This is a genomic window from Stenotrophomonas acidaminiphila (assembly GCF_001431595.1).
In the GTDB taxonomy this organism is placed as follows: Bacteria; Pseudomonadota; Gammaproteobacteria; order Xanthomonadales; family Xanthomonadaceae; genus Stenotrophomonas; species Stenotrophomonas acidaminiphila.
Genome location: NZ_LDJO01000040.1, coordinates 1 through 45,544, shown reverse-complemented (window position 1 = coordinate 45,544; position 45,544 = coordinate 1). Strand labels below are relative to the sequence as shown.

General features: G+C 69.7%; 44 protein-coding genes. 31 read left to right on the top strand and 13 right to left on the bottom strand.

The window, feature by feature from the left end; translation table 11 throughout:
• A partial coding sequence (gene acs / locus ABB33_RS12990; protein ID WP_056932389.1) for an acetate--CoA ligase occupies positions 1-1,892 on the bottom strand: 1,892 nt, incomplete at its 3' end.
• 241 nt (positions 1,893-2,133) lie between these two features.
• Here acs and ABB33_RS12985 point away from each other — a divergent pair.
• The 3 genes from ABB33_RS12985 (at position 2,134) to ABB33_RS12975 (ending at position 5,747) form a co-directional block, all read left to right on the top strand.
• The gene (locus tag ABB33_RS12985; protein ID WP_225546659.1) at positions 2,134-3,567 is read left to right on the top strand and encodes a DcaP family trimeric outer membrane transporter; all 1,434 of its coding nucleotides are present in this window, start codon (positions 2,134-2,136) and stop codon (positions 3,565-3,567) included.
• Between the two features lie 144 nt (positions 3,568-3,711).
• Positions 3,712-4,029 carry a DUF485 domain-containing protein gene (locus ABB33_RS12980; RefSeq protein ID WP_054668419.1) on the top strand — a complete coding sequence of 106 codons (318 nt, stop codon included), beginning with the start codon at positions 3,712-3,714 and terminating at the stop codon, positions 4,027-4,029.
• Positions 4,026-5,747 (top strand): cation acetate symporter, encoded by a 1,722-nt coding sequence (locus ABB33_RS12975; RefSeq protein WP_056932388.1) that lies wholly within the window; start codon positions 4,026-4,028, stop codon positions 5,745-5,747. Before ABB33_RS12980 ends, ABB33_RS12975 begins: the two co-directional genes overlap by 4 nt.
• Before the next feature lie 104 nt (positions 5,748-5,851).
• Here ABB33_RS12975 and ABB33_RS12970 read toward each other — a convergent pair whose 3' ends face one another.
• From ABB33_RS12970 to ABB33_RS12945, 6 genes are read right to left on the bottom strand one after another with little or no spacing between them, the layout of a single operon-like run.
• Positions 5,852-6,649, bottom strand: a complete 798-nt coding sequence (locus tag ABB33_RS12970; protein ID WP_056932387.1) for a class I SAM-dependent methyltransferase — start codon at positions 6,647-6,649, stop codon at positions 5,852-5,854.
• Positions 6,646-7,425, bottom strand: coding sequence for an ABC transporter ATP-binding protein (locus ABB33_RS12965; protein WP_056932386.1), 780 nt, complete (start codon positions 7,423-7,425; stop codon positions 6,646-6,648). Before ABB33_RS12965 ends, ABB33_RS12970 begins: the two co-directional genes overlap by 4 nt.
• Positions 7,422-8,441 carry a FecCD family ABC transporter permease gene (locus ABB33_RS12960; protein ID WP_225546658.1) on the bottom strand — a complete coding sequence of 340 codons (1,020 nt, stop codon included), beginning with the start codon at positions 8,439-8,441 and terminating at the stop codon, positions 7,422-7,424. Before ABB33_RS12960 ends, ABB33_RS12965 begins: the two co-directional genes overlap by 4 nt.
• Positions 8,438-9,505: an ABC transporter substrate-binding protein gene (locus tag ABB33_RS12955; protein WP_225546657.1), complete on the bottom strand. Its 1,068-nt coding sequence runs from the start codon at positions 9,503-9,505 to the stop codon at positions 8,438-8,440. Before ABB33_RS12955 ends, ABB33_RS12960 begins: the two co-directional genes overlap by 4 nt.
• Positions 9,475-10,020: a DUF2478 domain-containing protein gene (locus tag ABB33_RS12950; protein ID WP_056932385.1), complete on the bottom strand. Its 546-nt coding sequence runs from the start codon at positions 10,018-10,020 to the stop codon at positions 9,475-9,477. Before ABB33_RS12950 ends, ABB33_RS12955 begins: the two co-directional genes overlap by 31 nt.
• A gap of 2 nt (positions 10,021-10,022) precedes the next feature.
• Positions 10,023-12,008: a TonB-dependent receptor plug domain-containing protein gene (locus tag ABB33_RS12945; protein ID WP_056932384.1), complete on the bottom strand. Its 1,986-nt coding sequence runs from the start codon at positions 12,006-12,008 to the stop codon at positions 10,023-10,025.
• A gap of 190 nt (positions 12,009-12,198) precedes the next feature.
• Here ABB33_RS12945 and ABB33_RS12940 point away from each other — a divergent pair, with 190 nt between their 5' ends.
• Together ABB33_RS12940 and ABB33_RS12935 are read left to right on the top strand one after the other, a co-directional pair.
• The gene (locus ABB33_RS12940) at positions 12,199-13,014 is read left to right on the top strand and encodes a TOBE domain-containing protein (protein WP_056932383.1); all 816 of its coding nucleotides are present in this window, start codon (positions 12,199-12,201) and stop codon (positions 13,012-13,014) included.
• A 73-nt stretch (positions 13,015-13,087) separates the two neighbouring features.
• Complete coding sequence (locus ABB33_RS12935) at positions 13,088-13,417, top strand: hypothetical protein (protein WP_054668411.1); 330 nt, start codon at positions 13,088-13,090, stop codon at positions 13,415-13,417.
• Here the strand turns inward: ABB33_RS12935 and ABB33_RS12930 are convergent.
• Positions 13,411-13,815 carry a hypothetical protein gene (locus ABB33_RS12930; RefSeq protein WP_054668409.1) on the bottom strand — a complete coding sequence of 135 codons (405 nt, stop codon included), beginning with the start codon at positions 13,813-13,815 and terminating at the stop codon, positions 13,411-13,413. The genes ABB33_RS12935 and ABB33_RS12930 overlap by 7 nt on opposite strands.
• Before the next feature lie 169 nt (positions 13,816-13,984).
• Here ABB33_RS12930 and moaA point away from each other — a divergent pair, with 169 nt between their 5' ends.
• The 18 genes from moaA (at position 13,985) to xth (ending at position 32,484) form a co-directional block, all read left to right on the top strand.
• Entirely contained in the window at positions 13,985-14,965 is a 981-nt protein-coding gene (gene moaA, locus ABB33_RS12925; RefSeq protein ID WP_056932382.1) for a GTP 3',8-cyclase MoaA, read from the top strand.
• Between the two features lie 8 nt (positions 14,966-14,973).
• On the top strand, positions 14,974-15,981 hold the full coding sequence (moaCB, locus tag ABB33_RS12920) for a bifunctional molybdenum cofactor biosynthesis protein MoaC/MoaB (protein WP_054668829.1): 1,008 nt from the start codon (positions 14,974-14,976) through the stop codon (positions 15,979-15,981).
• Positions 15,978-17,243, top strand: coding sequence for a molybdopterin molybdotransferase MoeA (locus tag ABB33_RS12915; RefSeq protein WP_056932381.1), 1,266 nt, complete (start codon positions 15,978-15,980; stop codon positions 17,241-17,243). Before moaCB ends, ABB33_RS12915 begins: the two co-directional genes overlap by 4 nt.
• Complete coding sequence (locus ABB33_RS12910; RefSeq protein ID WP_056932380.1) at positions 17,240-17,500, top strand: MoaD/ThiS family protein; 261 nt, start codon at positions 17,240-17,242, stop codon at positions 17,498-17,500. The genes ABB33_RS12915 and ABB33_RS12910 overlap by 4 nt, the downstream gene beginning before the upstream one ends.
• Position 17,501: 1 nt before the next feature.
• Positions 17,502-17,993 carry a molybdenum cofactor biosynthesis protein MoaE gene (locus ABB33_RS12905; protein WP_054668401.1) on the top strand — a complete coding sequence of 164 codons (492 nt, stop codon included), beginning with the start codon at positions 17,502-17,504 and terminating at the stop codon, positions 17,991-17,993.
• On the top strand, positions 17,971-18,540 hold the full coding sequence (mobA, locus tag ABB33_RS12900; RefSeq protein WP_056932379.1) for a molybdenum cofactor guanylyltransferase: 570 nt from the start codon (positions 17,971-17,973) through the stop codon (positions 18,538-18,540). The genes ABB33_RS12905 and mobA overlap by 23 nt, the downstream gene beginning before the upstream one ends.
• Positions 18,537-18,893, top strand: coding sequence for a DUF7009 family protein (locus tag ABB33_RS12895; protein WP_152985080.1), 357 nt, complete (start codon positions 18,537-18,539; stop codon positions 18,891-18,893). Before mobA ends, ABB33_RS12895 begins: the two co-directional genes overlap by 4 nt.
• A gap of 147 nt (positions 18,894-19,040) precedes the next feature.
• The gene (locus ABB33_RS12890; RefSeq protein ID WP_054668396.1) at positions 19,041-20,459 is read left to right on the top strand and encodes a NarK family nitrate/nitrite MFS transporter; all 1,419 of its coding nucleotides are present in this window, start codon (positions 19,041-19,043) and stop codon (positions 20,457-20,459) included.
• 70 nt (positions 20,460-20,529) lie between these two features.
• Positions 20,530-24,273, top strand: coding sequence for a nitrate reductase subunit alpha (locus ABB33_RS12885; protein WP_056932377.1), 3,744 nt, complete (start codon positions 20,530-20,532; stop codon positions 24,271-24,273).
• On the top strand, positions 24,273-25,817 hold the full coding sequence (narH, locus tag ABB33_RS12880) for a nitrate reductase subunit beta (RefSeq protein WP_056932376.1): 1,545 nt from the start codon (positions 24,273-24,275) through the stop codon (positions 25,815-25,817). The genes ABB33_RS12885 and narH overlap by 1 nt, the downstream gene beginning before the upstream one ends.
• A complete protein-coding gene (gene narJ / locus ABB33_RS12875) occupies positions 25,814-26,494 on the top strand; it encodes a nitrate reductase molybdenum cofactor assembly chaperone (protein ID WP_054668391.1) in 681 nt (226 codons plus the stop codon). Before narH ends, narJ begins: the two co-directional genes overlap by 4 nt.
• A complete protein-coding gene (narI, locus tag ABB33_RS12870) occupies positions 26,491-27,198 on the top strand; it encodes a respiratory nitrate reductase subunit gamma (protein ID WP_054668390.1) in 708 nt (235 codons plus the stop codon). Before narJ ends, narI begins: the two co-directional genes overlap by 4 nt.
• Before the next feature lie 3 nt (positions 27,199-27,201).
• Positions 27,202-28,092 carry a peptidylprolyl isomerase gene (locus ABB33_RS12865; protein ID WP_056932375.1) on the top strand — a complete coding sequence of 297 codons (891 nt, stop codon included), beginning with the start codon at positions 27,202-27,204 and terminating at the stop codon, positions 28,090-28,092.
• A gap of 25 nt (positions 28,093-28,117) precedes the next feature.
• Positions 28,118-29,449: an MFS transporter gene (locus tag ABB33_RS12860; protein ID WP_056932374.1), complete on the top strand. Its 1,332-nt coding sequence runs from the start codon at positions 28,118-28,120 to the stop codon at positions 29,447-29,449.
• Between the two features lie 114 nt (positions 29,450-29,563).
• On the top strand, positions 29,564-30,304 hold the full coding sequence (modA, locus tag ABB33_RS12855) for a molybdate ABC transporter substrate-binding protein (protein WP_056932373.1): 741 nt from the start codon (positions 29,564-29,566) through the stop codon (positions 30,302-30,304).
• Positions 30,304-30,990, top strand: coding sequence for a molybdate ABC transporter permease subunit (modB, locus tag ABB33_RS12850; RefSeq protein ID WP_054668384.1), 687 nt, complete (start codon positions 30,304-30,306; stop codon positions 30,988-30,990). The genes modA and modB overlap by 1 nt, the downstream gene beginning before the upstream one ends.
• Positions 30,980-31,645, top strand: a complete 666-nt coding sequence (locus ABB33_RS12845; protein ID WP_056932372.1) for a sulfate/molybdate ABC transporter ATP-binding protein — start codon at positions 30,980-30,982, stop codon at positions 31,643-31,645. Before modB ends, ABB33_RS12845 begins: the two co-directional genes overlap by 11 nt.
• A gap of 65 nt (positions 31,646-31,710) precedes the next feature.
• Positions 31,711-32,484 (top strand): exodeoxyribonuclease III, encoded by a 774-nt coding sequence (gene xth / locus ABB33_RS12840; RefSeq protein WP_056932371.1) that lies wholly within the window; start codon positions 31,711-31,713, stop codon positions 32,482-32,484.
• A 54-nt stretch (positions 32,485-32,538) separates the two neighbouring features.
• Here the strand turns inward: xth and ABB33_RS12835 are convergent, their stop codons facing one another.
• Positions 32,539-32,793 carry a GlsB/YeaQ/YmgE family stress response membrane protein gene (locus ABB33_RS12835; protein WP_054668379.1) on the bottom strand — a complete coding sequence of 85 codons (255 nt, stop codon included), beginning with the start codon at positions 32,791-32,793 and terminating at the stop codon, positions 32,539-32,541.
• A gap of 96 nt (positions 32,794-32,889) precedes the next feature.
• Between ABB33_RS12835 and ABB33_RS12830 the strand changes: the two genes are divergently transcribed.
• The 8 genes from ABB33_RS12830 (at position 32,890) to ABB33_RS12795 (ending at position 38,650) form a co-directional block, all read left to right on the top strand.
• A complete protein-coding gene (locus tag ABB33_RS12830) occupies positions 32,890-33,477 on the top strand; it encodes a 4'-phosphopantetheinyl transferase family protein (protein WP_056932370.1) in 588 nt (195 codons plus the stop codon).
• 22 nt (positions 33,478-33,499) lie between these two features.
• A complete protein-coding gene (rsmG, locus tag ABB33_RS12825) occupies positions 33,500-34,138 on the top strand; it encodes a 16S rRNA (guanine(527)-N(7))-methyltransferase RsmG (protein WP_054668376.1) in 639 nt (212 codons plus the stop codon).
• 207 nt (positions 34,139-34,345) lie between these two features.
• Positions 34,346-35,143 carry a ParA family protein gene (locus ABB33_RS12820; protein ID WP_054668374.1) on the top strand — a complete coding sequence of 266 codons (798 nt, stop codon included), beginning with the start codon at positions 34,346-34,348 and terminating at the stop codon, positions 35,141-35,143.
• Positions 35,143-36,057: a ParB/RepB/Spo0J family partition protein gene (locus ABB33_RS12815; RefSeq protein WP_054668373.1), complete on the top strand. Its 915-nt coding sequence runs from the start codon at positions 35,143-35,145 to the stop codon at positions 36,055-36,057. Before ABB33_RS12820 ends, ABB33_RS12815 begins: the two co-directional genes overlap by 1 nt.
• A gap of 34 nt (positions 36,058-36,091) precedes the next feature.
• Positions 36,092-36,394 (top strand): helix-hairpin-helix domain-containing protein, encoded by a 303-nt coding sequence (locus ABB33_RS12810; RefSeq protein WP_054668371.1) that lies wholly within the window; start codon positions 36,092-36,094, stop codon positions 36,392-36,394.
• Positions 36,395-36,556: 162 nt separating this feature from the next.
• Positions 36,557-37,522: an SDR family NAD(P)-dependent oxidoreductase gene (locus ABB33_RS12805; RefSeq protein WP_054668370.1), complete on the top strand. Its 966-nt coding sequence runs from the start codon at positions 36,557-36,559 to the stop codon at positions 37,520-37,522.
• A 70-nt stretch (positions 37,523-37,592) separates the two neighbouring features.
• A complete protein-coding gene (locus tag ABB33_RS12800) occupies positions 37,593-38,315 on the top strand; it encodes a glycosyltransferase family 2 protein (RefSeq protein WP_056932369.1) in 723 nt (240 codons plus the stop codon).
• Between the two features lie 2 nt (positions 38,316-38,317).
• Positions 38,318-38,650: a lipid-A-disaccharide synthase N-terminal domain-containing protein gene (locus ABB33_RS12795; RefSeq protein ID WP_054668366.1), complete on the top strand. Its 333-nt coding sequence runs from the start codon at positions 38,318-38,320 to the stop codon at positions 38,648-38,650.
• 68 nt (positions 38,651-38,718) lie between these two features.
• Here ABB33_RS12795 and ABB33_RS12790 read toward each other — a convergent pair whose 3' ends face one another.
• The 4 genes from ABB33_RS12790 to ABB33_RS12775 are packed head-to-tail and all read right to left on the bottom strand — an operon-like array spanning position 38,719 to position 45,390.
• A complete protein-coding gene (locus tag ABB33_RS12790) occupies positions 38,719-39,024 on the bottom strand; it encodes a DUF2149 domain-containing protein (RefSeq protein ID WP_054668364.1) in 306 nt (101 codons plus the stop codon).
• A complete protein-coding gene (locus ABB33_RS12785; RefSeq protein ID WP_056932368.1) occupies positions 39,024-39,500 on the bottom strand; it encodes a MotA/TolQ/ExbB proton channel family protein in 477 nt (158 codons plus the stop codon). Before ABB33_RS12785 ends, ABB33_RS12790 begins: the two co-directional genes overlap by 1 nt.
• Positions 39,501-39,526: 26 nt before the next feature.
• Positions 39,527-43,408 carry a cobaltochelatase subunit CobN gene (gene cobN, locus ABB33_RS12780; protein WP_082595094.1) on the bottom strand — a complete coding sequence of 1,294 codons (3,882 nt, stop codon included), beginning with the start codon at positions 43,406-43,408 and terminating at the stop codon, positions 39,527-39,529.
• 17 nt (positions 43,409-43,425) lie between these two features.
• On the bottom strand, positions 43,426-45,390 hold the full coding sequence (locus ABB33_RS12775; RefSeq protein WP_225546655.1) for a TonB-dependent receptor domain-containing protein: 1,965 nt from the start codon (positions 45,388-45,390) through the stop codon (positions 43,426-43,428).
• Positions 45,391-45,544: the final 154 nt, after the last annotated feature.

Below are 45,544 nucleotides of genomic sequence, written 5' to 3'. Positions count from 1 at the left end.
TCCTGCGCAAGATCGCCGAGCTGGTCCGGTGCATTCTCGGCGATCTTGCGCAGGATGCGGCGCATGATCTTGCCCGAACGGGTCTTGGGCAGGCCCGGCGCCCACTGCAGGTGGTCCGGTGCGGCGATCGGGCCGATCTCCTTACGCACCCACGCCACCAGTTCCTTGAGCAGCTCGTCGGTCTGCGCCTCGCCCGCCACCAGGGTGACGTAGGCGTAGATGCCCTGGCCCTTGATGTCGTGCGGGAAGCCGACCACCGCCGCCTCGGCCACCTTGGGGTGGCTGACCAGCGCGCTCTCCACTTCGGCGGTGCCGATGCGGTGGCCGGAGACGTTGATCACGTCGTCGACGCGGCCGGTGATCCAGTAGTAGCCGTCCTCGTCGCGGCGGCAACCGTCGCCGGTGAAGTAGCTGCCCGGGTAGGTGCGGAAGTAGGTGTCGATGAAGCGCTGGTGGTCGCCGTAGACGGTGCGCATCTGGCCCGGCCACGAGTCGCGGATGATCAGGTTGCCCTCGGTGGCGCCTTCCTGGATCTCGCCATCGGCATTGACCAGCGCCGGCTGCACGCCGAAGAAGGGCAGGGTGGCCGAACCGGGCTTGAGGTCCATCGCGCCGGGCAGCGGCGAGATCAGGATGCCGCCGGTCTCGGTCTGCCACCAGGTATCCACGATCGGGCAGCGCGCCTCGCCGACCACGTCGTGGTACCAGCGCCAGGCTTCGGGGTTGATCGGCTCGCCGACGCTGCCGAGCAGGCGCAGGCTCCTGCGCGAGGTGCGCTTGACCGGCTCCTCGCCGTCGCGCATCAGCGCGCGGATCGCGGTGGGCGCGGTATAGAAGATGGTGACCTGGTGCTTGTCGATCACCTCCCAGAAGCGCGAGGTGTTGGGGTAGTTCGGCACGCCCTCGAACATCACCGAGGTGGCGCCGTTGGCCAGCGGGCCGTAGACGATGTAGCTGTGGCCGGTGACCCAGCCCACGTCGGCGGTGCACCAGTAGATGTCGTCCTCGCGCAGGTCGAACACCGCCTCGTGGGTGTAGGCGGCGAACAGCAGGTAGCCGCCGCTGGTGTGCAGCACGCCCTTGGGCTTGCCGGTGGAACCGGACGTGTAAAGGATGAACAGCGGGTCCTCGGCGTTCATGCGCTCCGGCTCGCACTGCGCCGGCTGGGTGTCGACCACGTCGTGGAACCAGCGGTCGCGCGGCGCCTGCATGTCCACCGCCGCACCGGTATGGCGCACCACCAGCACGGTTTCCACGGTGTGGGTGCCGGGCAGCTTCAGCGCGGCGTCGACATTGGCCTTGAGCGGTACCTTGCGGCCGCCGCGCAGGCCTTCGTCGGCGGTGATGATCAGCTTGCTGCCGCAGTCGCCGACGCGGTCGGCGATGGAATTGGCGGCGAACCCGCCGAACACCACCGAGTGGATCGCGCCGATGCGCGCGCAGGCCAGCATCGCCACCGCGGCGTCGACGATCATCGGCAGGTAGATGGTGACGCGGTCGCCCTTGCCGACGCCGAGGTTGCGCAGCGCGTTGCCGAGCTTGCACACGCGTTCGTGCAGCTCGCGGTAGGTGACCTTCTGCGCCGGCGCGTCGGGACTGTCCGGTTCGAACAGCAGCGCGGTCTTGTCGCCGCGGGTGGCCAGCTGGCGGTCCAGGCAGTTCACGCTGACGTTGAGTTCGCCGTCCTCGAACCACTTGATGCGGAAATCATCGAGCTGGTAGCTGACGTTCTTGATCCGGGTCGGCTTGGTGAACCAGTCCAGGCGCTCGGCGGCCTTGGCCCAGAACGCATCGGGATGCTCCACCGATTCGCGGTACTGCTGCTGGTACGTGGTCTTGTCGATCCGCGCCCGGGCGGCGAACGCGGGATCGACGGGATAGAGATCAGCCATGGCAATACCCTCACCTTTGCACTTGTAACCAATGGAGGAGCCGCATCCTGCGACGCGGCCGCGACCTCCCAAGTGTGCCGCATCACCCCAGTCGCGCGCTGCCCCGCGGCTTAGACGATGGTCGAATACCCGCCCGCTTTCGACTAATGGCGAATAGCCGCCTGCGGCGAACGCCGCGCACCCTGCCGTTGACCGTGCGACCGACGCGGCCGTCAACGCCAGCCGGAGAGAGGCAGACCTGATGAACAGACACGTGTTGAAACCAGCGGGCCACGCGTTCCCGGCCACTGCGCCGATGGTGCGCCGGCCACTTGCCGCCGCGTTGCTCGTGGCGCTGCTGGCGCCGGGCATGGCCTTTGCCGGCACCGCCAGGGAACAGGCGCTGGAAGCCCGCGTCGCCGAACTGGAGCGCCAGGTGCAGCTGCTGCTCTCCACCCAGCAGCAACAACAGGGCGCCATCACCCAGGCCCAGGGCGATGTGCAGCAGGTGCGTGCCGAACAGGCGGCCGCCGCCGCCATGCCGGCCAGGCCCGCGGTACCGGCCGGCAAACAGCCGATCCAGGTGACCAGCATCACCCCGGGCGCCACGCCGGGCACCACCTTCAAGTTCGGCGGCTTCATCAAGGCCGATTTCCTCGCCACCCGCACCGGCGACGGACAACTCGCCGACGACGCCACCGGCCGCTCGCTGTACCTGCCGGGACAGACGCCGGTGCACGGCGCAGGCGGCTCGGGCAAGGCGTCGAGCGTGGACTACAACGCCCACGCCAAGTTCTCGCGCTTCAACCTGGGCGTGGACCACGTGGCCGAGAACGGCGACAAGGCCGGCGCGCTGGTGGAGATGGACTTCTTCGGCAATGCGCTGGGCAACCAGACCGCGACCAACACCTATGGCGTCACCCTGCGCCATGCCTACATGTACTGGAACAACTGGCTGGCCGGCCAGACCTGGTCCAACTTCATGGACGCGGCCTCCATTCCCGAGGCGGTGGACTTCGTCGGCCCGACCGACGGCGTGATCTTCGTGCGCCAGGCGCAGGTGCGCTACACCAGGGGCGGCTTCAGCGCTTCGCTGGAGAATCCGGAAACCACCCTGGTCGGTGCCACCAGCTCCGACCGTGGCTCGCTGCCCGACCTGACCGCGCGCTACGGCTGGAAGGGCGACTGGGGCACTTTCGGCGTGGCCGGCCTGCTGCGCCAGCTGAAGGTGGACAACCAGGCCACCGGCGCGCACGCCACCGCCACCGGCGGCGGCCTGACCCTGGGCGGCAAGTGGGTGATGGGCGGCAGCGATTCGCTGCACTACCAGCTCACCGGCGGCCAGGGCATCGCCCGCTATATCGGCCTGGGCATCACCGGCGACAGCGCCTGGGATGCAGTGCGCGACGAGCTCGACCCGACCGGGGTGATCGCCGGCTACGTCGGCTGGCGCCATGCCTTCACCCCGAAGCTGCGCACCAACCTGATCTACGCGCGCAGCGACTACGACAACGACGCCTCGATCACCGGCCAGCTGGTGACGAAGAGCGTGCAGTCGATCCGCGGCAACGTGTTCTACACGCCGATGCCCAAGGTCGATATCGGCGCCGAGCTGATGTACGGCGTGCGCGAGATCGAGAACGGCCGCAAGGGCGACATCAGCCGCGTGCAGTTCACCACCAAGTACAGCTTCTGAGTACCCGGCAGCGGCACCGCGACGGTGCCGCTGCCCCAGGAAACGCAGTACGCACCATCTCCCTACCCCCACGGGGAGCACTCATGCCCGCACCGGCGCGCACTGCACGCCTGCGTCCGTATTCCCGAAATCTGGAGAATCCCGATGAATGCTTCCGTCGATCCCCGTGTTGAGCGGATCGCCTCCCACCCGGCCTACCAGCGGCTGCGCCAGTCGCGCAACCGGCTGGGCTGGATCCTCACCGCACTGATGCTGCTGGCCTACTACGGCTACATCGGCCTGATCGCCTTCGACAAGGCATTCCTCGCCACCCCGCTGGGCGAGGGCCGGATCACCACCATCGGCATCCCGATCGCGCTGGGGCTGATGGTGTTCACCATCCTGATCACCGGCTTCTACGTGCGCCGCGCCAACAAGGAGTTCGACCAGTTGACCCAGCAGATCGTGGAGGACGCGCAATGACCCGTTCGTTCCTGCGCCCGGCCGCGCTGCTCGCCCTGCTGGCCGCCAGCGGCGCGGCCCTGGCGGCCGGCGGCGACATCGGCCAGACCGTGCGCCAGCCCACCAACTGGACGGCGATCGTCATGTTCGCCGTATTCGTGCTGGCGACCCTGGGCATCACCAAGTGGGCCGCCGCGCGCACCCGCTCGGCGTCCGACTTCTACACCGCCGGCGGCGGCATCACCGGCTTCCAGAACGGCCTGGCGATCGCTGGCGACTACATGTCGGCGGCGTCGTTCCTGGGCATCACCGCGGCGGTGATGGCCAACGGCTACGACGGCCTGATCTATGCCATCGGCTTCCTGGTCGGCTGGCCGATCCTGACCTTCCTGATGGCCGAGCGGCTGCGCAACCTCGGCCGCTTCACCTTTGCCGACGTCGCCGGCTACCGCTTCGCGCAGAAGCCGATCCGGCTGTTCGCCGCCTCCGGCACGCTGGTGGTGGTGCTGTTCTACCTGATCGCTCAGATGGTCGGTGCCGGTGCGCTGATCAAGCTGCTGTTCGGCCTGGACTACTGGATCGCGGTAGTGCTGGTGGGCGTGCTGATGATGGTCTACGTGCTGTTCGGCGGCATGACCGCCACCACCTGGGTGCAGATCATCAAGGCCTGCCTGCTGCTGTCCGGCGTGACCTTCATGGCGCTGATGGTGATGTGGCAGTTCGGCTTCAGCTTCGAGAAGCTGTTCTCCACCGCGGTGCAGGTCAAGACCCAGATCGCCGCCAACGGTGGCAAGAGCGCGGAGGAGGCCGCCGCGGCCGGCCTGTCGATCATGGGGCCGGGCGGGTTCGTCAAGGATCCGATCTCGGCCATCTCCTTCGGCATGGCGCTGATGTTCGGCACCGCCGGCCTGCCGCACATCCTGATGCGCTTCTTCACCGTTCCCGATGCCAAGCAGGCGCGCAAGTCGGTGTTCTGGGCCACCACCTGGATCGGCTACTTCTACATCCTGATCTTCATCATCGGCTTCGGCGCCATCGCCCTGGTGCTGACCAACCCGGCGTACGCCGACCCGGTCACCGGCACCATCCAGGGCGGGCCGAACATGGCCGCGGTGCTGGTCGGCAAGGCGGTGGGCGGCAACCTGTTCATGGGCTTCATCTCCGCGGTCGCGTTCGCCACCATCCTGGCGGTGGTGGCCGGGCTGACGCTGTCCGGTGCCTCGGCGGTGTCGCACGACCTGTACGCCACGGTGATCATGAAGGGCAGGCCGCCGGCGGGCACCGAACTGCGCGTGTCGCGCGCCACCACCCTGGTGCTGGGCGTGATCGCGGTGCTGCTGGGCATCGCCTTCGAGAAGCAGAACGTGGCCTTCATGGTGTCGCTGGCCTTCGCCATCGCCGCCTCGGCCAACTTCCCGGTGCTGATCCTGTCGCTGCTGTGGAAGAACTGCACCACCCGCGGCGCGGTGATTGGTGGCTTCCTCGGCCTGGCCTCGTCGTTGCTGCTGACCCTGCTGTCGCCGTCGGTGTGGGTGGATACGCTGGGCAATCCGGCCGGCAGCGCGCCGTTCCCGTACACCAGCCCGGCGCTGTTCTCGATGACCATCGCCTTCGCCGCCATCTGGCTGTTCTCGGTGCTGGACAACAGCGCGCGCGCCAAGGCCGAGCGTGCGGCCTACCCGGCGCAGCAGGTCCGTGCCGAGACCGGCATCGGTGCCAGCAAGGCCGCCGACCACTGACGGTCACCCGTTCCTGATGTGTGTGCAGACAAGGGCCGCTCCGCACAGGGCGGCCCTTGTCGTTCCATCCGCCCCGCGCGGGACGGGGACAACGTTGCCGGTGCTCAGCCGGCGGTTTCCCACCAGATGAAGGCCCAGCGGCACGTAGGAGCCGGCCCGAGCCGGTTGTCGGGGGACGCCGCGTGCCAGTCGCACAGCGATTGCCGCTCCGTGGCGGTGAGTTCGCCGAACAGCGCTTCGGCCTGTTGCAGCAGGTCCGCCACGTCCTTGTCGGCAGCGGGCGCTGGCACCGGGAGGTAATCCACGCGCGGCAGGCGGCCCATGTCCAGCAGCAGGTTGACCGGGTAGCGATGGTCCGGCATCGGCGTCCACGTGCGGCGCAGCAACGCGGCCAGCTCGCCGGCGCCGGTGCGCGGGCCGGTGGCGAAGGTGATGCAGGCGCGCCGGCGCGCGTGCGCGTCCAGCTTCGCCAGCGCCTGTGCCAGGTCCGGCACCATCAACGAGCGCGAGGCGATGGCGACATCGCAGCGCGGCACCGCGCTCCAGTCGTCCTCCCAGGACAGCTGCCACGGCTGGATGTTGCCGACGCCGGCGCGGGCGATCGCCGCGTGCAGGCCATCGAGCATGCCGCGGCTGTAGTCCAGCGCATGCACCTGCCGCACCCGCGCGGCGATGGGCAGGCTGAGCAGGCCGGGGCCGCAGCCGACGTCGAGCACGCTGTCCACGCCGTCCAGGTCCAGCCGCGCGAGGAAGGCGTCGCTGTAGTCGTCGTGGCGTCGTTTCCAGCCCGGTTGCGTCGCCCGTGCATCCCACGCGCTGGCCGGTTTGGGCGCGTAGCCGCAGGCCTGCAGGTGTTGGCGGTAGCGGGTGGCATGGTCGATCGGCGGGGGCAGGGCGGTCATCGCGGCATGGCTCCGGTGGCGGGAAGGGAGGCGGCGATGCGCGCGGCGTCCACGCCATACAGCGTGGCCAGCCGGGCGGGCGTGGCGACTTCGGGCGCCGGGCCCAGTGCCTGCAGGCTGCCACCGGCCATCAACGCGATGCGGTCGGCCACCTGCAGTGCATGCTGCGGCTGGTGTGTGGACAGCAGCACGCCGATGCCGCGTCCGGCCAGCGCGCGCACGGTGTCGAGGATGCGCAGCTGGTTGCCGAAGTCGAGACTGGCGGTGGGTTCGTCCATCACCAGCACCCGCGCCTGCTGGGCCAGCGCCCTCGCGACCAGCACCAGTTGCCGTTCGCCGCCGCTGAGGGTATCCACCGTGCGCGCGGACAATGCGGCGATGCCCAGTTCGTGCAGGCAGGCGTCGGCGATCTCTTCATCGGCGCGGCCCGGTGCGGCCAGCAGGCCCAGGTGCGCGGCGCGGCCCATCCCCACCAGCTCGCGCACGCGCCAGGCGAACGGCAATGGCGCAGCCTGCGGCACGTAGCCGAGCAGGCGCGCGCGCTGCGCGCGGTCATGGCCACGCAATGGCCGGCCATGCAGCCGCACCTCGCCGGCCACCGCCGGCAGCAGGCCCAGCAGGGTACGGAACAGCGTGGTCTTGCCGCAGCCGTTGGGGCCGAGCAGGCACACCACTTCACCGGCCTGCAGCGACAGCGCCAGCGGCGCACCCAATGCGACGCCGGCATGGCCGATGGCCAGCGCGCGCGCTTCCAGCAGCGGAGTCGCGGCGTTCATGCGCGGCCTCCGCTGCGGGCCAGCACCCACAGGAAGCACGGCACGCCGACGCAGGCGGTGAGAATGCCCAGCGGTAGTTCGATCGGCGCCAGCGTGCGCGCCAGGGTGTCGGCGGCCAGCAGGAAGCTGGCGCCCAGCAGCAGGCTCGCCGGCAGCTGCCGGCGAAAGTCGGCGCCGACCAGCAGGCGCGCGATGTGCGGCACCACCAACCCGACCCAGCCGATGATGCCGGCCAGCGACACCGCTGCCGCGGTGCACAGCGTCGCCGCCGCGATCAGCGTCCAGCGCAAGGGAACGACCGCCACGCCGAGCGCGCTGGCCTCCTCGTCGCCCAGCGCCAGCAGGTTCACCCGCCAGCGCAGCAGTACCAGCGGCAGCAGGCCGGCCAGCAGCAACGGTGCGCTGACGCGCAGGTCGTCGCCGACCACCGCGTTCAACCCGCCGAGCAGCCAGAACGTGATCGACGGCAGTTGCGTGTACGGGTCGGCCAGCAGCTTGAGCAGCGAGATGCCGGCACCGAGCAACGCCGATACCGCCACGCCGGCCAGTACCAGCACCAGCACCGGCTCGTGGCGGCGCACCAGGGCGGCGACCAGGCACACCAGCGCCACCGCCGCCAACCCGCCGGCGAAGGCGAAACCCTGTACCAGCAGCATCGGCAGGCCGAGGAACAGCGCCAGCGAGGCGCCCAGCCCGGCACCGGCGGAAACGCCGAGGATGTCCGGTGATACCAGCGGGTTGCGGAACATCGCCTGGTAGGCGGCACCCGCAGCCGACAGCGCCGCGCCGATCAGTACCGCTGCCAGCACCCGCGGCAGGCGGATGTGCCACAGCGCCGCATGCACCGTCGGCGGAACCGGCTCGCCGATGCCGAACAGCTGCGATGCCAGCGCCTGCAGCAGCATCGTCGGCCGCACCGGGAACTGGCCGACGGCGAAGGCCAGCAACAGCATCGCCAGCAGCAGGCCCCAGCCACCGGCGTGCCAGGCCCAGCGCGGCACAGCACCGGCTCTCACCGGCCATGCTCCAGCGCATCGGCGATGCCGGCCGGCAAGCGCGAGCCCCACAGCAGACGGTGCAGTGCGTCGATGCGCGCCCGCAGCGCGGCCGGCGCCAGCGCCGGGGTAGCGCCGGGGTGCAGCCGTGCCAGCAGCCATGCCAGCCCCGGCAGGCGGTTGATGCCCGGCGGGCCGTCCAGCCAGCCGAACGGCAGGGTCGGCGCGCAGTGCAGGCGTCCGCTGCGTACCGCGCGCAGGCTGCGCCAGCGCGGGTCCTGCGATGCGCTGGCGGCGAATGCCGCATCCTGGGTCAGGATCACGTCCGGGTCCCACGCCAGCAGTTGTTCCAGCGATACCCGTGCCAGCCCGCCGCTGCCGACGGCGGCGGCGACGTTGCGGCCGCCGCAGAACTCGATGACCTCGGTATTGATCGAACCGGCAAGCCCGCTCTCCAGGCCGTCGCCGCCGCGGCCGTAGTAGACCGTCGGCCGGGCGTCGGGGGTGCGCGTGGCCAGTACCTCGTGGACCAGCGCCAACTGCGCCTCGGCAGCCTGCGCGAGCGCTTCGCCGCGTGCGGTCACGCCGAGCCGCCGGCCGACGTGGCGCAGTTGGGCCGGGTGGTCGGGCAGGCGGCCGGCCACCAGTTCAATGGGAATGCCGGTCTGCCGCCACACCCGTTCGGCGGAGGAGCGATGGTTCGCATCGAAATCGCCGGCGTCCAGCACCAGTTGCGGCTGCATCGCCAGCAGCCGCTCCAGGCTCACCGTGCTGCCGCGCCCCGCCAGCCGGCCAATCACCGGACGCGTGCGCAGGGGCGCGGGCAGCAGCGCCAGCGCCTCGGGCGCCATCCGCATCGGCCAGCCCAACAGCCGTTCCGGCGCCAGCGCGGCGATCAGCACGGCCGCCGGAGCGCCGGCGGCAAACACCCGTCCGGGTACGCCCGTGGGCTCCCCCAGGCGCAGCACGCGCTGCGCCGGCATCGCGCGCAGCGGGCCGTTGCCCGCCGCCAGCAGCGGCGCCAGAGCCAGCGCCTGCAACAGCGCGCGGCGCTTCATCCCGCCAGCGCCGGCGTGGTGCGGCATGCATCCCACCAGCGTTGCAGGGCGTCGTCGCGGGGAGGCAGTTCGCGTGCCTGTCCACCGGTGAAATCACGCCATGCGGCCAGGTAGCGCGCGTTCACCACGGTGAGCAGCGGGATGCCGGCGAGCATCAATGCCAGCAGTTCGTCGGCCATGCCCCGTCCCTGCGCTTCCAGCGTGCCGAAACGGTTGGCGATGGCCAGTTCGGCCGGTTCCCGCATGGCCCGCCGCAGCACTTCGCTGGCATCGGCGATGCCGCGCGGGTCCAGGTTGCAGCCGCAGGCGGCCGCTCCCAGCGCCTGGCTGATCGGGTAGCGGGCGGTGCGGTCGGCCACGTCCATCAGCACCATGCGCTTGCCGTTGGGCGCGGCCTCGTGTGGCAGCGCCACCAGCCCGCGCACGCGGTGGCCGGCAGCCAGTTGCCGCGTCGCAAAGGCTGCCAGCACCGCGTCCGGGTCCGGGCCGTCGCCGGCATCGTGGACCAGCGCGGCAATGCGTACGGGAATGAGCTCGGCCATGCTCAGAATCTCCTGTTGACGTTGACGAACCAGGTACGGCCCGGCATCGGGTAGCCGTCGGCCAGTTCATACCACTTGTCGCCGACGTTGCGGACGCCCAGGTCCAGGCCCAGTCCGTCGCGCGGCATCCAGCTCGCCTTCACGCCCACCGTGGCGAAGCCTGGCAGCTCGCGCACCGGGGCGGCGGCATTGGCGTAGCTGACCCGGCGGCCCTGCTCGGCCTCCAGCGTGGCCTGCAGGCGCAGCTGCGGCAGCGCGGCCCAGCCCAGCACCAGGAACAGGCGCTGGCGCGGGCTGTCCAGCAGGGCCACGTTGCGGTTCTCCAGATTGGTGCGGCGCAGCCAGGCGTAGCTGCCCTGCAGCTCCCAGTCCCCGGCCAGCTGCTGTTGCAGGCCCAGTTCGACGCCGAGGTGACGGGCGCGGCCGATGTTCTGCGCACGGTTGCAGGTGCTGCCGCCGCAGGCCGTGGAGGCGACCACCTCGTTCTGGATCAGGTCGTCGATCAGGCTGTGGAATACCGCAGCCTGTACCTGCGCGCCCTCCCACCAGCGGCCGCGCAGGCCGAGTTCGAGATGGGTGGCATGTTCCGGCGCGAGGTCCGGGTTGGGCAGTGCCGCGCCCATGCGCGCCGAATAGCGGTCCTTGATGGTCGGGAAGCGGGTGCGGCGCGCGGCGCTCGCGTACCACTGCCGGTCCGGTGCCAGCTGCTGCACGTATTCGAGCACGGCGTTGGTGGCGTCGGCGCTGCCGGTGGGCCAGTAGTAGACGCGCCTGGCCTCGCGGCGGTCGTGGCCGAGGCCGAAGCGCAGGTGCGAGGCAGCGGTCAGGGCGAAGCGGTCCTCCACCGCGACCGAGGTGGTGACGTCGCGGTAGTCCTTGGTCGGCGCGTTGCGGTTGCGGTCGCTGTGCCGGTCGTCCTTGTAGTGGATGGCCAGCTGCAGTTCGTGGCGCTCCAGCGCGGTGCCGGCCAGGGTCACCGAGCCGCCGACGGTGCGGTCGTCGTAGACGCTGGGGAAGCTGCCGTTGTCCAGCCCGGTTGCGTAGCTGCCGTCGGTATAGGCCTCCAGGCCGTTGCCGTAGGTGTCGCGGTACACGCGGGTGCGCAGCGTGGCGTGCCGGCCCAGCCGGGTGTTGCCGACGAAGTACAGGCTGTCCTTGTCCCACCACGGCCAGCGCCAGTAGCGGATGCCGCCGCGCGCGCTGCCGGTATAGACCGGATTGCCCTTCTCCCCGTCCTGGCGGGCGTAGCCCAGGGCGTACTCGTCGCCCTCGCGCGGGGTGTAGCCGAGCTTGAACGACAGCCGTTGGTCGTCGCGATCGGCGTTGCGGCGATCGTCGCCGGTATCGGTGGGCACGCTCTTGTAGTCGCGGAAACCATCGGGCAGCGGGAACGCGTCCGCCTTCAGCTGCGACCAGCCGAGCTGGTAGTACCAGTCGCCCCGGCGGCCGCCTAGGTTCAGCGCGGCCTTGCGCTCGCCGCCATCGGCGATGCCCAGTCGCAGGTTGCCCTCGAACGGGCGCTCGGGGCGGCGGCTGACCAGGTTGATCGCGCCACCGAGGATGTTCGGCCCGTACAGCAGCGAGGCGCCGCCGCTGGCGACCTGGATCTGCGCGAGGTCGAAGGTGGTGAAGCGGCCGAAGTCCACGTAGCCGTCGTACGGGACGTACAGCGGGACGCCGTCAAGGAAGACCGGCACCTGCCGCGGGTCGAAGCCGCGCAGGTAGAGCATGTCCTCGTTGCGCGAATTGCGCGACAGGCTCGCACCGGGCAGTACGGCGACTGCCTCGCCGACCGTGTCGCGGTCCAGCTGCTGGATGCGTACGGCATCCAGGGTGCGCTCGGCGACGGTGGCCGAGCTGCCGCGGCGGGCATGGACATCGACGCTGCCCAGGGTGAACACCGGGGCGGAAGACGGGGCGTTGGCGGCGAAGGTCGACAACGGCAGGAACAGCGCGGACAGTGGCAGAACGAAACGGCGGGTACGCATCTTGGCGGTCCTCGGATTCCGTTATATCCAGAATGATATAGCGGTGGGTACAACCAATTCCCACGGTCGACCCGGTCATCGATTCTTGCCCCGCGCGCCTTGGCCGTCCTTGACGAAGGTCAAGCACGGCCGATGTAGCTGCCGCCGTACACTGCACGCTCCCGCAGCGTGATGGACGAGCAACCGCGACATGGCCGATTCTCCCCTGCATGCCGCTGTCGAGCCGCACGGCCACCTGTGGCTGAGCGTTGAAGGGAAAAGCCTGGGCGGCCGCGGCCGCTTCGCTCTGCTGGGCCTGATCGATGCCTGCGGCTCGATCAGCCAGGCCGCCAGACGCATGGGCATGACCTACAAGAACGCGTGGGACGCGGTGGACGCGATGAACACCGCCGCCGGCGAACCACTGGTCGCGCGTACCGTGGGCGGACGTGGGGGCGGTGGCGCCCGGCTCACCGAGCGCGGCCGCCAGCTGATCCGCCACTTCGAGCAGCTCGAACGCGAGCACCGGCGCTTCCTGCATTCCCTCCAGTCCCTGCCGGGGCTGGGCGACGATTTGGCCCTGATACGGAGGATCGGAATGGTCACCAGTGCGCGCAACCAGTTCCACGGGCATGTCCGCGGCATCGTGGCCGGTGCGGTCAACGACGAGGTCCTGCTGGAAGTGACCCCGGGACTGCGGATCGTGGCCACCATCACCCGCGACAGCGTGCACAGCCTCGGGCTGGAGGTGGGGACACCGGCCTTCGCGCTGGTCGACGCGTCGTCGGTGATCGTCGCCCGCGACGTGGAGGGCGCCCGCTATTCGGCGCGCAACCGTTTCAGCGGCACGGTCGGCCGCATCAGCCAGGGCGCGGTCAACGACGAAGTCGTCGTGGACGTGGGCGATGGCTGCAGCATGGTGGCGATCATCACCCGGGAAAGCGCGCGGGCGCTGGCGCTGGAACCGGGAATCGTGGTCACGGTCCTGTTCAAGGCATCCAGCGTCATCGTCGGCGTACCCCACTGAGCCGCGCGGCCGGTTTGACCGCCCCGTGCATTGGGCGCAAGCTCTCGCGAGGCATGACACGGGACAGAGCACCATGACCGCAGCGACTTCGATGAGCGCACCGGATGGCAAGTCTCCACCCTCGCACCTGTGGCGCGTGTTCTGGCTGCAGGGCGTGATTCCCAGCAACCTGCTGTGGGCGGCGGCGCTGTGGGCGCTGGCGCAAGGCATGACCGAACTGCTGCTGGGCCTGTTCGTGGTGCTGCTGCTGTATACCGGCTGGATCATCCCGGCCGTGTGGCGCGCCGCACCCTCCGCGCGCAACCCCAACTACGGCGTGGCCGCACGCGGGCTGACCGTGGTGTGGGGCCTGAATACGGTGCTGGTGGTTTTCTTCCTGACCCTGCAGCTGGTGGCTCAGTAGAACTGGACCGGTTCGCCGGCGCGGTCGAAGGCCGCGAAACGGCTGACCTGCCCGTCATTGATCGCGTTGACCATCAGCCGCAGCGGCTGCGCCGCCTCGTCGGAGGACGGGGCGACGCCGGCGCGGCCTTCCAGCGCGGCGACGAACACCAGGTCCCACGCCACGCCGGTGGCGGTGGATTCGGCCGCCAGCGCGGCGAACGAGGCGACTTCGCGCGGCGCCTTGTCCACGCACAGCACCGGCGCCAGCGTGCCGCCCTCGCCGGCGGCATGGCGCGCGTGCTGGTCGCTGCTTGGGGACTCGGGAAGTTCCGCGCGCACGAACACGAACAGCAGGCGCTGCGGCTCGGCCTGTTGCAGCGCGGCGCGCAGCAATCCATCGAAATCGCTCAGCATCATGGCATCGTCACGGTAAGAGAACGCGGTTGCGGCATGCTGCCATACCTGTCCGGCGCATGATTGATCCATGTCATGTCGGCGCCGATGTGCGACAAGGTAGGCTGGCAACCCATTGACGCAAGTGGGAGTATCCCGGCGTACCGGGCCAGTGGACGACGGTGGAACCGCCATGAGCCAGCTCACCGACGGCTTCGGTCGCAGCTTCCCCTACCTGCGGCTGTCGCTCACCGAGGCATGCAACTTCCGTTGCAGCTATTGCCTGCCCGACGGTTACCACGCCGACGGGCGGCCGCGCTTCCTGGCGGTGGATGAGATCGCCCGGCTGGTACGCGCGTTCGCCACCCTGGGCATGCACAAGATCCGCCTGACCGGCGGCGAGCCGAGCCTGCGCAGGGACCTGACCCGGATCATCGCCACGGTGGCTCGGGTGCCGGGCATCCGCAAGGTCGCCATCACCACCAACGGCACCCGGTTGCCGCGCTACCTGCCGGACTGGTACCAGGCCGGGCTGACCGCGCTCAACGTGAGCGTGGACAGCCTGCAGCGCGAGCGCTTCCACGCCATCACCGGCCACGACCGGTTGCCGGAGGTGCTCGAAGGCATCGCGATGGCGCAGGCGCTGGGCCTGCAGTCGGTCAAGCTCAACGCGGTGCTGCTGCGTGACCGCAACGACGACGAGCTGCCGGCGTGGATGGAGTACCTGCGTGAGCGCGCGCTGAGCGTGCGCTTCATCGAACTGATGCGCACCGGCGACAACGGCGACTATTTCCAGCGCCACCACCTGCGCGCCGACGTGCTGGTGGAGCAGCTGCAGGCCGCCGGCTGGAGCCTGCGCCCGCGCGCCGCCGACGCCGGGCCGGCGCGCGAGTACGTGCACCCGGCCTATCGCGGCAGCATCGGCATCATCGCGCCGTACTCGCGCGATTTCTGCGCCGGCTGCAACCGCCTGCGGGTCACCGCCCGCGGCGACCTGCGGCTGTGCCTGTTCGGCGATTTCGGGGTGGCGCTGCGGCCGTTGCTGCAATCCGACGCCGACCACGACGCGCTGCTGGCGCGCATCACCACCCAACTCGGCCTGAAGGCGGCCGGGCACGGATTGCACCAGGGCCGGACCGGGTTGACCCCCCACCTGGCCTCGATCGGAGGATGAGCAACACGATGAGTGGTCAGATGAATGCGGCTTTCCACATGGCCGATGTCCGCGACAAGCGCGTTACCCGCCGCCGTGCGGTGGCGGTGGGCGAACTGCACGCCGGGCCGGTGGCCTACCCACTGATCGTCGAGCGCCGCCTGCCCAAGGGCGATGCGCTGGTGATGGCCGAGATCGCCGGCCTGCAGGGCGCGAAGATGGCCTCGGCACTGATGCCGCTGTGCCACCCGCTGCCGCTGGAGCTGGTGCACGTGTACTGCGCGCCGGTGCCGGAGCGGCAGGCGATCCGGGTGTGGTGCGAGTGCGCGAGCGAAGCGCGCACCGGCGTGGAGATGGAGGCGCTGGCCGGGGTCAACGCGGCCCTGCTGACCCTGTACGACCTGAGTAAGCCGGTGGAGCCGGCGCTGCGCATCGAGGGCATCCGCCTGCTGTTCAAGGAAGGCGGCAAGAAGGGCCTGTGGCTGCACCCCGACGGCATGGACGAGGCCGAGCGGGCCCGCTTCAGGCCACGCCCGCCGCAGGGCCTGGGCGGCGCCGCGTGCGCGGTGCTGACTCTGAGCGACCGCGCCAGCCAGGGCATCTACGACGATGAATCCGGCCCGCGCCTGGTTGCCGGACTGCAGGCGCTGGGGGGCGATGTCGTGGCCACGGAGCTGCTGCCCGACGGCGTCGAGCCGCTTGCCGGTCGCCTGCGCGCGCTGGCCGCTGCCGGCGTGCGCCTGTGCCTGTGCACTGGCGGCACCGGGCTGGGGCCGCGCGATCTGGCGCCGGAGGCGTTGCAGTCGCTGGGCGCGCGCCGCGTGGACGGGCTGGCGCAGATGCTGCGTGCGCTCAGCGCGCAGCACACGCCGATGGCCTGGCTCAGCCGCGCCGAGGTGGTGCAGCTGGACGGCATGCTGGTGTTCGCGCTGCCGGGCAGCCCGCGCGCGGCGGCGCAGTGCCTGGACATCCTCGCGCCGGTGCTGGGCCACGCACTGGCTATGGCGGGCGGCGCTGGCCACGGGAGCGCGGCATGATCGCCTATGACGAAGCGCTGCGGCACCTGCTCGACGCCGCCGTGCCGCTGCCGCCCGAACGGGTACCGCTGGAACGGGCCGAAGGGCGGGTGCTGGCCAGCGATGTGCTCAGCGCGCAGTCGCTGCCGCCGTTCGACAATTCGGCGATGGACGGCTTCGCCCTGCATGCCGGCGGCACGCCGCTCGCCGCCGGCACGGAGTTTTCCGTACAGGGTTGGCAGGCGGCCGGCGACCCCGGCAGCGCCGCCGCGCGGGACGCTGGCGGCGCATGGGAAATCATGACCGGTGCGCGCATGCCCGTCGGGCTGGACAGCGTGGTGCCGGTCGAACAGGTCACCCTCCTCGACAGTCACGACGGCAGGCCCACCCGCATCGCACTGGGCGCGCAGGTCAGGCCCGGCCAGCACGTGCGCCTGCGCGGCGAGGACGTGGCCGAAGGCGAGCGCGTGCTGTGCGCCGGCCAGCGCCTGGATCTCAACGCCTGCACCCTGCTGCATGCCATCGGCGTGGGCGAACTGGCGGTCGCCGCGCGGCCGCAGGCCGCAGTGATCGCCACCGGCAAGGAACTGGTCACCGATGCGGCGCAGGCGCTGGACTCCGGACAGATCCGCGACAGCAACCGGCCCTATCTGGTCGGCCGCCTGCGCGCGGCCGGTGCGCAGGTAGCGTGGCAGGGCACGGTCGGCGACGACGTGGCCGCCTTCGATGCGGTGCTGGACCAGGCGCTGGCGGCCGGTGCGCGGGTGCTGGTGAGTACCGGCGCGGTGTCGCAGGGCCGCTACGATTTCATCCCCGATGCACTGCGTGCCCGTGGCGCGCGCATCGTTTTCCACAAGGTGGCCATCCGCCCGGGCAAGCCGCTGCTGTTCGCGGTGCTGGCCGACGGTGCGTTGTACTTCGGGCTGCCCGGCAACCCGGTGTCGGCGGCGGTCGGCCAGCGCTTCTTCGTCGAGCCGGTGCTGCGCAGGATGCTTGGCATGGACGCGGAGCCGGCGCTGTACCTGCCGCTGCTGGCCGATGCGCGCAAGCCACCGGGCCTGCGCTTCCATGCGCGCGCGCGGGTCGAGGTGGATGAACGCGGGCAACTGGGCGTGCGGCTGCTGGCCGGGCAGGAATCGTTCCGCCTGATGTCGATGCTGCACGCCAATGCCTGGGCGGTGCTGGAAGGCGACGCCGGCCTCGCCGCGGCCGGCACCCACGTGCGCGTGCAGGGTCCCGGGCACCACGACCCGGTGCAGCTGATGGGCGGAGTGCCGTCATGAAACAGGTGAACCTGCAGTTGTTCGGTGCCTTCTCCGAGCTGGATGCTTCGCGTGAGATCGTGGTGGCCGTGGCCGGCGACCACGTGGCCGACCTGCGCCAGGCGCTGCGCACGCTGCTGCCGCAGCGCTGGCCGCAGTTCCGCGCCGGCCTGCTGGACTACTCGGTGTTCGCCGACCAGCAGAGCGTGCTGCGCGAGCACGAGCGGCTGCCCGAAGATGGCCGCGTGGCGATCCTGCCGCCGGTGAGTGGAGGTTGAGATGGGCAACGACGTGTTCATCGGCAAGGTGCTGGACCGCGCCAGCGCCGCCATCGACCCGGCCGAGGCGATCGCCGCGGTATCCGATCCGGGCTTCGGCGGCATCGACGTGTTCATCGGCAAGGTGCGCGACCTCAACCAGGGGCGCGCGGTGCGCGGCATCACCTACGACCTGTTCGAGCCGCTGGTGCTGAACGAGTTCCAGCGCCTGGCCGCGGAGGTGGAGGCCGCCTTCGGCCCGCGCGTGAAGCTGTACGTGGCGCACGCCCGCGGACGGCTGGCGGTGGGCGAGGTGGCGGTGGTGGTCGCCGCCGGCAGCCCGCACCGCGACGAGGCGTTCCGCGCCTGCCGGCAGTTGATCGAGGCGGTGAAGCACCGCTGCCCGATCTGGAAGCAGGAACATTACGAGGACGGCGACAGCCAGTGGAGCGAAGGCTGCGCGTTGTGCCATGGCGAAGGCGACGCGGCGCATGGCCACGATCACGCCGATTAGCCGGCCAGCGCCGGCCGGCATCGTGCTGGCCGGCGGCCGCTCCAGCCGCATGGGCCGTGACAAGGCGCTGCTGCCCTGGCACGGGCGCACCTTGCTGGAACACATGCGCGGACTGCTGCGCCAGGCGGGCGCGCAGCGGGTCTGGGTCAGTGGTGCGTATCCGGCCTTCGCCGGCATTCCCGACCGGATCGCGCATTGTGGCCCGCTGGGCGGGCTGTACAGCGTGGCGATGGCGATGCCCGACGGGCCGGCCTGGGTGGTGGCGGTGGACATGCCGCGGCTGGCCCCTGCGCTGCTGCAGCGGCTGCACGCAGTGCACCGCGGCGGCTGCACGGCGCTGGCCGGGCATCCATTGCCGATGCTGCTGGATATCGATGCGGACTGCCGCGCACTGCTCGCGGCGATGCTCGCCGACCCGCATGGCCCGCGTTCGCTGCATGCCCTGCAGCAGCGCCTGGCCACGCGGCGGCTGCCGTTGGCGCCCGGCGACGAGGCCTGCCTGTTCAACTGCAATACGCCGGTGCAATGGCAGGAGGCCGCATCGTGAAGATCCAGTTCCGGCAGCAGTCGCTGCGTCTGCGCGTGGATGAAGATGAACTGGCGCACCTGCTGGCTGGTGGGACGGTGACCGATACGCTGCGACTCGGCGACGGTGCGGGCTGGTCGTTGGCGTTGCGCCTGAATGCGGGCGCTGCCGTCATTTCCGCCACGGCCGGTGATTGCCAGGTGGCGCTGCCGATTGATGCGGTGCGGGAACTGCAGGCCCGTCTGCCGAGCCGTGAAGGGATCTGTTTCGAATCGAGCACCGGCAGCGACAGCGTGCGTTTGCAGCTGGATGTGGACGTGCGCGACAGCATGCGGCGGCGTGATGCAGTACGCCCGGTCAAGCCTTCGGCTTGACATTTGTCATGGAGAGATCGAAAACCGGCGTGGATTGATCGAAATCAAAACCGGCTCGACCCGCCTGCTGGCCTAATCGCGGACCAGACAGGTACTGCCTGAATCTTTGTACCTACACGTCGTCATCCTGCAGCCTTGGAGCCATGCATGACCGCCGGTAGCGAAGTGATACAACGCAGCAACGCAGGTCCCGGCCGGACCATCGGCGACTGGCAGCCGGAGGACGCCGGCTACTGGGAGCGCACGGGACGGCGGGTTGCCACGCGCAACCTGGTGATCTCGATCCCGGCACTGTTGCTGGCCTTCTCGGTCTGGGTGCTGTTCTCGGCGGTGTCGATCAGCCTGCCGCGCATCGGCTTCGACTTCAGCACCGACCAGCTGTTCTGGCTGGTGGCGCTGCCCAGCCTGTCCGGCGCCACCCTGCGCGTGGCGTATTCGTTCGTGATCCCGATCTTCGGCGGGCGCCGCTGGACCGCGCTGTCCACCGCCTCGCTGCTGCTGCCCACGCTGTGGCTCGGCTTCGCGGTGCAGGACCCGGCCACGCCGTACTGGGTATTCGTGCTGATCGCGATCCTGTGCGGCTTCGGCGGCGCCAACTTTTCCTCGTCGATGTCCAACATCTCCTTCTTCTATCCCAAGCAGAAGCAGGGACTGGCGCTGGGCCTGAACGCCGGGCTCGGCAACGTCGGCGTGTCGGTGGCGCAGGCGGTGGTGCCGCTGGTCATCACCGTAGGCGCATTGGGCACGCTGGCCGGGCCGCCGCAGGCGCTGGTCGACGGCAGTGGCCACCTGTTCCTGCAGAACGCAGGCTTCATCTGGGTGCCGGCCATCGCGCTGGCCGCCTTGGCCGCGTGGTTCGGCATGAACGACCTGACCAGCGTGCGCTCCTCGTTCACCGAGCAGGCGGTGATCTTCCGCCGCAAGCACAACTGGCTGATGTGCTGGCTGTACATCGGCACGTTCGGCTCGTACATCGGCTTCTCCGCCGGTTTCCCGATGCTGGTCAAGAGCCAGTTCCCGGACGTGAACCCGATGACCTACGCCTTCATCGGCCCGCTGCTCGGCGCGCTGATGCGCTCGGTCGGCGGCAGCCTGGCCGACCGCTGGGGCGGGGCGCGGCTGACCTTCTGGGTGTTCGCGCTGATGGTCGCGGCGGTGTTCGGGGTGCTGCACTTCCTGCCCGACAAGGGCCAGGGCGGCAACTTCTTCGGCTTCCTGGCCGCGTTCATGGCGCTGTTCGTGCTCAGCGGCATCGGCAACGGCACCACCTTCCGCATGATCCCGGTGATCTTCCGCACCCTGCACGAACGCCTGTCGGCCGGTGCCGATGCGCAGGGCAAGGCCGACGCCAGCCGCCAGGCCGGGATCGAGTCGGCCGCCGTGGTCGGCTTTTCCGGGGCCATCGGCGCCTATGGCGGCTTCTTCATCCCCAAGAGCTACGGCTCGTCCATCACCTTGACCGGCAGCCCGGACATGGCGCTGTACGGCTTCATCGCCTTCTACATCACCTGCCTGGCCGTGACCTGGTGGTGGTACTACCGGCGCGGCGCGGAGGCGCCCTGCTGACAACCCCGGCACGCACCGCAGCCATGAACGCCACAGCCACGATGCAGATGTCCGCAAAGGGAGATCCACGATGAGTTATTTCCTCGATCGCTTGCAGTTCTTCAAGCGCGACCCGCAACCCTTTGCCGATGGACACGGCTTCAGCAAGAGCGAAGGCCGCGACTGGGAGAACAGCTACCGCGCCCGCTGGCAGTACGACAAGATCGTGCGCTCCACCCATGGCGTGAACTGCACCGGCTCGTGCAGCTGGAAGATCTACGTCAAGAACGGACTGGTGACCTGGGAAACCCAGCAGACTGACTACCCGCGCACGCGCCCGGACCTGCCCAACCACGAGCCGCGCGGCTGCCCGCGCGGTGCCAGCTATTCCTGGTACCTGTACAGCGCCAACCGGCTGAAGTACCCGCTGGTGCGTGGCACGCTGCTGCGCCTGTGGCGGCAGGCGCGCAAGACGCTGCCGCCGGTGGAGGCATGGGCCAGCATCGTCGAGGACAAGGAAAAGGCGCGCGCGTACAAAAGCCGCCGCGGCATGGGCGGCTTCGTGCGCCTGCGCTGGGAGGAGGCCAACGAGATCATCGCCGCCTCCAACCTGTACACGGTCAAGCAGTACGGCCCGGACCGCGTGGTCGGCTTCTCGCCGATTCCGGCGATGTCGATGGTGTCCTACGCCGCCGGCGCGCGCTACCTGTCGCTGCTCGGCGGCGCCTGCCTGTCGTTCTACGACTGGTACTGCGACCTGCCGCCGGCCTCGCCGCAGGTATGGGGCGAGCAGACCGACGTGCCCGAATCGGCCGACTGGTACAACAGCCGCTACATCATCGCCTGGGGCTCGAACGTGCCGCAGACGCGCACCCCGGACGCGCACTTCTTCACCGAGGCGCGCTACAACGGCACCAAGACGGTGGCGATCACCCCGGACTATTCCGAGGTGGCCAAGCTCACCGACCACTGGCTGCATCCCAAGCAGGGCACCGACGCGGCGCTGGCGTTCGCCTTCGGCCACGTGATCCTGCGCGAGTTCCATGTCGATTCGCCGTCGCAGTACTTCCAGGACTACTGCCGCCAGTACTCGGACATGCCGCTGCTGGTGCGGCTGGAGCGCCGCGCCGATGGCCGCCTGGTGCCGGGCCACTTCCTGCGCGCCAGCGAACTGGGCGGGCTGGGCGAGGCCAACAACCCGGAATGGAAGACGCTGGCGTATGACGAGGCCAGCGGCCAGATCGTCGTGCCCAACGGCTCGATCGGCTTCCGCTGGGGCGAGAAGGGCAAGTGGAACATCGAGGAGAAGGCCAGCAACGGTGCCGCCACCCGCCTGTGCTTGAGCCTGGCCGATGGCAACGACGGCATCGAACCGGTGAGCTTCCCCTACTTCGGCGGCATCGAGACCGACGGCTGGACCGCCGCGCCGGCCGAAGACGTGCTGGAACGCAACATCCCGGTGCGCCGTCTGGCGCTGGCCGATGGCGGCGACGCGCTGGTGGCCACGGTCTACGACCTGCTGCTGGCACAGTACGGCGTGGACCGCGGTTTCGGTGGCGGCAACGTGGCGGCAAGCTTCGACGACGACGTGCCGGGCACCCCGGCCTGGCAGGAGCGCATCACCGGGGTGCCGCGCGCGGAGGTGGTGGAGATCGCCCGCGAGTTCGCGCGCACCGCCGACAAGACCCGCGGCCGCAGCATGATCATCGTCGGCGCCGGCATGAACCACTGGTTCCACAACGACATGAACTACCGCGGCCTGATCAACATGCTGGTCATGTGCGGCTGCGTGGGCCAGACCGGCGGCGGCTGGGCGCACTACGTAGGCCAGGAGAAGCTGCGCCCGCAGACCGGCTGGCAACCGCTGGCCTTCGGCCTGGACTGGAGCCGTCCGCCGCGGCAGATGAACGGCACCTCGTTCTTCTACTTCAACACCGGGCAGTGGCGCTACGAGAAGCTGCAGGTGGACGAGCTGCTGTCGCCGCTGGCCGATGCCTCCAAGTACGCCGGCAGCCTGGCTGACCTCAACCTGCGCGCGGTGCGCATGGGCTGGCTGCCGTGCGCGCCGCAGCTGGACCGCAACCCGCTGCAGCTGGTGCGCGAGGCCGAGGCGGCCGGGGTGGCGCCGGCCGACTACGCACTGGGCAAGTTCAAGGACGGCTCGCTGGACTTCGCCTTCGCCGACCCGGACGCCAGCCAGAACCACCCGCGGATGATGTTCATCTGGCGCTCCAACCTGCTGGGTTCCTCCGGCAAGGGCCACGAATACATGCTGCGGCACCTGCTGGGCACGCGCCACGGCCTGCAGGGCAAGGACCTGGGCGAGATGGGCGCGCTCAAGCCACAGGAAGTGAAGTGGCGCGACGAAGCGCCCGAGGGCAAGCTCGACCTGCTGGTCACGCTCGACTTCCGCATGTGCACCACGGCGCTGTACAGCGACATCGTGCTGCCCACTGCCACCTGGTACGAGAAGGACGACCTCAACACCTCGGACATGCACCCGTTCATCCATCCGTTGTCCAAGGCGGTGGACCCGGCGTGGGAGTCGCGCAGCGACTGGGAGATCTTCAAAGGCGTGGCGCGTACGGTCAGCGACATGGCGCCGGGCGTGCTCGGCGTGGAGAAGGACCTGGTACTGGTGCCGACCCTGCACGACACCCCGAACGAACTGGGCATGCCGTTCGGCGTGGCCGACTGGAAGAAGGGCCAGTGCGAGGCCATCCCCGGCCAGACCATGCCGGGCATGGCGGTGGTCGAGCGCGACTACCCGAACCTGTACCGCAAGTTCACCTCGCTGGGCCCGCTGCTGGACAAGCTCGGCAACGGCGGCAAGGGCATGAGCTGGGACACCCGGCACGAGGTGGAGTTCCTCGGCCGGCTCAACCACACCGTGCGCGAGGAAGGCGTCAGCCACGGCCGCCCGGCGATCGATTCGGCCATCGACGCGGCCGAGGTGATCCTGCACCTTGCCCCGGAAACCAACGGCCACGTCGCGGTGAAGGCGTGGGAATCGCTGGGCGGCTTCACCGGTCGCGAGCACACCCACCTGGCGGTGGGCAAGGAGCACGAGGCGATCCGCTTCCGCGACATCCAGGCGCAGCCGCGCAAGATCATCTCCTCGCCGATCTGGTCGGGCCTGGAGGATGAGAACGTCAGCTACAACGCCGGCTACACCAACGTGCACGAGCTGATCCCGTGGCGCACCGTCACCGGCCGCCAGCAGTTCTACCAGGACCACGAGTGGATGATCGACTTCGGCGAGGCCTTCATGGGCTACCGGCCGCCGGTCGACACGCGCACGGTGCAGCCGCTGCTCAACCAGCGCCCGAACGGCAACCGCGAGATCGTGCTGAACTGGATCACCCCGCACCAGAAGTGGGGCATCCACAGCACCTACAGCGACAACCTGATCATGCAGACGCTGTCGCGCGGTGGCCCGATCGTGTGGATCAGCGAGGACGACGCGCGCAGCGCCGGCATCGAGGACAACGACTGGATCGAACTGTTCAACGTCAACGGCGCGATCGCCGCGCGCGCGGTGGTCAGCCAGCGGGTGATGCCGGGCATGGCGATGATGTACCACGCCCAGGAACGCATCATCAACGTGCCGGGTTCGGAGATCTCCGGCACCCGCGGCGGCATCCACAACTCGGTCACCCGCGTGGTGCTCAAGCCCACCCACATGATCGGTGGCTATGCGCAGCTGGCCTATGGCTTCAACTACTACGGCACCTGCGGCACCAACCGCGACGAGTTCGTGATCGTGCGCAAGATGGACAAGGTCGATTGGCTGGATGGCGAGACCGCTGCGGTCGCCGCCGGGGAGGTGGTGTGATGAAAGTGCGCGCACAGATCGCGATGGTGCTGAACCTGGACAAGTGCATCGGCTGCCATACCTGCTCGATCACCTGCAAGAACGTGTGGACCTCGCGCGAGGGCGTGGAGTACGCCTGGTTCAACAACGTGGAGACCAAGCCCGGCATCGGCTACCCGAAGGAGTGGGAGAACCAGGACAAGTGGAACGGCGGCTGGGTGCGCACCCGCGCCGGCAAGCTGGTGCCGCGCGCCGGTGGCCGCTGGCGCATGCTCGCCAAGATCTTCGCCAACCCCGACCTGCCGCAGATCGACGACTACTACGAGCCGTTCGACTTCGACTACCAGCACCTGCACGACGCCCCGGAGGTCAAGCACCAGCCGACCGCGCGGCCGCGTTCGCTGATCAGCGGCGAGCGCATGCAGAAGATCGAGTGGGGCCCGAACTGGGAGGAGATCCTCGGCACCGAATTCAGCAAGCGTGCCCGCGACTACAACTTCGACCAGGTGCAGAAGGAGATCTACGGCGCCTTCGAGAAGACCTTCATGATGTACCTGCCGCGCCTGTGCGAGCACTGCCTGAACCCGGCCTGCGTGTCCGCCTGCCCGTCGGGCGCGATCTACAAGCGCGAGGAGGACGGCATCGTCCTGATCGACCAGGACAAGTGCCGTGGCTGGCGCATGTGCGTGTCGGCATGCCCGTACAAGAAGATCTACTACAACTGGAAGAGCGGCAAGTCCGAGAAGTGCATCTTCTGCTACCCGCGCATCGAGATGGGCGAGCCGACCATCTGCTCGGAAACCTGCGTCGGCCGCATCCGCTACCTCGGGGTGATGCTGTACGACGCCGACCGCATCGCCGAGGCGGCCGCGGTGCCGGCCGAGAAGGACCTGTACCAGGCGCACCTGGACATCTTCCTCGATCCCACGGACCCGGCGGTGATCGCCGCCGCGCGCGCCGAGGGCATTCCGGACAGCTGGCTGGACGCGGCCAGGGCGTCGCCGGTGTACAAGCTGGCGATCGACTGGAAGCTGGCGCTGCCGCTGCACCCGGAGTACCGCACCCTGCCGATGGTCTGGTACGTGCCGCCGCTGTCGCCGATCCAGAACGCGGCCGAACGCGGCCGCATCGGCATGAGCGGCGAGCTGCCGGACGTGGCCTCGCTGCGCATCCCGGTGCGCTACCTGGCCAACCTGCTCTCGGCCGGCGACGAGGCACCGGTGGTGCGCGCGCTGGAACGGCTGATGGCGATGCGCGCCTGGCGCCGGGCCAGGAACGTGGACGGCATCGAGGACACCCGCGTGCTGGAACAGGCGGGGCTGAGCGTGGCCCAGGCCGAGGACATGTACCGCTACCTGGCCATCGCCAACTACGAGGACCGCTTCGTCATCCCCACCGGCCATCGCGAGTACGCCAACGACGCGTTCGGCGAGCGCGGCGGCTGCGGCTTCACCTTCGGCAACGGCTGCAACGGCGACAGCCCGGCCGACCTGTTCGGGCAGCGCAAGACCACCACCTACGCGGTGCACCCGAACCGGCAGCACCGGCATGAGGTGGTCGAATGAGCCTGCTCAAGCTGATCGGGGTATTGCTGGACTACCCGCGCGACGAACTGTGGGAGCACGGGCCGGAGCTGCTGGCCGCGTGCGACGACCCGGCCCTTGCGCCGGCACGCCAGCGCCAGCTGCGCGGCTTCGTGCAGGCGCTGCTGGACAGCGATCCGCTCGATGCACAGGCGCGCTGGCTGGGCAGTTTCGATCGCGGCCGCTCGATGAGCCTGCTGCTGTTCGAGCATATCCACGGCGAATCGCGCGACCGCGGCCAGGCGATGGTGGACCTGGTGGACACGTACCGCCGCAACGGCTTCGAGCTCGACGCGCGCGAGCTGCCGGACTACCTGCCGCTGCTGCTGGAATTCCTTGCCCACCGGCCGCAGGCCGAGGCCCGCGACTGGCTGCACCACGTCGGCCACATCGCCGGCATGCTCGCCGCGCGCGCGGCCGAGCGTGAGCTGCCGCACGCGGTGCTGCTGGAGATCCTGGTCGAGGCCGGCGACGGCAAGGTCAACCTGGCGCTGCTGCGCCAGCGCGCCAGCGAGGAAGCGCGCGATGACACCCGCGAGGCCATGGACCGGCTGTGGGAAGAGGAAGCGGTCCGCTTCGGCAGCGATGCCCCCGCGCAGGATTGCGCGCCGCCCCGGCGTTCCCCGGCCCGTCCTTCGCATCCAGAGGTGCAGCCATGAACCATTACCTCCACCAGTTCGCCTTCCAGTTCTATCCGTACATCGCCGTGGCGGTGCTGCTGATCGGCAGCTGGGCGCGCTACGACAAGGCCATGTACACCTGGCGCACCGGCTCCAGCCAGCTGCTGTCGGACAAGGGCATGCGGATCGGCAGCAACTGCTTCCACATCGGCGTGCTGGCGATCCTCGGCGGCCACCTGGTCGGCCTGCTCACCCCGCATGCGGTGTACGAGCACTTCATCACCTCCTCGCAGAAGCAGCTGCTGGCGATGGTGGTCGGCGGCCTGTTCGGCGCGCTGTGCTTCGTCGGCATCGTCATCCTGCTGGTGCGCCGGCTGACCAACCCGCGGGTGCGCGCCACCGGCAGCTTCGGCGACACCCTGGTGCTGGTGCTGCTGTTCGCGCAGCTGTGCCTGGGCCTGTACAGCATCCGGATCTCGGCCGGCCACCTGGACGGCGGGGTGATGGTGCTGCTGGCCGAATGGGCGCAGCACATCGTCACCTTCCGTGCCGGCGCGGCCGATTTCATCGAGGGCGTGCACTGGGTCTACAAGCTGCACATCTTCCTCGGCCTGACCCTGTTCCTGATCGCGCCGTTCACCCGCCTGGTGCACGTGTGGAGCATTCCGCTCAGCTACCTGTGGCGGCCCTACCAGGTGGTGCGCCGCCGCCAGGCCGCGCTGCGCTACGGGCCGCGGGAGTAGACGATGAACGTGCAGACGCGGATCCTGCCGATCACCGTGATCGATTCGGCGCAGCCGGTACCGGCCGAGGCCGGCCACCATCATGACGCGGACGCCGAAGGCCCGCGCTCGCTGGGGCAGCCGGCACCGTGCCGCCTGTTCGTGGACGACACCGCGATCAGCGAAGCGGACATCGCCCGCGAGATGCAGCACCACCGCGCGATGCGTCCCGAGCAGTCGCGCGCCGATGCCGCGCGCGCGCTGGTGGTGCGCGAACTGCTGCGCCGCGAAGCACGGCGGCTGGGCCTGCAGGCGCCGGCCGGCGGCACGGTCAGTGACGAGGAGGCGTTGATCCAGCAGCTGCTGGAGCAGGGCGTGGAGGACCGCGTGCCGGACGAGGACGCGTGCCGGCGCTACTTCGAGCAGAACCCCGAACGCTTCCGCGCGCCCGACCGGGTGCACGTGCGCCACATCCTGCTGGCGGCGCCGGCCGACGACGTGGCCGGGCGCCTGGCCGCGCGCAGCGAGGCCGAGCGCCTGCTCGCCCAGCTCAAGGACCACCCGCACCTGTTCGCAGATTTCGCCCTGCGCCATTCGCGCTGCCCCTCCGCCAGCGATGGCGGCGACCTGGGCTGGCTGCAGCGCGGCCAGACCACGCCGGAGTTCGACCGCCAGGTGTTCCGCCTGCGCGAGGGCCTGGCCGGCTTCCCGGTGGAGTCGCGCTGGGGCTACCACGTGGTCCGCGTGGAGGCCTGCGCACCCGGGCAGCCGCAGGCGTTCGAGGTGGTGCACCGGCAGATCCGCGATTACCTGGAGCTGCAGGTACGCCAGCGCGAAATCCAGGCCTACCTGCTGCAGTTGCAGGAACGCTACCCGGTCCGTGGCCTCGAGGAGATAGAAGCCGAGGCCGGCTGATCCCATTTCCCCAAGGAGGACTCCCATGAACCAGGCCCTCGCTACCGCCAGTGCCGGGCAGCAGCAGCGTGCGCTGTGGCTGAGTACGTTCGCCTTCACCGTGTGCTTCGCGGTGTGGATGATCTTCGCGATCATCGGCATCCAGATCAGCGAGCAGCTGGGCCTGAACGACACCCAGTTCGGCCTGCTGATCGCCACTCCGGTACTGACCGGCTCGGTTATCCGCGTATTCCTCGGCATCTGGTCCGACCAGTTCGGCGGACGCAAGGTGATGACCCTGGTGATGCTGTGCGGCGCGGTGGCGACATGGCTGCTGACCTATGCGCAGACGTACCCGCAGTTCCTGCTGGCTGCCCTGTTCGTGGGTATCGCCGGCGGCAACTTCTCGGTCGGCGTGACCTATGTATCCAAGTGGTTCCCGCCGGAGAAGCAGGGTACGGCGCTGGGCATCTTCGGCGCCGGCAACATCGGCTCGGCGGTGACCAAGCTGCTGGCGCCGATGGTGATGGTGGCCGCGGGCTGGATGATGGTGGCCAAGCTGTGGGCGGTGGGGCTGGCGGTCACCGCCATCGTGTTCTACCTGTTCAGCAAGGAAGACCCCTCGCTGGAAGAGCGCCGCCGCAGCGGCGTCAAGCCGATGCCGTTCGCCGAACAGATGGCGCCGCTGAAGAACCTGCAGGTGTGGCGCTTCTCGCTGTACTACTTCTTCGTGTTCGGTGGCTTCGTCGCGCTGGCGCTGTGGCTGCCGCACTACCTGGTCGGCGCCTACGGCATGGACGTGGGCACCGCGGGCATGCTGGCAGCGTGCTATTCGATCCCGGCCAGCCTGTTCCGCGTGGTCGGCGGCTGGCTGTCCGACCGCATCGGCGCGCGCCGGGTGATGTACTGGACGCTGGGCGTGTCGGCCGTGTGCACCTTCATCCTCGCCTATCCGGACACCCGCTACGTGGTGCAGGGCGTGCATGGCGAGATCACCTTCCACATGGCCATCGGCGTGACCCTGTTCACCGTGCTGGTGTTCGTGCTGGGCTTCTTCATGTCGCTGGGCAAGGCGGCGGTGTACAAGCACATCCCCGTCTACTACCCGCAGCATGTCGGCGCGGTGGGCGGCGTGGTGGGCATGATCGGTGGCCTGGGCGGCTTCATCCTGCCGATCGTGTTCGGTGCGCTGAACGACGTGATCGGCATCTGGAGCAGCTGCTTCATGCTGTTGTTCGTGCTGGTGTCGAGCGCGCTGGCGTGGATGCACTTCGCGATCCGCCGCATGGAACGCCGCCACTTCCCGCAGATCGACCGCGAAACCGATCTGCCGGAGGCCATCGACGCGGCCGTGGCCGACGGCCGGCGGCACGGCTGAGGCGAGCATCGGCGCAGCGCGTGATGCGGGGGCAGGGCGGACCGGCGTTACCATGACGGTGCGCCGTCCCGCCGCCTTTCCCCGCCACGTGGTCCGTGCGCCCGGAATCCCGCCATGAACAAGTCCTGGATACTGCTGTTGCTGCTCCACGTCCTCCCGGTCTCGGCCGCGGAGCTGACAGTGTCGGCGGCGTCCAGCCTGACCGAGGGCTTCCGCGAGATCGCCGGCGCCTACGCCGCGCGCCATCCGGACGCCCGGGTCGATTTGAACTTCGCCGCGTCCGGGGTGCTGCTGCAGCAGGTCGCGCGCGGCGCACCGGTGGACGTGCTGGCCTTCGCCGACCAGGCGACGATGGACCAGGCCGCCCGCCGCGGGCTGGTGGACCCGGCGACCCGGCAGGTGTTCGCCCGCAACGCGCTGTGGGTGGTGGTGCCGCCGCGCACCGCCGCCCCGCCGGCCTCGCTGGCGGCGCTGGCCGGGCCGGCGGTCACCCGGGTGACGCTCGGCAACCCCGACAGCGTGCCGGCCGGGCGCTACGCGCGGCAGGCGCTGCAGCAGGCCGGGCTGTGGCCGTCGCTGCAGCCCCGGCTGATCCTGGCGCAGAACGTGCGCCAGTCGCTGGACTACGTGGCGCGCGGCGAGGTCGATGCCGGCTTCGTCTATGCCACCGATGCGCTGGCCATGCCCGGTCGCGTGCGGCGCGCGTTCGAGGTGCCGTTGCCCGGCGGCATCCACTACCCGCTGGCGATGGTCAAGGGCAGCCGCAACGCCGACGAAGCGCGGCGCTTCATCGCCTTCGTGCGCTCGCCCGCCGGCCAGGCCATCCTGCGCCGGCATGGTTTCGGAAGCCCTTGATGCTCGACCTGGACTGGAGTGCGCTGTGGCTGTCGCTGAAGGTGGCCGGCTGCGCGACCGCGATCAACCTGGTGCTGGGCATCGCGCTGGGCGGGCTGCTGGCGCGGCGCCGCTTTCCCGGCCGCGAACTGCTGGACACGCTGTTGACCCTGCCGATGATCCTGCCGCCGACCGTGCTGGGCTACTACCTGCTGGTGCTGATCGGCAGCAACGGGCCGCTGGGCGCATGGCTGCAGCGCAGCTTCGGCATCAACCTGGTGTTCACCTGGCAGGCGGCGGTGATCGCCGCGGCGGTGGCGTCGCTGCCGCTGGTGTTCAAGCCGGCGCGTGCCGCGTTCGAAGGCGTGGACGGACAACTGGAGCAGGCCGCGCGGACACTGGGCGTATCCGAGCCGGCGCTGTTCTTCCGGGTCACCCTGCCGCTGGCCTGGCGCGGCATCCTCGCCGGGCTGCTGCTGGCGTTCGCGCGGGCGATGGGCGAGTTCGGCGCCACCATCATGGTGGCCGGCAGCATTCCCGGCCGTACCCAGACCCTGTCCATCGCCATCTACGAAGCGGTGCAGGCGGGCAACGACGGCCGCGCCAACCTGCTGGTGCTGGTGTCCTCGGCGGTCTGCATCGGCGTGCTGCTGGTCGCCGCCCGGCTGGTCGGCCGCCCTTCCGGCGATGTGCGCGATGTGGCTTGAACTGGACATCCACTGCCAGCTGCAGGCCGCCGGGCAGCGCTTCCGGCTGCAGGCCGCGCTGCGTTGCCGGCAACCGCGGGTGGTGCTGTTCGGTCCGTCGGGCGCGGGCAAGAGCCTGACCCTGAAGGCCGTGGCCGGCCTGCTGCGGCCGGACGCCGGCAGCATCCGCATGCACGGCCAGCCGCTGTTCGACGCCGCCGCCGGCATCCACCTGTCCCCGCAGCAGCGCCGGATCGGCTACGTGTTCCAGGACTATGCGCTGTTCCCGCATCTGAGCGTGCGCCAGAACGTCGCCTTCGGCCTGCGCCGGGGCTGGCGCAATCCGCCGCGCGGCTGCCGCATCGCCGCGGTGGAGCACTGGCTGCAGGCATTCGGCATCGACACCATCGGCGACCTGCTGCCCGCGCAGATCTCCGGTGGCCAGCGCCAGCGCACCGCGCTGGCCCGCGCGCTGGTCACCCGGCCGCAGGCGCTGCTGCTCGACGAGCCGTTCGCCGCCCTCGACCACGCCCTGCGCGCGCACCTGCGGCGCGAGCTGGAAGGCGTGCTCGAGGAGACCGGCATCCCGCTGCTGCTGATCAGCCACGACCCCGAGGACGTGGCGCTGTTCGGCCAGCAGGTCGTGCACATGGCCGATGGCCGCATGCAGGCGTGAGCCGGCGGCGCGCGCTGCTTTCGGCGATGACGGAAGGCAGCGGACCGAGCGGGTAGAATCGCGCCATGAAAATCGCCTCGTGGAACGTCAACTCGCTCAATGTCCGCCTGCCGCACCTGGAACAGTGGCTGGCCGGCTTCGCCCCGGACGTGGTCGGCATCCAGGAAACCAAGCTGGAGGACCACAAGTTCCCGGATACGCGCCTGCTGGAGCTGGGCTACCGCAACGTGTTCGCCGGGCAGAAGACCTACAACGGCGTGGCGCTGCTGGCGCGCGACCCGATCGAGGACGTGCAGATCGGCATCCCCGGTTTCGACGACGAGCAGAAGCGGGCGATCGCCGGCACCATCAATGGCGTGCGCGTGATCAACCTGTACGTGGTCAATGGCCAGGACGTGGGCACCGACAAGTACGCCTACAAGCTGCGCTGGCTGGAGGCGGTGCATGACTGGGTTGCCGCCGAACTGTCCAGGCACCCGCGGCTGGTGGTGCTGGGCGACTTCAACATCGCCCCGGACGACCGCGACGTGCACGACCCGGCGGTGTGGAACGGCGACCATATCCTCACGTCCACCGCCGAGCGCGGCGCGCTGAACAAGCTGCTGCAGCTGGGCCTGCATGACGGCTTCCGCCTGCACAACGACGCGGCCGGGGTGTTCAGCTGGTGGGATTACCGTGCCGCCGGGTTCCGCCGCGACCTGGGCCTGCGCATCGACCTGACCTTGGTGTCCGAGGCGCTGCGGCCGACGGCGGTGGCCGCCGGCATCGACCGCGAACCGCGTACCTGGGACCGTCCCAGCGACCATGCCCCGGCATGGGTGCAGCTGGCGAAGGATTGAGACGACGAAGCCCGGCCGTCGCCGGCCGGGCTTCGCCAGGCGCGGCCCCGCCGCTCAGCGGACGCTCTTGCGCGTGAACAGGTTGACGATGGCCAGCAGGATCACTGCGCCGAGCAGCGACAGCAGGAACGAGCGCAGGGTGATGGCGCCGTTGATGCTGCCGCCGCTGAACAGGAAGCCGGCGATCATCGCGCCGATGATGCCCACCACGATGTTCAGGATGATGCCCTGCTGCGCGTCGCGGCGCATGATGAGGCTGGCCAGCCAGCCGACAACGCCGCCCACGATCAACCAGATGATGATGCCCATGCCGATGTCTCCTTTCGTGCGTGCACCCGGAGCGGTGCGACCGGTGCAGTCAAGACGATCGGGCGTGAAGCGCTTGTGGACCGGGGGCGGGCGTTGATGCAGCCGCTGCAGGCGTGGCGGTTCGGGCAGGTGAGGGTGTGGCACCTGCCGCACCAGCCCGGCGCGCGTGGCGAGCCGCAGGCGCGCGAACTGCTGGCGGCCGAACTCGGCGGCACGCCGCAGTCGCTGCCGCTGACCCGCGACGAGCGCGGGCGGCCCTGGCTGATCGGCGAGCTGGCCCATTACGGCACCGGCTGGAGCCACAGCGGCGGCCACCTGCTGGTGGCGCTGGGCGAACACGCCCGGCTCGGCGTGGACCTGGAACAGCAGCGCCCGCGCCGGCAGATGCGGCAGGTGATCGCGCGCTTCTTTCATCCCGACGAGATCGCCTGGCTGGACAGCCTGGACGATGCCACCCGCGAGCACTGGTTCTTCCGCGTGTGGTGCGCCAAGGAAGCCCTGCTCAAGGCGCACGGCCATGGCCTGTCCTTCGGCCTGCACCGGTTGTGCTTCGCTCCCGGCGCGGACGATGCCCTGCACCTGGCCTGGTGCGACCCCGGGCTCGGCGAGGCCGCGCGCTGGCACCTGCACGAATGGCAGGCCACGCCGGACTTCCGCGCGGCGCTGGCCTGGTACCCGTTCTGAACCGCTCTGCGATAATCCGCCGATGAACGACACCTCCCTCCCGCCCGGCGTGGCCGACGAACTGCAGGCTGGCCTGCAGGCCATGGGCCTGGACGCCGCGCTGGCGCCGCCGCTGCTGGCCTACCTGGCGCTGCTGGTGCGCTGGAACCGCACCTACAACCTCACCGCCATCCGCGACCCGCACGAGATGGTCACCCGCCACCTGCTCGATTCGCTGGCCATGGTGCCGCATGTCGAATCCGGCACCCTGGCCGACCTCGGCACCGGCCCCGGGCTGCCCGGCATCCCGCTGGCCATCGCCCGCCCGCAGCTGCAGGTGACGCTGGTGGAGAGCAACGGCAAGAAGGCGCGTTTCCTGCGCGAGGCGGTGCGCCAGCTCGGCCTGGGCAACGCCCGCGTCGCCGAATCCCGCGCCGAGGCGCTGGACGAGCCGGGCGCCTACGACAACCTCACGGCCCGCGCCATGGACACGCTGGCCGGCATCGTCGCGGTCGGCGGCCACCTGCTGCGCCCCGGCGGCCACCTGCTGGCGATGAAGGGCGTATACCCGCACGAGGAAATCGCCGCGCTGCCGGCCGACTGGCACGTGCTCGACGTGCGCCCGCTGCCGGTGCCGGGGCTGGTCGGCGAGCGCCACCTGGTGGTGTGCAGCCGCAGCTAGGCTCCGCTCCCCGCCGGCCAATGAGGCCGTCGCGGCTGGCGAGGCATCCCGCTCGGCGCTTGGCGGGCGGCGCCGTGCGCGCTGCGGGCCGCCCGTCCGGGGGCGGGAGGCGCACGGCCACATGCGGCAAGGCCCGGATTTCCCCGATCCGGTCCCCAGCCCGCATAATGGCCAGTCCCAACCTTCCAGCCCATGAGGCCCATCCGCATGGCTCGCATCATCGCCATCGCCAACCAGAAAGGCGGCGTCGGCAAGACCACCACCGCCGTGAACCTGGCCGCCGCCCTTGCCGCAGCGCCCCGGCGCGTGCTGCTGGTCGACCTGGATTCGCAGGGCAACGCGACCATGGGCAGCGGCGTGGACAAGCGCGAGGTCGCGGCATCCACCTGCGACCTGCTGCTGGGCGAGAGCGCCGCGGCCGACATCCGGGTGAAGGCACCGGAGGGCTACGACCTGCTGCCGGGCAACATCGACCTGACCGCGGCCGAGATCCAGCTAATGGAGCAGGAAGGCCGCGAGCAGCGCCTCAAGCGCGCGCTGGCGCCGATCCGCGGCGAGTACGACTTCATCCTGATCGATTGCCCGCCGGCACTGTCGCTGCTGACCCTCAACGCGCTGGCCGCCGCCGACTCGGTGCTGGTGCCGATGCAGTGCGAGTACTACGCGCTGGAAGGCCTGAGCGCGCTGGTGGAGACCATCGAGGCGCTGCGCGCCAACCTCAATCCGGCGCTGGAGATCGAAGGCGTGCTGCGCACCATGTTCGACGTGCGCAACAACCTGGCCAACGCGGTGTCGGCCGAGCTGACCGAGCATTTCGGCGACCGCGTGTTCCGCACCATCGTGCCGCGCAACGTGCGCCTGGCCGAGGCGCCGAGCCATGGCCAGAGCATCGTCGGCTACGACCGCACCTCACGCGGCGGCGTGGCCTACCTCGGTCTGGCGGGCGAGCTCATCCGCCGCACCGATGAACGCAACAGGGCCGTCAGGGCCATGGAGGCTGTCTGATGAGTGCTGCAAAGAAACGCGGCCTGGGCCGTGGCCTTGACGCGCTGCTGGGCCCCAAGGGCGCGGTGACGCCGGTATCGGTGGCGGCGGTGGCCGAGCCGCAGCCGGGTGAGGTGCTGCGCAAGCTGCAGATCGACCTGCTGCAGCCGGGCAAGTACCAGCCGCGCCGCGAAATGGACGAGGCCAAGCTGTCCGAGCTGTCCGAGTCGATCAAGGCCCAGGGCGTGATCCAGCCGATCCTGGTGCGCCAGGTCGAGGGCGGCAGGTACGAGATCGTCGCCGGCGAACGCCGCTGGCGCGCCTCGCGCCTGGCCGGGCTGGACGAAGTGCCGGTGGTGGTGCGCGAGCTGGAAGACCGCACCGTCATCGCCATGGCGCTGATCGAGAACATCCAGCGCGAGGACCTCAACCCGCTGGAAGAGGCCGAGGCGCTGCAGCGGCTGATCTCCGAGTTCTCGCTGACCCACGCCGAAGCCGCGCAGGCGGTGGGCCGCTCGCGCGCCTCGGTATCCAACCTGCTGCGCCTGATCGACCTGCCCGCCGGCGTGCGCGTGCTGCTGGAGAGCCGCCGCCTGGAAATGGGCCATGCCCGCGCGCTGCTGACGCTGGCGCCGGAGCTGGCGACCAAGCTGGCGCAGGACGCCGCCGACGAAGGCTGGTCGGTGCGCGAGGTCGAACACCGCGCCCAGCAGTTCGCCGCCGGCAAGGTGCCGGGCGCGCGCAAGGCCAGGCCGGCGCCGAGCGCGCCGCAGGCCGACATCGCCTCGCTGGAGACCGAGCTGTCCGAATCGCTGGGCACCAAGGTCGCCATCAACCACGGCCGCGGCGGCAAGGGCAAGCTGGTCATCCACTACACCGACCTGGACACGCTCGACGGCGTGCTGGAAAGGCTGCGTACCCGTCAGCACGGCTGACGTCCCGTCCCACCCCCGAGGTGCATGCAAGGCAATGAACCCCACCAAGGTCGACCGCAATCACCTGTTGCGTCTGACCGACCTGCCGAATGTCGGGCCGGCCTGTGAAAAGGATCTCCGTCTGATCGGGATCCGGGTTCCCGCGCACCTGCGCGGGCGTGATCCCTACGACATGTACGCGCAGCTGTGCCTGAAGACCGGCGTGGTGCACGACCCCTGCGTGATCGACGTGTTCCTGTCGGTCGTGCGCTTCATGGAAGGCGGCGATCCGCAGCCCTGGTGGGCCTTCAGCCGGGAGCGCAAGGCCGCCCTGGCGCGGGACCCGTTGACGCTGTGAGCCGGCGTCCCCGCCCACGCCGGCAGGCGCGGCGGCGACAATGGCCGCTGCCGGCAACGCCGCCCATGCCGGGCATGCCGACGCCCGCCCGTCGTGGTGCCGGCCCCGATGCCTCTTCCCCGTGGGGAGGCGCTTGACCCCGTACTTTTCCGGATCCGACAGATGACCGTTCTCGTCACCGGCGCCGCCGGCTTCATCGGCGCCTACACCTGCCAGGCCCTGGCCACGCGCGGCGAGCGTGTGCTCGGGCTGGACAACTACAACGATTACTACGACCCGCAGCTCAAGCGCGACCGCGTCGCCGCGCTGTGCCCGCAGGTCGATATCCGCACGCTGGACCTGACCGACCGTGACGGCCTGGCCTCGCTGTTCGACGAGATCCGCCCGTCACGGGTGGTCCACCTGGCGGCGCAGGCCGGCGTGCGCTACTCGCTGCAGAACCCGCACGCCTACGTCGACAGCAACCTGGTCGGCTTCGTCAACATGCTGGAGCTGTGCCGCCACCGCGGCGTGCAGCACCTGGTCTATGCGTCCAGCAGCTCGGTCTACGGCGATTCGGCCACGCCGCCGTTCTCCGAGGACCAGCGCGTGGACCAGCCGCGCTCGCTGTACGCGGCGACCAAGGCGGCCAACGAGCTGATGGCGCATACCTATGCGCAGTTGTACGGCCTGCGCGCCACCGGCCTGCGCTTCTTCACCGTGTACGGCCCGTGGGGCCGGCCGGACATGGCGCCGCTGCTGTTCTCGCGCGCGGTGCTGGCCGGGCGGCCGATCGAGGTGTTCAACGAAGGCCGCATGCGCCGCGACTTCACGCATGTTTCCGACATCGTCGCCGGTATCCTCGGCGCACTCGACCACCCTTCGGAGGCGCCCGTGCCGCATCGGGTGTTCAACCTCGGCAACCACACCCCGGTGGAGCTGGAGCGCTTCATCGAGGTGATCGCCACGGCCGCCGGCCGCCCCGCGCAGAAGGTCTACAGGCCGATGCAGCCGGGCGACATGGTGGAGACCATGGCCGACACCGCGCGCGCGCGCGCGGCCTTCGGCTTCGAGCCGGTCACGCCGATCGAGGCCGGGCTGCCGCCGGTGGTGGCCTGGTGCCGCGATTATTTCGGCGCCGCCGCCTGACCGATCTTCCATCCAGCCGCGTACCGGAAAATGCGCGGTCTTTTTTCCTACTGCACGAACGGATCCCGCGATGAGCCAACCCGCACTTTCGGTGGTCGTCCCCGTCTTCAACGAACGCGACAACGTCGCGCCCCTGGTCGGCGAGATCACCGCCGCGCTGCGCGGCCGGGTGGATTTCGAGATCGTCTATGTCGATGACGACTCCAGGGACGACACCCTGCAGGTACTGCGCTCGCTCAAGGCCGCCAACCCGGAGCTGCGCGTGCTGCACCATGTCAGCCAGAGCGGGCAGAGCACCGCCGTGCGCACCGGGGTCAAGGCCGCGCGCGGGCCGTGGATCGCCACCCTCGACGGCGACGGCCAGAACGACCCGGCCGACATCCCGAAACTGCTGGCCGCGCGCGACGCCGCCGCGCCCGGGGTGAAGCTGTTCGCCGGCTGGCGGGTCAACCGCCAGGATTCCGGGTCCAAGCGCTGGGCCAGCCGCTGGGCCAACCGCATCCGCGCGCGCATGCTGCGCGACGACACGCCCGACACCGGCTGCGGGATCAAGCTGTTCGAGCGCGCGGCGTTCCTGGACCTGCCGTATTTCGACCACATGCACCGCTACCTGCCGGCGCTGATGCAGCGCGCCGGCTGGCAGACGGTGAGCGTGCCGGTCAACCACCGCCACCGCACCGCCGGGGTGTCCAAGTACAACAACCTCGGCCGTGCCCTGGTCGGCATCCGCGACCTGCGCGGCGTGGCCTGGCTGATCGTGCGCAGCAGGCGCACCGCGGTCGAGGAGGTCTGAACATGGATTTCATGAGCCAGCCGCTGCCGTGGCTGGAGTGGACCGGCGTGCACATGTCGCCGTGGAAGCTGATCGGCCTGACCGGCACCTTGATGTTCGGCGGCCGCTGGCTGGTGCAGTTCATCGCCAGCAAGCGCCAGGGCAAGCCGGTGATCCCGCGCCTGTTCTGGTACATGAGCATCCTCGGCAGCCTGATGACGCTGAGCTACTTCGTGTTCGGCAAGAACGACGCGGTGGGCATCCTCGGCAACCTGTTCCCCACCTTCACCGCGCTCTACAGCCTGTACCTGGACATCCGCCACCGCGGCTGGAAGCGGGACAAGGCGACCCACTGATGTTCTGGCGTATCGGCTGATCCCCGGCGCCGGTGGAACGCGGAGCGGGCCGAACGGTGCGGATGCCGTTATTCAGGCACGTACACCATGCGCCCGTCCGGCAGCCTGTAGGTGATGCCGGCCTTGACGCCCTGGCCTTCACCGATCTGGCCGCTGGATTCGTAGCGGGTCAGTTCCTCGCCATCCTTGATGGTGATGCGCATGTCGGCCTTGCCGGGGTTCTCCACCAGCACCACGCTGTCACTGGAGAACGGGTTCAGCGGGTTGCGCACGATCACGATCATCAGCACGCCGATCACCACCAGGAACACGTCGATCAGGTTGACCACCGACAGGATCGGATCGTCGGCTTCGTCATGGTCGAGGAAGCGCATCAGCCGTTCCCCCGTGCGCGTTCGATCGCGCGCAGCTCGTCCAGCAGCCAGCGGCGCCGTACGGTGAGGACCAGGAAGGTAATGCTGGCCGAGACCAGTGCCAGGATCACCGAGGAGAACGCGACCACCATGTTCTCGCCCACGCCCTGCGCGTCGCCACGGGTCAGCGCCAGCAACGCCGGGCCCATCGGGATCATGGTCGCCACCAGGCCCAGCATCGGTGCGGTGCGGGCAACGATGCGCAGCCATTCCAGCCGGCGCATGATCCACAGTTCCAGGTCATCGCTGCCGCCGCCGTGGCGTGCCTGCCATGCGGCCAGCACCGAACGGTAGCGTCCACGGCGACGTTGCAGGCCTTCGAGCAGGAACCCGCCCAGGGCGAGGAAGGCGTAGGCCAGCGCCAGCAGGATCAGTACCAGCACCGGTGCCAGGAACAGGTGCGAGAGATCGTAGAGGGTGGCTTCGAGGCTTTTCATCGAGGTTGTCCGTATCGTCGGGTCGGTCAGGAAAATGCGGCAGTGCGCAGGTTGTCGCGTCGTTGTCGCAAGGCACCGGCGGCCAGGCACAGCAGCAGCAACAGTGGGCCGGGCCACACCGGCCAGGAGCGCGAGGCCGGGGGTGGTTCGATCCGCTGCATCACGTGCCCGCGCACCGTCGGCATCGCCGCATCGGCGGCTCGGGAACGGGCCGTCGGCCCGGCAGTGGCCGGAACGGTTGTCGCAGAGGTCGACGGGATCGCGCGGCCACGGCCGAAGCCGGGGGCGGGCGTTGTTGCCGTCTCCGCATTGCCATGGGCCGCAGGCTGCAGCTGTTGCAGGCGTTGCTGCAGTTCGGTACGGGTACGTGCATCGGCCTGCCAATAGCCGCGCTCCACCGCCTCGAGCATGCGCATGATCAGTTGCGCCTGTGCATCGGGATTGCCACACTCGAACCATTCGTTCACGCCGAGCCTGCGCACGTCGCGCACGTAGGTATCGTGCAGCGCCTGCCATTGGTCGGCGCGCACACTGGATGGGTCGGTGACCTGCCAGCCGAACAGGTTGTCCACGTTCTTCAGCACCTCCAGCGTGCCGGCGTAGCCTTCCTGCTGCATCGCGCCTATCCATTGCGGGTTGAGCGCGTTGCTGCGCAGCTCGTCGGCGATGAAGCGCGCCGTGGTGGTGGTGCGCGGCTGCGGCTGGCGCAGGTCGGCGACGTACAGCGCCGGACTGTTGCCGTCGAGCCGGCGTACGGCCAACGACAACCCACCCAGGTACTCGAACGGGTGGTCGGTGGACAGCAGGCCGTGGACGTTGGATGAGCGTGCCAGTATCGCGGCCTGCACGCCGCGCAGCTGCTCGGCCAGCAGGTTGCCACCCTCCAGGCGCACGCCGCCTTCACGCGCGCCGTAGGCGTACTGCATGCGCGACAGGAAGCCATCGGCCAGCGATGACTCGTGCTTGTCGGCGTCGGGGCCCGCCAGCACCGCGCGGTTCAGGCCACTGCCGTACTCGCCGGGCGCGTTGCTGAAGATGCGCAGCGCCGCCAGTTCGCGTGCGCGTTGCGGTGGTTGCCCGCGCTCGATTAGGCTGGCTTCCAGCGCGCGTGCATGGGCCGCGACCGGGTTGCGCGGTGACGGCTGCATCGCCGCCAGGCGTTCGATCGCATCGGCCAGCAGGCGCATGAAGCCATCGAACTGGTCCCGGTAGACGCTGGTGACCTGCACCACGACGTCGATGCGCGGGTGCGGCAGTTCGTCGTCGGGCACGATCTCCAGCGCACTGACCTTGCCGCCGGCATCCCACACCGGGCGCAGGCCCAGTGCATGTAGTACTTCGCTTTCCAGCACGCCGAGATGGCGGATGGCATCGCTTGACCACAGGCTGAAGGCGAGCTTTTCCGGGAACCGGCCGTCATGCCCGGCACGGTAGGCGTCGAGCAGCTGGTCCAGGGCCAGGCGGCCACTGGCGAACGCGGTGCGGGTGGGCAGCTTGTCGGGCTCGAACGGGTAGAGATTGCGCCCGCTGCGCACGTCCGGGTTGCGCACCGGGTCGCCACCGGCTCCAGGCGTGATGAAGCCACCCTCCAGCCCATGCAGCAGCGCTTCGATTTCCTGCGTGTCGCCCAGTGCGGCATCCAGTTGCCGTGCGCGCTGCAGGTGTGCGCGCAACACCGGGTCGCCGATTTCCTCCAGTGGCGCGCCATGGCGCAGGTGCCTGGCCAGCAGGCGGTAGGGCTCACTCTGCTGCAGCTGCGCCCAGTCGCCGGCGAATACTTCCTGCGGATCCAGGCCAAGCGCGCGGTAATAGGGTTCGCCGAGCTGTTGCATCACCGTGGAAAGCTGGTGTTCCGGCGCCGCTGACTGGCCGAACGTATGCAGTCCCAGCGGTACCGCGGTACGTGCCAGTTCGTGCAGGTGGTCATGCAGCTGGGTGAAGAACGCGGGGAAGTCGACCTGCATGCGCATGGCGTCCCAGCCCATGTCGGCGGCGATGCCGGCGTCAAGCGCCATCTGCCGGATGTGCGCGGCAGCCTGCTCGTGCACCTGGCCGGCGTCCAGCTGCTGGTACTCGTGGATCGCCGCGTGCAGATCGCGCAGTTCGTCGTACAGTCCGGCCGGGGCGAAGGCAGGCGTCTGGTGGCTGATGATGATGGCGCGACCGCGGCGCCTGGCCTGCACCGCTTCGCTGATGTTGTCCTGGATGTAGGGGTAGAACACCGGCAGGTCGCCCAGCACCAGCAGCGGGTAGTCGTTGGTCCACAGGCCGCGGTCCTTGCCCGGCAGCCATTCCTGGGTGCCGTGGGTACCGAAGTGGACCAGTGCGTCGGCGGCGAATCTTTCGCGCACGAACTGGTAGGCGGCCAGGTAGTAGTGGTTGGGCAATGCAGTGCCGTCATGGGTGGACTGCCCGAGCCGGTCGGCGCGTGGCGGCTGTGGCATCAGCAGCAGGTTGCCCAGCAGCAGGCGCGGGATCACGAACACCGGCTGGCCATCGCGCAGGCGCACCGCCGGGTGTTTTTCCGGATCGCCCCAGCGTTGCATCAGGGCCTGTTTCCGCGCGGCGGGCAAGGTATCCAGCCATTGCCGGTAGCGGGCTATCGGAAAGGTGGCGGCAAGGTCGCGTTGCAGCAGCGCGTCCAGTGATTCGGGATGGTAGTAGCCGCCGAGCATCGCCTGCGCATCGCTGATAAGGCGCTGCTCGTCGGCTGGCGTGACGCTGTAGCCGGCATCGGCCAGGCGCCGGCTCAGCAGTGCCAGGCTGCGCGGCACGTTCAGGTGCGAAGCCGACAGGTTCTTCTCGCCATCGGGTGCGTTCCAGAACATCAGTGCGATCCGCTTGGCGTCGGCGGGCGTGCGCCGCAGTGCGCCGAGGCGCGCCAGCTTGGCGGCCAGCGCCTCGACCTGTTCTGGAATGGGTTGTTGTGTGCCCTGCTGGCTGGCCGAAACCACCAGCGGATCGCCGATGCCCCAGCCTTCGGGGACGGTAACGAAGGTTGCCAGCAGCGCGGCCGGTACGCCGCTGTCGGCCGTACGCCAGGCAGCGGCATCGCCCTGGCGGTAGTTCAGGGCCTGCAGCACCGGGACGTCGAGTTCCAGGAACTCGGCGGCACGTGCCTTGCCATTCTGCAGGTGGGTCAGGTTGACCATGCTGTCCACGTCCAGCCCGGCCAGTGCCTGCTGCAGGCCATCCTCGGCGTCGCCGTCGAACCAGACGCCGAAGGCGGCCACGCGATGGCGACGCGCGGCGGCGATCACCGCATCCAGGACCTCGGTCTGCAGCGAGCCGACGCTGTTGCCGGCGACGATCACCGCCGCCTTCGGCCAATCCGACTGGCCCTGCCGATGCCACCACTGCCGCAGCGCGGTGGCATCGGTGAACCATTGGGGTGCCTGCGGGTCATGGTAGCCGGTGACGGGCAATGGCTGCGGCGGTGGCACCGCGGCCGTATCGCGACCATCGTGCAGGCGTGCGACATAGCGGGCCAGGTGGCGGAAGTTGGCTTCACCGCCCCCGGCGTAGTAGCCGGCCAGCCGCTGCGCCTGTTCCGGCGGCAGGTTGCCGAAGGCCAGTGCACCGCCGCCGACACGCAGCCACGGTACCTTGCCGGCGTGCAGGCGTTCCCCGACCGCTGCCACCACCGCCCCGGCGTCCGGCCGGCGCGGGGTATCCAGGATCACCAGCGTGGCATCGCCCGGCCAGCCTTCGGCCGCCGTGGCGTCGGCGCCGATGGCAAGGTGCCGGAAGCGCACGCCTTCATCGCGGCCGATCGCATCCAGCCGCGCGGTCTTGGACGGCGGCACGAAGTCGCTGGCGACCACGTCCACCCGCAGCGTGGCGTCCCGCGCCATCGCCGGGCCGGCCAGCAGCAATGCCCCCAGCCAGCCCCAGTGCCATCGCGCCATGCTCAGACGCGCCATGCTCAGAACGCCAGGTTGAAGCCGGCATGCCAGTAGCGGCCGGTTTCGGCGTAGGGGTACAGCGCGGAGGTTTCGTCCAGGCGCCTGTCGGCGAGGTTGTCCACGCCGGCCACCAGCGACACCCGGGGCGTGAGCCGGTAGCGCGCGTCCAGCGACCAGCGCCAATAGCCTGGCAGCTGCACCCGCGCCATGCCCGTGCCCTGGTATTGGCTCCCGACGTATTCGCCGCGCAGGGCGGCGGTCAATGCGGTGTTTTCCCAGCGCAGCGTGGCCGTGCCGCTCTGGCGTGGGCGCTCGTTCAGCGCCAGTCCGGTCTGGCGGTCGAGGGTATTGAGCCAACTGTGGTTGGCGTCGAAGGCGAAGCCGGCCGCAAGCGGCAGGCTGGCCTCCAGCTCCACGCCGCGGATGCGCGCCCTGGCGACGTTGGTGTAGTTGCGCACTTCGCGCCCGCGCACCCCGCAGGCGGCAACGCACTCGGTCTGGATCAGGTCTTCCAGGTCGTTGTGGAAGGCCGTGGCCTGCAGCGATGCGCCACTGCGGCCTCTCCATGCCGCGCTCAGTTCATGGCTGGTATTGGTTTCCGGCTTCAATGCCGGGTTGCCGTGGATGGTGAAGCGGCCGCCGCCGCCGACGGCCAGGTACTCCGGTGAGAGCTGCTTCAGGCTCGGTGCCTTGAAACCGCTGCCGGTACCGCCCTTGAGCGTGAACGTGTCGGTGAGGTGCCACACCGCATAGACGCGCGGACTGTGGTGCCAGCCGAACTCGGGGTGGTGGTCGCCGCGGTCGCCCAGTACCAGCGAGGCGTTTTCACCCAACTGGATCTCGTCCTGCAAGAACACCGCGGTCTGGATTGCCTGGACGTGACCGCTGCGTGCGGCCGAGGTGTCATCCAGTTGCTCCTTGCGCCATTCGCTGCCGATGCTGAGCCGGTGGTGCGACCCCAGTTCGACGGTGGCCATGCCGTCGATGATGTCGTCGGTGAGTTTCTGCGGGCGGCTCGCCGCGCCGCGCGAACGGCGGTTATCGCGGTCGAGGGTGGAACGATAGGCATTGAACCGGGTCTGGCCCCACGCCCACTGGCCCTGATGCGACAGGGTGCTCTGCGCGCGGTCGATGTCGTCGATGGTCTCGTAGACATAGCTGGGCGTGCCGCCCTGCAGCGCGTTGCGCCAGCGCTTCTCGTGGCCTTGCAGATGGCTCAGATCGATGCGCTGGGTTTGGCTTGGCGTCCAGCTCAGGGCCAGGCGGCCGGTGTCGGCGTCACGGCCTTCCTGTTCGGACAGGCGCGGGTCGAGCGGATCCTGCGTCGCCTCCCTGCGCCGGTGTTCGCCGAAGAAGCTCAATCCCAGCGTGCCGGGCAGCAGTGCGCCGCCTGCGTAGATGCCGGCCTGGGTGGTGCCGCCACCGCGTCCGCCCGAGGCCACGCCGCCGTTGTAGCTCAGCTCGCCACGCCAGTCGTCGGTGGCGGCGCGGCTGATGACGTTGACCACGCCACCCAGTGCCTCCGAGCCGTACAGCGAGGACATCGGTCCGCGTACCACCTCGATGCGCTCGATCGCGCTGGCCGGCAGCCAGCCCAGGTCGAAGTCGGCATGGGCGATGGCATCGCTGGCGGCGTTGATCCGGCGGCCGTCGAGCAGCACCAGCGTGTATTCGGCGTCCATTCCGCGGATGCGGATGCCGCGGCGGGTCATGCCGACGCCGCTGATGGTGATGCCTGGCGTGCCGCGCAGGGCGTCGGACAGGTCGAGCACCGGGCGCATCCGCAGTTGTTCGCGGTCGATCACGGAGATCGAGGCCGGTGCATCGCTGGCATCGCGGTGGGTGGCGGTGGCCGTGACCACCACCGGCCCGAGATCAACTGCGTCGGCAGCCCCGGCCGCGGGGGCTGCCAGCGCCACCAGCAGCGCCAATGACGACTGGCGGCCGGGGGATGGCATCGGGGGCAGGGGCGCGGGGAAGGTCATGCCGGGAGTCCGTGAATGAATGGCCAATTAAGTAATGTTATAACATTTTAAATAAATGGGGAGTCCGGTCCCGTGGGCAGGGCAATGACTGGGACTTCTGGCCGATACCCGCAGCGTGGCCGGATGTCAGACACAACATCTCCAGGTTACTTAA

Coding starts and splice junctions, on each gene's coding strand:
- ABB33_RS12980 (WP_054668419.1), top strand. CDS start 3,712: ATGAATGCTTCCGTCGATCCCCGTGTTGAGCGGATCGCCTCCCACCCG.
- ABB33_RS12790 (WP_054668364.1), bottom strand. CDS start 39,024: ATGCGCTTCCTCGACCATGACGAAGCCGACGATCCGATCCTGTCGGTG.
- xth (WP_056932371.1), top strand. CDS start 31,711: ATGAAAATCGCCTCGTGGAACGTCAACTCGCTCAATGTCCGCCTGCCG.
- ABB33_RS12950 (WP_056932385.1), bottom strand. CDS start 10,020: ATGGCCGAGCTCATTCCCGTACGCATTGCCGCGCTGGTCCACGATGCC.
- ABB33_RS12865 (WP_056932375.1), top strand. CDS start 27,202: ATGAACGTGCAGACGCGGATCCTGCCGATCACCGTGATCGATTCGGCG.
- ABB33_RS12940 (WP_056932383.1), top strand. CDS start 12,199: ATGGCCGATTCTCCCCTGCATGCCGCTGTCGAGCCGCACGGCCACCTG.
- ABB33_RS12830 (WP_056932370.1), top strand. CDS start 32,890: ATGCAGCCGCTGCAGGCGTGGCGGTTCGGGCAGGTGAGGGTGTGGCAC.
- ABB33_RS12905 (WP_054668401.1), top strand. CDS start 17,502: ATGGGCAACGACGTGTTCATCGGCAAGGTGCTGGACCGCGCCAGCGCC.
- mobA (WP_056932379.1), top strand. CDS start 17,971: ATGGCCACGATCACGCCGATTAGCCGGCCAGCGCCGGCCGGCATCGTG.
- ABB33_RS12885 (WP_056932377.1), top strand. CDS start 20,530: ATGAGTTATTTCCTCGATCGCTTGCAGTTCTTCAAGCGCGACCCGCAA.
- ABB33_RS12965 (WP_056932386.1), bottom strand. CDS start 7,425: ATGAACGCCGCGACTCCGCTGCTGGAAGCGCGCGCGCTGGCCATCGGC.
- ABB33_RS12820 (WP_054668374.1), top strand. CDS start 34,346: ATGGCTCGCATCATCGCCATCGCCAACCAGAAAGGCGGCGTCGGCAAG.
- narJ (WP_054668391.1), top strand. CDS start 25,814: ATGAGCCTGCTCAAGCTGATCGGGGTATTGCTGGACTACCCGCGCGAC.
- narI (WP_054668390.1), top strand. CDS start 26,491: ATGAACCATTACCTCCACCAGTTCGCCTTCCAGTTCTATCCGTACATC.
- ABB33_RS12795 (WP_054668366.1), top strand. CDS start 38,318: ATGGATTTCATGAGCCAGCCGCTGCCGTGGCTGGAGTGGACCGGCGTG.
- ABB33_RS12860 (WP_056932374.1), top strand. CDS start 28,118: ATGAACCAGGCCCTCGCTACCGCCAGTGCCGGGCAGCAGCAGCGTGCG.
- ABB33_RS12785 (WP_056932368.1), bottom strand. CDS start 39,500: ATGAAAAGCCTCGAAGCCACCCTCTACGATCTCTCGCACCTGTTCCTG.
- ABB33_RS12955 (WP_225546657.1), bottom strand. CDS start 9,505: ATGCCGCACCACGCCGGCGCTGGCGGGATGAAGCGCCGCGCGCTGTTG.
- moaCB (WP_054668829.1), top strand. CDS start 14,974: ATGAGTGGTCAGATGAATGCGGCTTTCCACATGGCCGATGTCCGCGAC.
- ABB33_RS12815 (WP_054668373.1), top strand. CDS start 35,143: ATGAGTGCTGCAAAGAAACGCGGCCTGGGCCGTGGCCTTGACGCGCTG.
- ABB33_RS12835 (WP_054668379.1), bottom strand. CDS start 32,793: ATGGGCATCATCATCTGGTTGATCGTGGGCGGCGTTGTCGGCTGGCTG.
- ABB33_RS12930 (WP_054668409.1), bottom strand. CDS start 13,815: ATGATGCTGAGCGATTTCGATGGATTGCTGCGCGCCGCGCTGCAACAG.
- ABB33_RS12810 (WP_054668371.1), top strand. CDS start 36,092: ATGAACCCCACCAAGGTCGACCGCAATCACCTGTTGCGTCTGACCGAC.
- rsmG (WP_054668376.1), top strand. CDS start 33,500: ATGAACGACACCTCCCTCCCGCCCGGCGTGGCCGACGAACTGCAGGCT.
- ABB33_RS12985 (WP_225546659.1), top strand. CDS start 2,134: ATGAACAGACACGTGTTGAAACCAGCGGGCCACGCGTTCCCGGCCACT.
- ABB33_RS12775 (WP_225546655.1), bottom strand. CDS start 45,390: ATGACCTTCCCCGCGCCCCTGCCCCCGATGCCATCCCCCGGCCGCCAG.
- ABB33_RS12970 (WP_056932387.1), bottom strand. CDS start 6,649: ATGACCGCCCTGCCCCCGCCGATCGACCATGCCACCCGCTACCGCCAA.
- ABB33_RS12945 (WP_056932384.1), bottom strand. CDS start 12,008: ATGCGTACCCGCCGTTTCGTTCTGCCACTGTCCGCGCTGTTCCTGCCG.
- ABB33_RS12915 (WP_056932381.1), top strand. CDS start 15,978: ATGATCGCCTATGACGAAGCGCTGCGGCACCTGCTCGACGCCGCCGTG.
- ABB33_RS12805 (WP_054668370.1), top strand. CDS start 36,557: ATGACCGTTCTCGTCACCGGCGCCGCCGGCTTCATCGGCGCCTACACC.
- ABB33_RS12910 (WP_056932380.1), top strand. CDS start 17,240: ATGAAACAGGTGAACCTGCAGTTGTTCGGTGCCTTCTCCGAGCTGGAT.
- ABB33_RS12975 (WP_056932388.1), top strand. CDS start 4,026: ATGACCCGTTCGTTCCTGCGCCCGGCCGCGCTGCTCGCCCTGCTGGCC.
- narH (WP_056932376.1), top strand. CDS start 24,273: ATGAAAGTGCGCGCACAGATCGCGATGGTGCTGAACCTGGACAAGTGC.
- ABB33_RS12845 (WP_056932372.1), top strand. CDS start 30,980: ATGTGGCTTGAACTGGACATCCACTGCCAGCTGCAGGCCGCCGGGCAG.
- cobN (WP_082595094.1), bottom strand. CDS start 43,408: ATGGCGCGATGGCACTGGGGCTGGCTGGGGGCATTGCTGCTGGCCGGC.
- modB (WP_054668384.1), top strand. CDS start 30,304: ATGCTCGACCTGGACTGGAGTGCGCTGTGGCTGTCGCTGAAGGTGGCC.
- ABB33_RS12800 (WP_056932369.1), top strand. CDS start 37,593: ATGAGCCAACCCGCACTTTCGGTGGTCGTCCCCGTCTTCAACGAACGC.
- moaA (WP_056932382.1), top strand. CDS start 13,985: ATGAGCCAGCTCACCGACGGCTTCGGTCGCAGCTTCCCCTACCTGCGG.
- modA (WP_056932373.1), top strand. CDS start 29,564: ATGAACAAGTCCTGGATACTGCTGTTGCTGCTCCACGTCCTCCCGGTC.
- ABB33_RS12935 (WP_054668411.1), top strand. CDS start 13,088: ATGACCGCAGCGACTTCGATGAGCGCACCGGATGGCAAGTCTCCACCC.
- ABB33_RS12890 (WP_054668396.1), top strand. CDS start 19,041: ATGACCGCCGGTAGCGAAGTGATACAACGCAGCAACGCAGGTCCCGGC.